The organism is Sorangium sp. So ce362 (assembly GCF_051519845.1).
GTDB lineage: Bacteria > Myxococcota_A > Polyangia > Polyangiales > Polyangiaceae > Sorangium.
Window position 1 is genome coordinate 5,187,795 of the sequence record NZ_CP150332.1, and the last position, 57,671, is coordinate 5,245,465.

Genomic DNA, 57,671 nt, shown 5'->3' on the forward strand with positions numbered 1-57,671 from the left:
ACACGGCGACGCGGCCGCAGCCGTGGAGCCCCTGGATGTCGACCGTCCACGCGACGGCGCGCTGCTCCGGCGAGACGCCCACGAAGCGCCCCTCCCCCACGTCCGAGAAGTCCGCCGCGAGCCGGCCGAGCGACACGACAACGTCGTCGGCGACGCGCGTCATCCCCGACGGGCGCGGCAGGAGCCCCGCTCGCTCCTCCGGCAGGGCGATGCGCCCCTCGATGGAGTACTTCGCCGTGTCGAGGACGAGGAGATCGCCGCCCTCGTCGAAGGGCTCGGCGCCCGGGGTCGGGTTGCTCCCGAAGCGCGAGACGAGCGCGCGATCCGCGTCCACCTCGATGTAGTCATGCGGGTTGGACTCGAACCCCTGCCCGACCGGGAGCTGCGCGATGACCTCGGCGGTCTCGAGATCCATCCAGGTGAGCACGTTCGTGCCGTACCGATCGATCAGGACGACGCGGCCGGACGGCGGCGCCGTCGCCGGGACGTCCACGTCGCCGGACAGCGCGAGGCTGAGCCCCGGCTTCGCCGCGCCGCTCGACACGAACGAGGGCGAGAGGGTGGTCCCGTCGAGCCTCGACACAACGATGTTCGTCGACTGGTAGTCGCTCGTCACGATGGCGACGCCGCGCTCGCACGCGCGCGGCGCGCCCGGATCGCCTCCACGGCCGTCTGGAACGCCGCCCGTCGACCGCGGCGGCGGCTCCACGTTGCACCCGAGGAGCGGGATCGAGGCGGCGACCGCGAAGAGGCTGAGCTTCACCATGTGGACTCCAGTGCGAAAAACACGCTCCGTCCCGGGAGCGGATACCCGACGACGTCCGTGCGCCGCCCGTCGAGGAGGTTCGCCAGGCGAGCTCTCGCCGCGAGGTGACCTCCGAGCCACGTCGTCTCCGCCTCGAGGTCGACGGTCGCTTGCTCCGCGATCACGCCGAGGCCGGCGGGGTCGGCGTATCGGCTCGACTTGTACACGGCCCGGAGCTCGCCGGAGGCGCCCGAGAACACGGCGCCGCCCGCGGGCTTCCACGCGGCGTGGAGGCGCGGCGCGACGACGAGCCGGGAGCGGAACGGGAGGACGTCGTTGGCGATCGTCCGCTCCGGGGTCGTGTCCCGCGGCTCGAGGAGCGTCGCCGCGACCTCGGCGCGGAGGAACGCGGTGATCTCGACCCCCGTCAGGATCTCGGCGCCCAGGACGCGGGCGCGGCCGACGTTGTAGGGGGCCACGTAGCCCTGGCCCGTGCGCGCGTACGCGATGAGCCCGGAGGCGGCGCGCCCGAACACGAACGCGTCGACGTAGGCGCCGCGCAGCGCCGCGCCGCGCCGCGCCTGCGCCCGGACCCCGGCCTCGATCGTGACGCCGGACTCCGGCTCGAGCGCCGCGTTGCCGTGGACGACGCCCGAGACGCCGTACACCTCGCCGAGCGTCGGGACGCGGAGGTAGTGGCCGACGGTCGCGAGGACGCGGAGCCGGTCGCTCCCCGCCTCCACCCCGACACGCCCGGTCGGCGCGAGCACATCGCAAGGGCGCTCCGGTGCTGCGCCGGTGGCGTGGCACTCCCCGCTCGCGAGGGCGTGCAGCGCGAGCCCCTCGCCGAGGCGCACCTCCGCGCCGGCGGCGGCGCGCGCGAACGAGCGCCCCGCGCGGGCGAGCGGGATGTCGCCCGGCTCGCGCGAGATGCCCTCGCGCGCGACGGAGAGCATGGGTCGCACCCGGAGGCGATCGGAGAAGTAGAGCGTCGCCCCCAGCGTCTGCTCCAGGCGGCGGCCGGCGATGCGGAGCTCGCGCGCGTGGATCGCGAGCTCGAGGAGGGGATCGTGGATCTCGGAGCGCGCCTCGATGAACGAGGTGCGCGCCTCGAGCGTGTGCTCCGCCTCGCCTCCGAACGGGACCCGCGCCACGACGGACGCGAGCGCGCGCCGGGATTCCCCCCGCGCCCTCCGGGACGGCAGGAGCGCGAGCCGCGGCACGCCCTGCTCGCGGCCTGTGCCGTTCGCGATCACGTCGACGATCGCGCCGCGGCCGAGATCGACGCGCGCGAGCGCCCATGCGTCGATCATGCGCACGTCGGCGTTCTGCCGGCGCTGGACGGTGTCGTCGCTCGCGTCGAAGAGCGTGCCGCGATCGTCGACGAACGCGTAGCGGTTCGTCGCGGCCTCCGCGCTCACCCCGACGATCGAGCTCACCGGGCCCGCGCTGACGCCGGCGAAGGCCCACCCGCGCCAGGCGCCGAACGAGCCTGTCATCGCGCCCGCGCCGGCCATCGTCCGGGAAGGCCGCCGAGGCTCGAAGAAGATGGCGCCGCCCGGCCCGAGGCGATCGGCCTCGATGGGGGCGTTGCCGCGGTAGATCTCGACACGCTCGATGAGCCAGAGGGGCACGAGCGAGAGATCCGCCGTCCCCGCGACGTCGTCGTTCAGGCGGACACCGGCGAGGTACACGGGCGTCTGCGCGGCGGTCGCGCCCCGGATCGCGGCGGTCGCCGGTCCGCCGAAGCCGCCCGACTCGGTCACCTGGACGCCCGGCTGCGTGCGGAGCACGTCCGCGGCTTCGAGCCCCGCGCCGCCGAGGCGATCACGGCGCAGCACGGACCCCGCGACGGACCTGTCCCGGGGCGGCGCGGGCGCGAGCGCGCGCTCCCCCTCGACGCGCACCTCCAGCGGCGCCGGCGCTGCGGCAGCGCGATCGCCGCCCGGATCGCCCCCTGACCTGCGCAGCTCCTCCGCGAGGGCGGCCGGCGCGACCGCCACGGCGCCGCCGGCAGCGAGCACGAGCCAGCACCCTGCGCCGTCGCTCCAGCGACGACGCGCCACACGATCCGATGGATGAACCATTCACGCCCGCCTGCCCGCGTCGACCCAGCACTGCTCGGGTGAGAGCCAGGCGAGGGGGCTGCGTGACGGGCTACGGCACCGCGCGTGAGCGGGGTGGTCCAGAGCCTGCGCGCCTTCCCCTCGAAGGCTCAGGTCAGCGCGCGCCGGAGCACCGGCACGCGCACCTCGGCAGGTCTTCGGACTCACGGGCGCCGCGGCCGTCGCCGGTCGCTTTCCTACTGATCACCGCTTCCCAGGCCGCTCATGCGCTTGGCCCAGTGCTTGATGGTGATGGTCGTTCCCGTTCACCGCTGCGGGGGCAGTCCCGGATTCACACCGGGTTCCCTTTTCAGCTCGCCAGGCATGGCCGGGCGAGCACCGATGGCGGGGCGACTCCTGCCAGACTCCTCATGGAATGTCAACACAGAAGCGCCCGCACAGAAGCGCCCGCCCAGCGCAGCCCGTCGGCAGGCCACGGAGAGGGCACCCCGGACCAGCACCACGAATCCTTGACAGTTGTCAATCAACGTGTCATGAGTCATTTGAAATTGATTTTCGTTATCATATAATCGGTTGAGCAGCGGCCCGCGACTTCACGTCCAGAGCCCGATGAATCGAGCCCACGCGGCTCTCGAAGCCCATCGGAGCGGGATGTGACGACGTACCTATTCGTGCGGCGGACGCCGGCGGGCTACCTGGTCGTCGAGGGCCGCGCCAAGGATCAGATCAACCGCGGCGGCGAGAAGATCGCGGCCGAGGAGGTCGAGAACCACGTCCTCGCCCACCCGGCGGTGCGCGACGCGGCGCTCGTCGCCATGCCGGACGAGCGCCTCGGCGAGCGATCGTGCGCGTTCCTCGTGCCCCGCGGGCAGCCGCCGGCCGCGCGCGAGATCAACGCCTTCCTGCGCGAGCGCGGCGTCGCTCAGTACAAGGTGCCCGATCGCATCGAGTGGCTCGACGCGCTCCCCACGACGAGCGTCGGCAAGGTGGACAAGAAGGCGCTCCGCCAGTGGATCGAAGGCCGGCTCGCGCAGGGCGCCCAACGCTGAAGCGCGGCGCGGGCAGGGGCAGCGCGGCGACCACGCCTCTCGCGCCTCGCCCGAGCCGCCGAGATGAAACGCGGATCACGTGAGAGAGGAACAACCATGGCCATCCCCAGCATCCAGACCTATTCCATGCCACGCGTCGACGAGCTCCCGGAGAGCCGGGTGGCCCTCGACCTGGCGAGCCGCGCCGGGCCGGCGCTTGTCGCGCGTCCGGCCGGGCCGCTCAGCCGCCCTCCCCGGCCGTGAGCTGCGCGAGCGTGCGCTCCAGGTGCGACAGCCCTGCGGCGCCCGCGGATCGCGCCCTCAGCTTCCCCTCGCCGTCGAACAGGAAGTACGCGGGCCAGAGGCCGCCCGTCTGGAAGCGGTCGCCGATCGCGTGCGCGTTGTCGATGGCGACCGGCTCGTCCATGCCGGTCTCCTCCACGACGGCCTCCACCTGATCGACGCGCGTGTCGGACTCCTGGCGCGGCATGTGGACCGAGACGAAGCGGACGCCGCGGGGCCCGTACTTCTCCTTCCACGCGCGCAGGGTGGGCAGGTTGTCCTTGCAGAGCGAGCACGACACCGCCCAGAAATGCACGACGGCCGGCGCGCCCTTCAGCGACGCGGGCGTGGGCTCGCCGTGCAGCCAGCGCGTCGCGCCCTCGAACGAGGGCATCGGCGCGCCGCTAGGCAGCACGGCGCCGCTCCGCCGCGATCTCGATCGTGTCCTTGCCCGGCTTCCAGTCGGACGGGCACAGGCCGCCGGTCTGGAGCGCCGCGAGCACACGGAGCGTCTCGTCGGTCGAGCGGCCGATGTTGAGCGAGTGGATCACGGCGTACTGGAGCAGGCCCTTGGGATCGATGATGAAGAGCCCGCGCAGCGCCGCGTGGACGCCCTCGATGAGGACGCCGTACTTGCGCGCCACCTCGCCCGAGTGGTCGGCGGCGATCGGGTAGTTCACGCCCGCGATGCCGTTCTGCTCCCGGGGCATCATCGCCCAGGCCCGGTGGGTGTAGATCGTGTCGGTCGAGCAGCCGAGGAGGCTCGCGCCGAGCTGATCGAAATCGGCTCGCCGGTCGGCCAGCGCGAGGATCTCGGTCGGACAGACGAAGGTGAAGTCCATCGGATAGAAGAAGAACAGGAGCCACCGGCCGCTGTGATCCGACAGGGAGATCGAGAGATCGCTGCGGTTCGGGGCGGCGGGATCGAACGCGGGGAGCGTGAACTCGGGGGCGGGCTCACCCACTCTGGCGATGGACATGATTCCTCCGTGGGCCTCGTCGAGCACGGGCTCGATCGGCCGGTGCGCTGGCGATTGCGTCGTGCGTGCGTCGAACGATGGTGTCGACGCGGAGGTCGTTGTGCCGGGGCCCACGGCGTCAACTGCGGCGCGACGGGAGGCCCGGCGGGCCGGCGGCCCGAGCGCGCTCACGGCCCGGGCGGCGGGAGCGACGCGTCGGCCGGCGCGACGCCGGCGGCGACCGCGGGGTAGCGCTGGCCGTCGCCCGCCCCGGCCGCCTGCGTGACGAACAGCAGCGAGAACCCGGGGTAGGCGGCCACGCAGGGCGCGCGCGGCGCGAGCGCGGACGACGCGCCGAACACCGGCGCCGCCGCGCGCTGGAGCGGTCCGTCGGGACCGAAGCGGGCCGCGAGGCCGATCGCGGATCGCCCCGCGCTGTCGCGGCCCGCGTAGTAGACGCGCAGGCTCGGGCGGCCCGTGGCCGAGACGGCGAGCACCGGGGCGGGGTCAAAGACGGCGGCGCTGTCGAAGGGCTCGTCCTCGCTCACCGGCGCGCTGGCCCGCGCTCGCGCCGGCCGGGGCGCCGGCGCGAGCGCGGGGCCGTCGCCGACGCGCTCCCAGGCGAGGCCGTCGTCGCTGCGCGCCTCGCCCACGAACGAGGCGTCGCCGTCGCCCGCGATGACGTAGAACATCCGGAGCGAGCCGTCGGGCAGGCGGACCACGCCGGGGCTGCCGGGGACGGCGCCGCGCTCCCAGCCGCCGTCGCCGGACGCGAGCGGCGCGAGCACGGGCGATGGCGCACGCGCAAAGGCGACCCCGTCGGCGCTGCGCGCGAGGCCGATGCCGCCTTCCGCCGCGTAGTAGAGCCAGATCTCGCCGCCCACGAGGAGCGCCGAAGGGGCCGCCGCCACGCCGCCTTCCCAGGGCAGCTCCGGCGTGAGGACCGTCACGGACGCTCGCCCGAACGAGCGGCCGTCCGCGGCGTCGTGGCGGACGATCGCGTTCGGCGGGGCCAGCGGGTCCGGCGGGGCGTCCTCGGGGCGGAGCGTGGCGGCGAAGAAGCCGGCGGCCGCGAGCGTGGCGGGGTCGCCGTCGAGATCGACAACGGACGCGTCGCGCGCGAAGCGCTCGTCGTCGTTCATCACGTGCGGGGCTGCCCTGGAGTTGCCCAGCTCTTCCTGATCGATCGCCCGGAACGGCCCGGCGAGGGCGCTCGGCAAGCTGCCCTCGTCGCTGTCCGACGGCAGCGTCGCGCAGGACGCGGCGAGCGACACGCACGACAGCAAGAGCGCGGGGACCGCGGTCGAACGGCGGACGAGCGGGTGAGGAGGCCCATGCATGGCGGCGGATGCTAGCGCGCGTCGCGATCACCAGTAGACGCAGGCGGCAAGCTCCACCTCAGAACGCGGCCGTCACCGTCGCCCCGAGGTTCACCATCGTCCCGCCCGCGCGGTAATCGCCCACGAAATCCGCCGGGTTATCCTTCTCCACGATCACCTCCGGCAGCACCGACAGCTGCCCGTGGAGGTCGATCCGGAGCGACCCCGGCAGCTCCTCCAGCGGGCGATTCAGGACGGCGCCCGCGCCCAGCGACATCGTGTGCCGATCCGCATCGACGTAGTTCGTCACGCCCCGCTGCGGCGGGACCGGCGAGCGCTCGTAGACGTACCCCGCGCGGAGCGGGATCTCGACCGCGCGGCGCGCTCCCCCCTGCGCGCCCTGCCCGGCCACCTTGCGCAAGCCCCCCGCCGCGACGACCACGTACTCGACGCCCAGCCGCGGCACGAGCCGATCCGCGAACCGGAGCGGCACCACGGACGTGGGCCTCGGATCGTCGGGCAGATCGAGCGGCAGGTCCGGGGGCGGCGCCGCCTCGAGGTGCGCCCGCGTCCTCGCCACCGGGCTCTCGTAGGCCGACCAGTTCACCCACGTGACGTCGAGGTTCACGCGCAGGCCCTCGATCCGCTGGAAGCTCGCCCCCACGACGACCTGCTGCGGCAGGAACGCGTCGACGGTGCGCGACTCGAGCTCGTAGAGGAGCGGCACCTCGATGCCCGCGAAGTCGACGATCCCTCGCAGCCGCGCGTCGATCGACAGCGGGAGCTTCGCCTCCCCGCGGTAGACGACCCCGACGAAGCCGAGATCTCCGGCGCGCATCCGGGCGCCGAGCTGCGGGTAGCGGATCGACGTGAGGTCGGCGTCCACCTCGTGGCGGAGCGCGGAGTCGTGGGGAGAGAGCGCGTCGGCGCGGCCCGTCACCGAGAAGCGGCCCCGCGTCGAGGCCAGGAACGCGACGCCGCCGCCGAGCTCCAGGAACGGGAGCGGGCGCACCGCGATGTTCGCGGCGAGGAACAGGATCGAGAGCCGGTCGTCGTAGAGCTCCCAGCGCGGCGTCTCCTGGCGGATCGCCTTGATCCGCGACAGCCCGTCGTCCGGCAGGAACGTCGCCAGGCCGAACGCGAACGGGACGCCGAGCACCTCGCCCGGCACGACGAGGCCGCCCGAGAGCCCGTGGACGTCGCGCACCCCGCTGTCGCGATCGTTGAACCGCAGGCGGTTCGACGCGTGACCGTAGCCGATCGAGAGGCCGAGCCCCGTCGCGCCGGCGAGGCCCGCCGGGTTGTAGTAGCTCGCCGAGAAATCGGTCGCGTCGGCCGCGAGCGCGCCGCCCATCGAGGCGCCGCGCGAGCCGAAGCCGTACGCGTCGGGCGCGTGCGCGCGCGCTCGCCCGGCGGCGAGGAGCGCCAGCAGCGAGGCGGCGGCGCACGAGAGCCGGCGCATCAGAACGCGACCCCGAGCGTCGTCCCGCCCGCGACGAGGACGCCCCGCGTGCGCACCGCGCGGTCGCCGCCGTCCCCGCCGCCCGCGGCCTGCTCGCCGCGCTTCTGGTGCGCGCGCGGCAGGAGCACCTGGACCTCGGCGAACAGGTCCAGCGTCAGCCGCGGCAGCGGCGCGGCGAGCGCGAGCCCGTAGCCGAGCGAGAGCGCGACGCGCGCGTTGTCGTAGAGGTTCGACGCGCCCGTCTGCTCGGGCGCGGGCGACGGCTCGACGTAGGCGCCGCCGCGCGCGTGCGCCGTGGCCCCCGGCCGCAGCGCGAGGCTTCGCTCCACGCCGACGCGCGGCACGACCGTGTCCGAGTACCCCGGGTCCGCGGGCGCCGGCGCCGCGCAGGAGCCGGTGAACGGCGCGCCCGTATCGGGATCGACCTCCGGGCAGCGCACCGTCGCCTCGACAGGGCCGGGGTAGTCCGACCAGCGCTTGTACGTCGCGCCGATCGCCACCTTCCAGGGGCCCTTCACGCGCGCCACCTCGAGCGCGACTTGCGCCGGATCGTACTGCGCGATCCCCGCGATGTGGAGCGGCGGCACGGCGATCCCCCCGAGATCGTCGGCGTGGATGACGACGTCGAAGCGCCCGACGAGCTCGCCGCGGAACGTGGCCCCGACGCGGTACGCGCCGATGTCGTAGCTCGCGCCGAGGATCGGCCCGTAGCTCGCGACGAGCGTGTCCTCGACGAGCGTGCCCACGCGGCCGGACGCGTCGGTCGCCACCGTCACCGAGCCGGACAGCGCCGCCAGCGCGGCGAAGCCGGCGCCCACCCGGACGCCGCGCCCGAGCGACGCGCCGAGCGCCGCCTGCACCGCGACCGACTGGGTGCGGTCCGCGAGCGGGAACTGCGGCGTCTCCGGGTAGAGGATCCGCCCGCGGACGACCACGTCGAACGGCGCGAAGAAGCCGAGGCCGATCGTCACGCGTTCGGCGAGCGCGCCGCCGAACGGGATCGGCACCGTGGCGCCGATCAGGCTGCCGCGCAGCGGCGCGTACGAGAGCCGCCGGCCGCCCGCGCGGAGGTCGAAGATCGCGCCCGCGAGCCCCAGCGTGAGCCGGCGCTCGCGCGACAGCGACAGGAGCGCGGGGTTCGCGTAGACGGCCTCGTAGCCCTCCGCGACCGCGGCGCCGGTCGCGCCCATGGCGCTCGCGCGCGCCCCGAAGCCGAGCACGTCCTCCGGCGACGCCTGCGCCGCGCCGGCCGGCGCCAGGGCGAGCCCCGCCGCGAGCAGAGGCGCGATACCGCGCCACATCCAGCGGATCGGGCGAAGCATGCGCGGGCGACCGTAGACTGGGCCCCCCTGGCGCGCTAGTCGGTATCCGCCGTGGATCTCCGCCCCAAAAGCACCTCGGACGAACGTCGCCCTCGCCTCGCGCTCCAGGCCGTGCTCCCGGACGAGCTCGCCGCCGCGTGCGGCATCGATCTCACCGACGCGCGCCGCATCGTCTCGCTGGCGCACCGCCTCGGGGAGCTGCCCGCGCGCGCGCCCGCGACCGTCCGGCGCGTCGCGCTCGAGGCGGCGCGCGCGGCGGGCGAGATCCGGACGCTCGCGCTCGTGGAGCGGCGCGCGAGCGCCGAGGATCCGTTCGTGAAGTACGCGTTCCGTCTGGAGGACGGCGCGATGATCGAGTCGGTGCGCATCCCGCTCGAGCGGCCGGGCCGGTACTCGGCGTGCGTGAGCTCGCAGGTCGGCTGCGCGCTCGCTTGCGCCTTCTGCGCCACCGGGCGCATGGGCCTCACGCGCAACCTCGAGGCCTGGGAGATCGTCGAGCAGGTGCGGCTCATCCGCCGCGATCTCGGCGCGACCACCGAGCGCGCGGGCGGCGGCGCGCGCGTGCACGGCGTGCTGTTCCAGGGCATGGGCGAGCCGCTCGCCAACGCCGACCGCGTCATCCAGGCGATCCGGGTGCTCTCGGAGCCGAGCGCGCAGGCCATCGACATGCGCAACATCACGGTGTGCACGGCGGGGCTCCCGTCCGGCATCCGGCGGCTCGCGGCGGAGGTCCCCGGCGTCCGGCTCGGCCTCTCGCTCGGCTCGGTGCGGCCCGGCAGGCGGCGCCAGCTCATGCCGATCGACGGCGCGCACCCGCTCGACGAGGTCCTCGCCGCCGCGGGCGAGCACGCGCGCGCGACCGGGCACGCGCCGATGTGGGCGTACACGCTGCTCGCGGGCCAGAACGACACGGACGAGGACGCCGCGAGCCTGGCCGCGCTCGCCCGCGGCTTCGCCGCGCAGCACGGGATCTCCCCTCGGCTCAGCCTGATCCCCTACAACGCGATCGGCCCGGCCGACGCTCCCCTGCCCTCGCCCGGCGGCGTCGAGGACAGCGGCGCGGCGGCCGATCCGTTCGTGCGCTCGGCGCGGCTCCAGGCGTTCCGCGCGGTCCTCTCCGCCGCCGGGGTCGGCTCGATCGTGCGCTATTCCGGCGGCGGCGACGTCGGCGCGGCCTGCGGGCAGCTCGCGCGGCCTCCGGCGGAGGCGCAGCGACCAGGCGGCCGCCGGGCGTCGCCCCTGCCCGGAGCGGCGGCGGGTGCTGCCGCGGTTGGGCCGGACGCGCCGCCGCGGCCTGTGTGAGGGTCGCTATGGATCCCCGCTCCGGTGCGCGCTAGCTTGCGCCCGTGTTCGGCTTCAGCTTCGGCGAGATGATGGTGCTCGTCATCGTGGGCATCATCGTGGTCGGCCCACGACGGTTGCCTGCGATGATGCGGACGGCGGGCAGCTGGATCACCAAGATTCGCCGGATGACCACGGAGCTCCGGTCTCAGAGCGGCATCGACGATCTGATCCGCCAGGAGGGGCTGGAACGCGACATCCGCGAGCTCCGCTCCCTGTCGCGGGTGAACGTGATCGAGACGTTCGTGAAGCCCGTGATGGACGCCGCCACCGTCGGCACGGTCGTCTCGGCGACGCCGCGCATCAGGCCACCGGAGCCCGAGCCCCCGCAGCCCCCGCCGAACGTGCAGCCGCTCCGCGAGCGCGAGTACCCGGTCCTCGGCTGCGACGCCTACGAATCCGAGATCGACGCCGGGCCGGCGGCCGCGGCGGAGGGCGCGAACGGAGCGGTGGCGGCGAGCGCGGCAGAGCCCGCGACCACGGCAGACGCGGCGATCACGGAAGGGCCCACGGCAGCGCCGGAGCCCGCGGCCACGGCAGACGCGGCGATCACGGAAGGGCCCACGGCAGCGCCGGAGCCCGCGGCCACGGCAGACGCGGCGATCACGGAAGGGCCCACGGCAGCGCCGGAGCCCGCGGGGGTGCCGCAGGGCGCGGCGACGGGGAACGGAGCGGCGTCATGAGCCAGGAGCAGGTGGCGGCGAAGAGCGATTCCCCGGAGACGACCGGCGCTGCCGCCGCGGCCGGCGCTGCCGCCGCGGCCGGCGCTGCCGCCGCGGGCTCCGGCGCGGCCGCCGCGGCCGTTGAGGATGCCACCGAAGACAAGCCGATGTCGTTCTGGGAGCACCTCGATGAGCTGCGCAAGCGGCTCGTCCGGAGCATCCTCGTCTTCTTCGCGGCCTGCTTCGTGGGGTGGGAGGTGCGCGAGAAGCTCCTGCACTTTCTGACGATCCCGTTCGTGCAGGCGTGGCGGGAGCAGAACCTGCCGGGCGACCCCTCGCTCCACTTCGGCGCGCCGGCGGCCGCGTTCGTCGCTTACTTCAAGCTGTCGATGCTCGGCGGCGCGGCGCTGGCCTCGCCGTTCATCTTCTACCAGCTGTGGTCGTTCATCGCGCCGGGCCTCTACGCCCGCGAGAAGCGCTACGTCATCCCCTTCGTCCTGTTCTCGACGATCCTGTTCGTGGGCGGCGGCCTGTTCGGCTGGCGCGCGGCCTTTCCGATCTCGTTCGGCTACTTCCTCAGCATGGCCGGCACGGTCGGCAGCGGCGGGGTGACGATCACGCCGACCGTGATGATGGGCGATTACCTCGACTTCGTCGCCCAGCTCCTGCTCGGCTTCGGGCTCATCTTCGAGCTCCCGCTCATCGTGCTGTTTCTCTCCCTCGCGGGGGTCATCAACTACCTGCAGCTCATCCTGTTCGGCCGCTGGTTCGTGTTCGCCGCCTTCGTGCTGGCCGCCATCCTGACGCCGCCCGATATCACCAGCCAGCTCGTCATGGCCGTGCCGATGTGCGCCCTTTACGTGGTCTCGATCGGCCTCGCGTATGTGTTCGGCAAGCCGCCGACCGATGCCCAGCGCGAGGCGTACAAGAAGCGCAAGGAGAAGGAAGTCTCCAAGGGCTGAGGGGCCAGCCCGGCGCGGCTCAGGCTGGCTGCGCCGCCTCCGCGCATCGTCCTTTGCGCCCGGCGCAGGGTCCGCGGCACCGCGCCCCGTCCTCTGCGCCCCGCGCGCATCGAGGGTCCGCGGCACCGCGCCCCGTCCTCTGCGCCCCGCGCGCATCGAGGGTCCGCGGCACCGCGCCCCGTCCTCTGCGCCCCGCGCGCATCGAGGGTCCGCGGCACCGCGCCCCGTCCTCTGCGCCCCGCGCGCATCGTCGGCGGGCCCCGCGCTCCGCCGGGACCGCGGAGCTCAGGCGGCGGGCGCGGGCGCCGTCTTCCGGCTCCGTGTCACGTGGATCGCGATCGCCGCGCCGGCGATCGCGAGCCCGATGAGCTGCGACGTGGACAGACCGAGGAGGCCCCCTCGATCGTCGGCGCGCGCGAACTCGAGCGTGAAGCGCCCGAGCGCGTAGAGGCCGAGGAACGTCACGAAGACCTGCCCGTCGTACCGCTTCCGCCCGTGCACGTAGAGCATGCAGATCGCCGCGATGGCGAACGACATGGCCGACTCGTAGATCTGCGTCGGGTGGACCGGGTGCGACGGCACGCGCGCGCTCGCGAGCTCGTGCAGCTTGAACTGCGCCTCGCTCGCGGGGCTGTTCGGCGGGAACGAGAGCCCGAACGCCCCGTCGGTGCGCTGGCCGAAGCAGCAGCCGGCGAGCAGGCAGCCCATCCGGCCGAACCCGAGGCCCAGCGGCACGGCGAAGCCCGCCATGTCCGCCGCCTTCCAGAACGGGAACCGATCGCGTTTGAGCAGCCAGTACGCCGCCGCCGACGCGCCGAAGAAGCCGCCGTAGTACGTCAGGCCGCCGGCCCAGAACTTCGCCCACGCCAGGCAATCGCGCTCGGTCGGGTGGCAGACCCCCTTCGCGGCGTCCCAGACGCCGTGGTACCGCGGCACGCAGAGCGCCTGCTCGACCTTCCAGTCAACCAGCGACGGATCGGTGCACAAGTGCACGTAATCCCAGAAGTATCCATCGGCGATGACGTGGAGGAGCCTGCCGCCGACGACCCCTGCGAGCAGGCAGGCGAGCCCCAGGTCGACGACCACGTCCGGATCCTGGCCGATCCGCCGCGCCCAGAGGGCGCCGATCGCGGTCGCGAAGAGGAAGCCGGTCAGCAGCAGCAGGAAGTAGGCAGGGAACGCGACGTCGAGCAGGCGGAACAGCTCGGGCCGCATGGTCAGCCCGCCGACGCCTTCGCTCCGGTCGCGCCGGAGGTCTTCCTCGCGAGCTCGGGGCGCTGGGGAGAGAACATGTCGATCGCCATCAGCCCGACGCCCACGACGATCGCGATGTCAGCCACGTTGAACGTCGGCCACACGAACGTCGGCGTGAACCGAACCTGGATGAAGTCGATGACGTACCCGTAACGGATCCGGTCGACGAGGTTCCCGAGCGCGCCGCCGAGCACGAGCGGCAGCCCCCACCGGAGCGCGATCTGGGAGGGGTGGAGCTTCCGGTACAGCGAGACGATGAAGACGATCGCGGCGAGCGAGACCACGAGGAAGAAGGGACGGCGGATCGCCTCGCTCTCGTCGCCCAGGATGCCCCACGCCCCGCCGTGGTTCTTCGCGTAGATCATGTTCAGGTGGTCCTTGATCACCTCGATCTTCCGGAGCGCGAACGGCCGGGGCACGGCGGCGAGGTCCGCGAGGTCGGCGAGCGCGCGCGGCTCCAGCCGGTCCTTGGCCCACCACTTCGTGCCGAGATCGGCCACCAGCGTGACCGCCGACACGCCGAGCAGGAACGCATACGACGGGCGGTAGGTGGGCTTCGCCGGTGCGACCACATCGTCGGCGTCCCCCTCCGGCGAGGAGGCGCGCCCCTCGTCGTCGCGCTCGCCGGCGGCCAGCGGCTCGCCTTCCGGCGCCTTCACCGGCGCGGCGCCATCCGGCTCCGCATCGGCCCCCTCGGTCTTCACGGCAGCATCTCGCGGCGTCGCGTCTTCAGTCATGCGGAGCGCGTTCCTCTACGACAAACCGAGCGCTCCGGCAAAGGCTTCCCTCCGCGCGGGCCCGTATCGCCCGTCTCGCGCGTCTTTCATGCCGTGCCTCCCGGCGTGCGCGCGCACAACCTGCTCCGGCCGCGCTGCCTGCTTCGGTCCTTCAGGCCGCCGGCGGCGCCGGCGGAGGCGCTTCCGTCGATAGCGGAGCGGCGGCGTCGCTGCCTGCCGGGCTGACGGGAGCGCCGCTCGGGTCTGGAGCGGGAGCGCTCGCGTTGCGGGCGGAGGCGATCATGTCCATCGACATCAGGATGACGCCGGCGACGATCGCGATGTCGGCGACGTTGAACGTCGGCCAGTGAAACTCCTGGCCGCCGCGGGTCACGTACACGTCGATGAAGTCGATGACCCAGCCGTAGCGGATCCGGTCGACAAGGTTGCCCATCGCGCCGCCGAGCGCCAGCGCGAGCCCCCACTTCATCGCGGTCTGGTCCTTGTGGACGCGCCGGTAGATCGAGAAGATGAAGACGATCGCCGCGGCCGAGACGAACAGGAAGAACGGCCGCCGCAGGCCGTCCGGGAGGCTGCGGAGGAAGCTCCAGGCGCCGCCGGGGTTCTGCGCGAAGATGAAATCCAGGTGGTCCGGGATGACCGTGACGATCTTCGGGCCCGACCGCTTCGCGTCGAACCCGGTGAGCCGCGCGTGCGCCCACGCCTTCGTCGCCAGATCGGCGGCGCACGAGACGAGCGCAACGACGGCCACGAAGGCGAGCGAGGCGCGCTCGCCTCGGGGGAGCTCGTCCGCAAGGTGTGAGGCGGGCGACGCTTGCGATGCGCCAGAAGACATCACCCTCGCTTCTACGCGATGGTGCAGCGCGGAGCAAACGGCCCGGAGCCGAGCGACGCCGGGCGGGCTCCGGGCCCGTTCACCGCGTGTTCAGGATCATCTGCGAGCGCTCCGGAGCGCGCGCCTGCGCGGGCGCCTTCTCCTGCTTCTCCTGCGGTTTACGCGGCTCTGCCGGCTCGATCGCCGGCGCCCGCTTCTTCCTCCGCGCGATCTGCACCTCGGCGTACGCCTGGAGGGCCGCGCCGCGCTGCCGCTCCATGGCCGCCGTGCGCCCGAGCGCCTCGGCCAGCTGCGCCCGGCGCTCCGCGAGGTACGCGAGATCCCTCGCCTCGGCGAGCTCCCTCCCCTCGGCGAACGCGCGCTCCGCGCGCTCCAGCGCCTCGAGGGCGCCTCGCAGATCGGCGGGCGCGAGCTCCGCCGCCGCGCCCGCTCGGGCGCGCGCGTAGCTCTTCCGCGCGCCGATGAGCTCCTTCGGCGGAAGCGGGGCGCTCGCGCACCCGAGCAGGCCGCCGAGGAGCAGCATGACCACGATCCCCTGGTTGTATCGCATGGTTTCGCGCCTCTTCCCGCGAGCCCCTAGCGGAGCCGCCGATGGATGGATCCGACCTCCGCGACCGCCTCGCGCGCGAGCGCCTGGGCCCGCGCCTCGCGCGTGAGGGCGAGCGCGAGCTCCGCGTCCGCCTGCGCGCGCAGCAGCATGCGCCGCGCCCGATCGCGCACGCCCTCGGCCGACAGCCGCCTCGCTCGCTCCACCTGTTCCCTGGCGAGGCACAGGTGGATGTCCGCCGGCGGGACCTCCTCGGCGCCGACCTCCTCGGCGGCCCGGATCATCGCCTCCGACGCGACGACCCGCTCGCTGAACGGCGGCGTGCGCGCGGCGCACCCCGCCGCCGACGCGCCGAGGAGCGTCAAGATCACTGCGTTTCTCATGTGCGACACCTCGTGGCCAGCCCCGGACGAGCGGTCGCCCGGAGCAGGCGGGTCAAAGAGCGGATGTGGACCTCGACTCCGGATCTCCGTCGCCGGTCGGCTCGTCCTCAGGCAACCGGCACACCAGGCCCGCCCGCCCTGGGGCCGCGCCTGAGCGCCCCCGCGAGGCGCGCCTCCGGCCGTCCGTCGGTGCAGCAGGATGGCCGGAGACGCTGAGACATCGCCTCACGCGCCGTATCCGCGCTTCCCAGCCGTTGCGCGCAAACGAGCCATTCGCCGGCGCCTCGGTGCGCCTCGACGGCGGGAGAGCCGCCGACATCCGATCTCGTTCGAGGACACGAGAGCTCCTCCCTCCGATGTACGCGCGCCTGCCGCGCCGGTCCTCGCCCTCCCCGGCGCCCATCCCCTGCGCCGCCCGCCGAGATCCGGCGTGGTGGATCATCGCAGATCCACCCACCTCCACCCTCGGCGCCCGATCCGGTTGAGCGACACGGCGCATCTGTTTAGTATACCGGGGTCATGCCGTCGCCCCCCTGGAAGATCGAGACCGGCGTCGAGACGGTCATCTCGTCGTGGCTTGCCTCGGGCTACGTTCGCCCTTGTTTCGCCGCGGATCGCGAGCTGCCGCCGGCCGAGGCGCGCACCGCGGCGATGCCCGAGGCGCTCTCGCCGGCGCTCCGCGGCGCGCTGGAGCGGCGCGGCATCTCCCGGCTCTACGACCACCAGGCCCGGGCGTTCGCGGCTGCCCGCGCGCCGCGGGGCGCGCAGGCGGCCGAAGAGCCGGCGCAGGCCGGGCGGCACGTGGTCGTCGCCACGCCCACGGCGAGCGGCAAGAGCCTCTGCTTCCATCTCCCGGTGCTCGACGCGCTGGCGGAGGGCGCCGCGTCGGGCCAGGGCGGCAGCGCGATCTACCTGTACCCGACCAAGGCGCTCGCCCGGGATCAGGAGGCCGGCCTGCACGCGCTCATCCGCGAGGCCGGGCTCACGATCCCGGCCATCGTCTACGACGGGGACACGCCGGGCGACGCGCGTCGGGCGGCCCGCGAGCGCAGCCCCATCGTCATGACCAACCCCGACATGCTCCACGCGGGGATCCTGCCGCACCACGCGCACTGGGCGCGGACGTTCCAGCGCCTGCGCTACGTCGTGCTGGACGAGCTCCACACCTACCGCGGCGTGTTCGGCTCGCACGTCGCCCACGTGCTGGCCCGGCTGCGCCGCGTCGCGGCCTTCCACGGCTCGAGCCCGACGTTCCTCTGCGCGACGGCGACCATCGGCAACCCGCGGGCGCACGCCGCGCGCCTCCTGGGCATCGCCGAGGACGAGATCGAGCTCATCGACGAGTCCGGCGCCCCGCGCGGGCCGCGGCGCTTCTTCCTGTACAACCCGCCCGTGGTGAACGCGGAGCTCGGGGTGCGCGCCAGCACCCTGAAGAGCGCGGTGCGCCTCGCCGGGGATCTCGCGCGGGCCCGCGTGCCGACGCTTGTGTTCGGCCAGTCGCGCAACTCGGTCGAGATCATGCTGAAGTACCTGCGCGAGGGCGTCGGCAAGGAGATCGGGGCGGAGGACGCGATCATGGCCTACCGCGGCGGCTACCTCCCGGAGACGCGCCGCCGGGTCGAGCGGGGGCTACGCGAGGGCGAGATCCTCTGCGTCGTGGCCACGAACGCGCTCGAGCTCGGCATCGACGTCGGCGAGCTCGACGCGGTGATCTGCGCCGGCTATCCCGGGTCGGTCGCGGAGACGTGGCAGCGCTTCGGCCGCGCGGGCCGGCGCGGCAAGACGAGCATCGCCGTCCTGTGCGCGACGAGCGCGGCGCTCGACCAGTACCTCGCGAGGAACCCGAGCTACCTGCTCGAGCGCAGCGCCGAGTCGGCCCGGATCGATCCGCAGAACACCGAGATCCTTGTGCAGCACCTCAAGTGCGCGGCGTTCGAGCTGCCGTTCCTCAAGGGGGAGCCCTACGCGGCGATGCCGGCGGACGACACCGTCGCGGCGCTCCGCTTTCTCCAGGACAAGGGGGTCATCCACGAATCGAACGATCGGTTTCACTGGGCGACCGACGCCTATCCGGCGAACCACGTGAGCCTGCGCTCGGTGGGCTGGGACAACTTCGTCATCATCGACAAGGCGCATGGCAAGACGCTCGCGGAGCTCGACTGGCGCGCTGCGCCGACGATGCTCCATGAACAGGCCATCTACCAGCACGACGGCGAGCAGTACCAGGTCGAGCGGCTCGATTACGAGAACCACAAGGCCTTCGTGACGAAGGTCGTCCCCGACTATTTCACGACCGCGCTCACCCACCGCAAGGTGAGCATCCTCGACGAGAGCGCGACCGCCTCGCTCGGCCGGGCGACCGCTTCTTTCGGCGAGGTGAGCATCGTGGAGAAGGTGGTGGGGTACAAGAAGATCAAGTTCTACACGCACGAGAACGCGGGGTATGGCGACGTGCGTTTGCCCGATATCCAGATGCACACGACCTCTTTCTGGCTCACGGTGCCCGAACCGCTCTGCGAGGAGCTCGGCCTCGGCCGCGCGACCGCCATCGACGGCCTGCGCGGGATCGCGCGGGCGCTGGAGACGGTCGCGACGCTCTCGCTCATGTGCGATCCGCGGGACATTGGCCAGACGCTCGAGGACGGGAGCGAGGCGCGGGCGGTCCCGCCTGGCGGCGAGATGGCCGGGGTCTTCGATCCGACGCTGTTCCTGTTCGACAACGTACCCGGCGGCGTCGGCCTCGCCGAGCGCATCTACGAGCAGCGCGACGAGCTCCTCGCGCGCACGCGGCAGCTCATCGCGGGGTGCGGCTGCGACACGACCGGCTGTCCTCTGTGCGTCGGCGCGACCGAGACCGTCGACGGGATGCGCAGGCGCGCCGCGATCGGGCTCCTCGAGATCTTGCTCCACCAGGCGTGAGGCCTATGAACCCAGGGTGGACCTGCGCGACGTGGACCTAGCCCCGCTTCACGGCGAAGCCGGCGAACGCCTGCATGATGGGCATCAGCTCCAGCCGGTTCACATTGACGTGCTCGGGGAGCGTCGCGCACCAGATCACGGCCTCGGCCACGTCCTCGGCCGAGAGGGGCTTCACTCCCTGGTACACGGCGGCGGCCCTCTCCTGGTCGCCCTTGAAGCGCACCAGCGAGAACTCCGTCTCGGCGAGGCCAGGCTCGATGTCGGTGACGCGCACCCGGCTGCCGAGGAGATCCGCGCGCAGGTTCAGCGAGAACTGCGCCACGAACGCCTTGCACGCGCCGTAGACGTTGCTCCCGGGATACGGCGTCTCCGCGGCCACCGAGCCGAGGTTGATGATGTGCCCCCGGTCGCGCGCCACCATCCCGGGCAGGAGCGCCCGCGTGCAGTGGAGCAGCCCGTTGATGTTTGTGTCGACCATCTGCTGCCAGTCGTCGGGGTCCGCCGTGTGCGCCGGCGAGAGGCCGATCGCGCCGCCCGCGTTGTTGACCAGCACCGACACCTCGGACATCTCCGGCGGGAGCTCCGCGATCGCCCGGTCCACCGCGCCCCGGTCCCGGACGTCCAGCCGGACGAGGTGGACCGCGGCCGCCCGCCCGCCCCCATCGCCGGGCGACGAGCCCGCCCCGCCGCCGGTGAGCTCGGCGGCGAGCGCCTCCAGGCGCTCGTAACGGCGCGCGGCCAGGATCAGGCGGGCGCCCAGGCCAGCGAAGCGACGGGCGATCGCAGCGCCAAATCCAGCGGAAGCGCCGGTGATGAAGACAACCGGAGTCGGATCGTTCGGGGCAGCGCGCATCATGTCCTGAGCGGACTTGTACCAGACCCGCCCAGATCCAGCGACATGCACCGCGCCCGGCGACACACGTCGGCCCACCCCGTGCAGGGTCGCCGGGCCGGCCGCGCATTCGTCGTGGGCGTGCCGCTACGCCCGCGCTCATGACATCCGGGTTTCGGGCGCGGAGGGCACACCACGAGTTGATTTGTGCAATCGACCGCAGCATCTCCGGCGGTCGGGCGCGGTCGCCCCTTTACCCCACCCCTCGGTGCCATTTACAGTCGGGCATCGTGGAGAGCGCGCCATCGAGGGGGTTTGTTCTGGGGCGTTACGCCGTCGGACCGCGGATGGCGCGCGGCGGGATGGGCGAGGTGTTCCGCGCGGTCGCGCTCGGGCCGGACGGCGAGGAGGCCCCGGTCGCCATCAAGCGAATCGTCCCGATGCACGCCGGCAGCGACGATCTCAAGCAGCTCTTCATCGCCGAGGCGGGCATGATGACCCACCTCAAGCACCCCAACATCGATGAGGTGCTCGACTTCGGCGTCGACGAGGCGGGCGACTTCTACCTCGTGCTCGAGTTCGTGTCCGGAACGGATCTCGGGCGGCTCTGCAAATGGCTCTGGGCGCGGGGGGAGGCCGTCCCGGTGCCGGTCGCGCTCTTCGTTGCGTCCGAGGTGCTCAAGGGGCTCGGTTACGCGCACGAGCGCTCGGCCGCGGAGGGGCGGCTGATGGTGCATCGCGACGTGAGCCCTGGGAACGTGCTCATCTCGCTGGCCGGCGCGGTGAAGATCGGGGATTTCGGCGTGGCGATCGCCACGCGAGGCGGAGCGGGCGACGCGATCCGGCGCGATCTCGTCGGGAAGCCGACGTACATGCCGCCCGAGCAGTTCGACGGGGAGCGCGTCGACCCCCGCGCCGACCTGTTCGCGCTCGGGGTGGTCCTCTTCCAGATGCTCACCGGCACGCGGCCGTTCTCCGGGACCAGCGCCGCCACGCGCATGGCCGCGGCGCGCGCAGGGCAGATGCTGCGGGCGGGCGAGCTGCGTCCCGAGGTGAGCCCCGCGCTCGAGGCGCTCCTCGCGCGCGCGCTCGCGCCCCGCCGGGAGGACCGGTTCCACGACGCGCGCGCCATGCTGGAGGCGATCGAGGCGCTCCGCGAGCCCGGCCACGAGATCGGCGCGCCGGAGGACCTCGCGGCGCTCGTGAGCGCGGCGCTGAAGGAGCCGCCCGAGTCGCGCCCGGCGGGAGCCCCCGCGTCGGGCCCCCCCGCGTCCGATTTCCCCGACGGCGACGACGATCTCGAGGGGGGCGAGCTGGCGCGCGCCGACGCGGACAGCCCCTTCACCCTGCGCGTGACGCGGCGCCTCAACGGAGCGGCGCAGGCGCTCGGCGGTGAGAACGAGCCGCTCGACGCGGACGGCGCGGCGCGGCCGGAGCCGTCGAGCGCGCCGCTGAGCGGCGGATTCCACGCGGTGGCGCCGGCGTCCGGCGACGACAGCTCGCTCGCTCCGCTGCTGGCCCCGTCCGTGAGGGCGGCGGTCTCCTCGTCGCAGCGGCCGCGGGACGAGCTCCGGTCGCCCTCGGTGCCGGCCGCGGCCCTCCCGGCGGCCGGGGCAACGCGGCAGCGCCTGCTCGCGGCGGCGATCGCCTGCGCCGCGCTGGCGGGGATCGCGGCCGCGAGCGTGCGCGTCGGCCGGGGCCGTCTGAGCGCGACGCCCCCCGCGGCAGCGCAGCACGCCGCCGCTGTGGCGCAGCCGCGGCTCGCTCCCGCGGTGCAGGCGGCGCTCCTGCCCCTGCGAACGCCGGCGCCGCCGGCGAGCTCCACCGTGGAGGCAGCGCCCGCCGCGGCCTCCACCGCCGACGCAGCGCCCGCCGCGGCCTCCACCGCCGACGCAGCGCCCGCCGCGGCCTCCACCGCCGACGCAGCGCCCGCCGCGGCCTCTCCTGCGGGCGCTGCGCCCGCCGCCACGCTGCCCTGACCGCCCCGCTTGCGTCGCTCAGCTCGCTCGGCTAACAGCGCGGCGTGCGAAGCCCTCACGCCCTCCTTGCTCTTGCCCTCGCCGCGCTCGCCGGGTGCGGCGCCGCGCCTCCCGCTGCTCCGCCTCCTGCGCCGCTCGCCACGCCGGCGGGCCAGCCCGACACGGCGCCCGCCACGGCGACCCCGCCCCCGAGCGACGCGACCGCGTCGGCACCGTCCCAGACCACCTCGGTCGAGGTGCCCGCCGCCCTGCGCGCCGTCATCGACGCCGCCGACCGGGCGGACACCGACCGGGCGCTCGACGTCGGCCGGAAGCCCGCGGAAACACTCGCATTTTTCGGCATTCAGCCGGGGATGAAGGTCGCGGAGCTCGAGGCTGGGGGCGGGTACACGGCCGAGCTCCTGGCGCGGGCGGTCGGCCCGGGCGGGGCCGTCTATGCGCAGAACAACCGCTTCGTCCTCGAGCGCTTCGCCGAGAAGCCGTGGAGCGAGCGGCTCAAGAAGCCCGTCATGAAGTCGGTGGTCCGGGTCGACCGCGAGCTCGACGATCCGCTGCCGCCCGAGGCGCGGGATCTCGACGCCGTGTTCTTCATCCTCTTCTACCACGACACCGTGTGGATGGAGACGGACCGGGCCGCGATGAACCGCGCGATCTTCCGCGCGCTCAAGCCCGGCGGCGTGTACGCGATCATCGATCACGCCGGGCGCGAGGGGACTGGCGTCGCCGAAGTGAAGACGCTCCACCGCATCGAGGAGAAGGTCGTGCGCGAGGAGATCGAGCGGGCCGGCTTCCGGCTCGCGGCCGAGGCGAGCTTCCTCCGGAGCCCCACGGACACGCGCGACTGGAACGCCTCGCCCATGGTGGCCGGCGAGAAGCGGGGCACGAGCGACCGCTTCGTCCTGAAGTTCGTCAAGCCTGGCGGCTGAGCCGCGGCGGGCTGGGCGCTCGGCCCGCGCGGCGGGTCGGCGCCGACGGTCTTCGCGATCGGATGCGCCAGGCTCGGGCGGCGCTCACCCGTCGGAGCGAACGCAGCGCGTGAGCCGCTGAGCGCGGACCGAGTGGTCCTGCGATGTGCCGTTCGTGAAGTTGACGAGGATGGCCTTCTCGGCGCTGCTGATGGCGGGCGTCGACGACCAGAAGACATCGGACGGCGTCCCCGGGAAGGCCTCCCGGTCGATCGCCGGCCCGGAGAGCCGATCGTCGACGATCGAGAGCAGCTCCTTCGCGCTCGGCAGCCGCCAGTCGCTCTTGCCGGCGAGGGTGAGCTCCTCGCAGTGCTCGAGCGCGCCGCTCCAGATGAACCGGGTCAACGAGGCCTGACGCTGCCAGACGAGCCCCGTCAGCCCATCGAGCACCCATTCCTCACCGAACGACAGATCGGGCGGCGCCGTCTCGCGCTCGCCTCCGACGCACAGCGCTCGCGCGCCGGACATGTCCTTCTGGAAGAACCCGACGGACGCATCGCTGGCGAGCACGCCCCACGCGAACGTGCTGTCCGCGTCGACGTCGGTCGCGGACCAGTAGAAGCCGCCCTGGGCGTCCGTGAACGTGAAGAAGATGTCCGGAAACGCCGTGATGTGGCCGAAATCCAGGATGGAGACGAGCTCGCGCCGCGTCGGCAGGCGCCACTTCTCGATGCCGCCGGCGCGCTCGGCGTCGAGCACGGCGCAGTGCTGGAGCGCGGCCTCCCGCGTGAACACAACGTTCTCCGTCACCTTTTCCCACGTGAGCCCGGTCACCGAGTCCGTCACGGTGCCGTCGCCTTCTGTGTAGGAGGGAACGGCGATCTCGTAGTTGCCGTCCTGTCCGAAGAAGGGCTCCGACGGTCCCGGGCACGCCTCGAGCACGGTCGTCCCGTTCGAGCAGCGTTTCGTCGGCGAGTCTGGCCAGATCACCGGCACGGTGGGCGGCCCTCCGCCGGTCCCGCCCCCGGCGCCGCCGCCGCCGATCGGCTCGCCCCCGCCGCCGCCGATCGGCTCGCTCCCACCGCCGCCGATCGGCTCGCTCCCGCCGCCGCCGCCGATCCCTCCCCCGGAGCCGTGACCGATGTGAAAGGGGTCTCCAACGCATCCGGCGAGCGCGACGAGCTCCACGAGCAGCGCGGCCAGCGGCCGGGTGAAGCGAAGTGCGTGAGATGTCTCGTTCGGCATGGGCAAGCAGCGGCGTCCGTGGAAGGATCTGGGCCAGCAGCCTACCATTCACCGGGGCGCCGGGGTCGATTTCCTCGCAGGCGCGCCGCGCGCCGCAGGTTCTCATCGCGGCCCGCCCACCGCGCTTTTCCCGTGCGCTTTTCCAGCGCGCTTCTCCGTGAGCCCACGCGCGGGCGGTCCGGAGGCGCCCCTGCGCCGCGATCGTGGAAGACACCGAGGACAGGCGTTCGCTGTCCTCGGTGTCCCTCCGGGAGATGAGTTTCCTCGATCTCCCGGGTCCTTTCCGCCGTTACGTCACGGGGTCGTGTAGTCGACGTCTACCGTGTACGTGCTCTCCGCATATCCCTGCACGAGCAGGAAGGCCTCCGACTGACCTTCCGGGACCGTCAGCTCGCACGTCTCGTCCGCGCCGTCGAGGTAAGGACGGCAGTCATAGGCGCTCAGCGTGGGCTGCTCGCCGAACCGCACGTAGAGATCGGGATCCCCGGAGCCGCTCATCACGGCCCGGAACGCCGTGCCCGGGACGACCGCGATCGGCCCGTGGGATGCCGTCTCGCGCCGCGCGATGCTGCCCTCGAAGCTCGTGGACGTCGCGGTGCCCCCGCCTTCCGGCGCCCCCGGCGCGGAGTAGCGCACCTCGATGTCATAGGTCGACGCCGTGTAGCCGTGCACCTTGATGAAGGCCCTCGTCTCGCCTGCCGGCACCTCGAGCGTGCAGGTCTCGTTGGCGCCGCTGAGGTACGGCCGGCAATCGAACGATCGTGCCGTCGGCGCAGCGCCGAATTTCACGAAGAGATCGGGATCTCCGGTCCCGGTCATGACGACGGTGAGGGTCGTCCCGGGCACCACCTCGATCCCCTCGGCGGGCCCTACCGCGTCGAACACCCCGCGGGCGACACGGCCGCTGAAGTTCTCGGTGGTCGGCGCGCCGCCACCGCCGCCGCCGCCGCCGCCGCCGCCACCACCGCCGCCGCCGCCGCCGCCGCCGCCGCCGGGAGCGCCGTAGAGCGCTTGAACGCCGTTGATGTCCTTCTCCGTGAGGTTGAGCGTCCTGTCGCCGGTGCCGTTGCACTGGGGATAGTGCATGACGGACGCACCGTCGTAGTTGGTGAGGGCGCGCCAGTTGTTGTCCTCGAAGCAGGTGCCGGCCTCAGGACGGGTGTGTTCGTGGCGGAAGGCGAGGGTGTGACCCAGCTCGTGACGGAGAATGCCCGTGAGGTCGGGCCGGGTGCTGTTGTAAGCGGACCTGTCGATCAGGACGTTCCGCGACCCCCTCGACTGGCCGGGGAAGAAGGCGCGCGCCAGGTACTGGCCGCCCGTGTTCACGGGGTTCACGTCGAACAGGACGCTGCTGGTGCTCGACGTGCAGCTCGAGTCGGCAGACTCCACGTGGATGAAGTCGACGTCGGCGACCGCCTCCCACGCCTCGACGGCCTCCGCCATCGCGGCCACGACGGGCTCGTAGTTGCTCCCGAATCTCGTGCTCACGCAGTAGGTGAGATTGCGCCGCTGCTCCGTCGTCCAGACCATGTCGCTGCCGCCTGACTGGTTGACGATCAGCGCACCATCGCGCACATGCGTCTCCCAGAACTCGCGCAGATGCTTGATATCTACGACCGGCGTGTCCCCGTTAACAATGTAGATGCCTGTGTCAGCCTCGCGGAAGACGCTCCGCTCGAAGTGGTCAAATCCCAATTGATTGGTGCCGACTGCCTCGGTGCTACCGTCGCCGACGTCGGCCGAGCAACCGACCGCAGCAGCGGTCAAACCAGCGATCACCAACGCGAGCTTACGGGCGACCACATTGCTCTCGTGCGGCTTTGCAGGATGCATTTGAAGCTCCTTTCGGGGAGGCGAATCACGCTGTCCAGGCGAACTCGATGAGACACAAATGCCTTAACCCGATTTGACCCGCAGTCGGATAGCCAAATCTGACCGCCGTTCAGAAAAAGGGTTCCGGATTGTAAAAAATTTCGAAAGGAGTGTATTTGGTTCTCTTGTCACAAGAAAATTCCTGTCACACGCAACAAGCTCAGCTCGTCATGTACCGACACACTGGAAAATGACACCTCTTGAACTCTGGCAACGCGCACTTGCACCTCGACAAGCATCGGGATTTTCCTGCTTTCGTTGCGCAGATGAAAGGCGCGGCGCGCACGCATGCAACGCGGCGCCTGCAGCGGCGCGTTGCATGCGTGCGGCGGCAGCTGCAGGGGCAGCGGCAGCCGCGGGCGCGCCGCGCGATCAGCGAGATCGCGCAGCAGCTGCAACGGCGATGCAGCACGCCGGAGCGCGGCGCTCGCAGAGATGACCCGCGTTCATGTACAGGTCGCTCCCCGATGCTCGACCCGGATCGCGCGCAGCGCGGCGCGATCCTCGCGATCTCCTCGACCCGGATCGCGCGCAGCGCGGCGCAGCTCGAGCTTCGCTGTCTCCTCGACGATGCGATCGCTGCCGCGGAGAGAGAGATGCCGGCGCGCTCGCTGAAGGAGGTGCCGCCGCGATCGCCGGAGAGGGTCGCTGCAGGACGAGGAACGAGACCCGCGCGAGGGCCGCATCGCCTGGGGCGAGCGCGGCGGCGTCAACGCGCGCGATGCCGTCGGCGTGCATGGACGCGCTCTCCTGCGCCGCGCCGCCGCGTGCCCCGCGCCCGGCGTCGGCGCGGCTCGAGATCGAGCGCGGCTCCGGCGCGAGCGCGGCGGTCGCGCGCGCCGCGCCGACGGCGGGCGCTCACCCGCGCGCGGACAGGATCCGGCTGAACGCCTCGCCGACGGCGCGCGCGAGCTCGATCATGCGGCGCGATCCGCTCGCGGCGTCGAGGATCCGGTCGGCGACCAGGATCATCGCGGGCCGGCCGACCACCTGGACGGCGACCGCGGCGACGTCGAGGCTCGGGTTGACCATGACGTCGAGCAGCGGCGCGTGGGTGGGCGTGCCGGGGATCGGCCCGACATAGAGGTGGGTCGCCACGGCCGTGGCCAGGACGCTCGGCTGATCCATCGGGAGGGTGAGCTTCCGCAGCGCCTCCTGGTCGCCGAACTCCACGTTGCAGGCGAAGCCCCGGAAGATCCCGCGATGCGCGGCGAAGATCGCGACGCGCACCGCGAACAGCCGCATCCCTCGCAGCGCGAGCCGGACGACGTCGTCGCGCGTGCGCGCCAGGTAGAGCGCGTCGATGACGTCGCTCAGATCGACGAACGGCTGCGGCGGCGGGTCGTCGTCGAGGGGGTCGATGAGCTCCGGCTCGGGCGCGGGGGGCAGCACCGGGAGCCGACCGGAGCGCCTGCTCGACGGCGCCGCGGCGCTCTCGGGACGACCCCCGCCGCGGCGAGACGGCGGGACCGGCGCGGAGGCGGCGCTCCGGCGCGAGGGCGGCGCGAGGCCGGAGGCCACGTCGAGCGGCAGCCGGCCGAGGCGCCGCGTCGAGGGGGCCGGCTCCCGCCCGCCGCTGTCCAGACCGCGGTCGGGCCCCGGCGAGCTCGGGGGCAGGATCGAGGCGAGCAGCTTGAAGGGAGGCGAGATCTCCACGGGCAGAGGCGGCGGGAACGAGACCGCGGGCGGCTCCGCATCCGCCGGCGCACGCAGCGTGGCACGACGCCGGGTCGGGGCCGCGCCGCGCCCGGCGTCCAGAGGGCCGCGCGCGTCGGCCGCTGCCTTGGCGTGGCGGAGCGGCAGGATCGGCTCCTCCGGCGAAGGCGCGCCGGCGAGCCGGGCGTGGCCGTTGTGGGCTGGACCACGGTGACCTGATTTGCCGCTCGGCGGCTCGTCGAACGAGGGCACCGAGGCGCGCCGGATGAGCGGGATGGGCACCTCGTGCGACGGCGGCGGCGGGATGGTCGACTGGGGCGCGCCGTGCGGAAACGCCGGGGTCGCGCGGCGCAAGCGGACGGGGGCCTGCTCGCGCTCGTCGAGCTCCAGGGCGCGGATGGCCTCCTCGATCGCCGTGATCGGCGCGCGGAAGATGCGCACCGGCGCGCCGAGGTGGAAAGTGAACTCGTCGGCGATGTGGCGGTCGAGCGGATCGGCGGCCGCGACGTCGACGGTGCCGGCGCCGGGATCGACGCGGATCGGGACGGCGCCGAGGCGGCGGCACATGGCACGCGGCAGGCGAGCGACGAGATCGCGGGCGCCGACGACCTGCCGGAGCGCGAGGCCACCGCGGCGCTCGAGCTCCCCCTCCAGGGCGTGCTCGGTGATGGCGGCGCGGTCGATGAGGGCGCGGGGGAACGAGATGCCCCGCAAGACCGCCACGAAGAGGGCGGCTTCGACCTCAGCCTTGGAGACGGCGCCGGCAGAGATGAGGAGGCGGCCCAGGTCTAGCGACACTCGCCCCACGATACCAGAAAGGACGCTGCCAGCGTGCAGCGCCCCGCATGCGGCCACGACGGACGCCGTGGCCTCGCGCGAGCGGCGCGCAGGATCTCCCTATAAGGAGACGCGGGCGGCGCCGGCGGGCAGATCGCACCTCGCCAGGGAGCGAAGCGAGGCCCGGCGGTCGCGCGTGCGTCGCCGCGGCGGCCCGCGCGGGGAGCGCGACGCCGGGAGACCGTCGCGCGCACGGAGCGCCACGGCGGGCGGAAGCCGGGGCGCGCGTCCGCGACGCAGGCGCCCGGCGACGCAGGCGCGACCGCCGGGCGAGCTCACGCGATCACGCCGGGCGCTCCCGCGGAGGAGCCCTGGTGTCCGACACGACACCTGGCCTGGACAGAACCAGAAGACCCCGAGTCCTCAGCGGGAGAACTGAAAGACCACCTCGCTCTGCCGCACGAGACCCAGGTTGTCGCGCGCGATCCTCTCCACGGCGGTCGGGTCGTCGCGCAGGCGCGCCACCTTGCCGCGGAGCGCCTCGATTTGCCGCCCGAGCGCGGCGTTCTCCTCCTCGACGTCAGCGAGCTCTCTCTCGAGCTCCCGCAGGCGCGGCAGCCCCTGAGGCGAGAAGATCATGATCGGAGCGCCCACGACGGCGACGATGAGCACCGCGATGGGCAGGGTCCGCTCCAGGAACTGCGTTATTCGACGCACAGACATCCGCTCGCACATCACCCGCGTTCCTGTCAACTTTCCTCCACGGTTCCTGGTACTCCGCGTTGACTTCCATCGGGTTTCAGCTCGGCAAACGGGGTGAGCGCAGCCGCGCGCGGAGCGGCCGCGCGGCGCGGAGACCGCGCCCTCATCGAGCACCGCCATGGCCGCGCGCCGCCGGGACGCCGCCCGGACCGGCGATCGTCGGAGGTCGCGTGGAGCCGCCAGCTTCGCTAGCATGACGCACGCCCGGCCGTACGGCAGGTCCGCTGCGCGCGCATGCCGCCACGAGGGCTCGGCCCGAGGAGACCTATGTCCATTGATATCGTCCGAGGCGAGCTCGAGCGCCTCTTCTCGCTAGATGAAATGATGGCCCTGTCGTCCGACCTCCTCGGCCTCAGCCCGTCCGAGATCGGCGGCAACGCCTCCAAGGCCTCCTTCGCACGCGCGCTCACGGACCATTGCGTCGAGGTCGATGCCATCGAGGCGTTGCTCGACGCCATCATCGCCTCACGCGCCGAGGTGGACGCGCGCGTCCGCGCCCTCGGCGCCCAGGGGATCAGCCTGCCCGAGGAGATCGCGCCCGGCGACTCGTTCGGCGACTACATCATCACGAGAAAAATCGGCGAGGGACCGCGAGGGCTGGTCTACGCGGCGACGCGGGGGACCGAGCCGCGGACGCTCAAGGTGCTCCGGCGCGAGGTGACCCGGGACGGCCGGGCGGTGCGCCGGTTCCTGACCCACGTCCGCCTGGTCGCACGGGTGCACCACGAGAGCCTGGCGAGCGACGTCGACGCCGGGCTCGTGGGCGACCGGGCGTTCGTCGCGTACGCGCACGTCGACGGGCTCCCGCTCTCGGCGCGCCTCGCGCGCTCGGGGCCGCTCCACATCAACGAGGCCAAGCCGCTGCTCCGCGGGATCCTGGGCGGGCTCGCCGCGCTCCACGAGCAGCGCCTCGTCCACGGCGCGCTCAAGCTCGAGAACGTGCTCGTCGCCCGCGGCGGCGATGGGCAACCGCTCCCCGTCCTCATCGACGTGGGCGGCGACCGGCTCGGCGCCGGATGGTCCAGCCCGGGGCTCGTCAAGACGGCCAGCCCCGAGCGGCTGCGCGGCGAGGGCGTCGGCCCTGCGAGCGACCTCTACGCCTTCGGCGCGCTGCTCTTCGAGCTCCTCACGGGCAAGCCCGTGTTCGCGGGCGCGGCCGCGGTCGACATCGCCGTCGCGCACCTCACCGAGCCGCCGCCCGCGCCGAGCGCGGTGGCGCCGCGCGGGTGGGTGGGCAAGGACATCGATGAGCTCGCGGGGCGCCTGCTCGCGAAGCCGCAGGACGCCCGGCCGCGGAGCGCGCGCGCGGCGCTCGACGCGCTCGAGTCGCTCGGCGCGCCGCAGCAGCAGGGGGCGACGGTCGACGACGCGCAGCTGAACGCCCTCGTCGACCGGCTGGTCGCGAGCCCGACCGACACCGACCTCGCGCTCGCCGTCGAGGCGACCGTCGCTCGGGGGGCAGACCCGGGGCGGGTCGCCGAGGCGCTCGTGATGGCCTCCGATCAGGTCGACGCGAGCGCGGGCGAGGGCGGCGACCAGGCGGCGGCGAAGCGGCTCCTGCACTGCCGGGCGGCCCGGATCTACGAGAAGGGGAGGCTCCACGACAAGGCCGAGGCCGTCTACGTGCGCCTCCTCGAGCTCGATCCGGGCGACGACATCGCCTTCAGCGCGCTCGAGGAGCTCCGCAAGGCGCTGGGCAAGCACGAGGAGCTCGTGGAGATGCTCCTCCAGCGGAGCGAGCGCGCCGAGAGCGCGGGCGAGCGCGCCAGGGCGCTGAACGAGATCGGGCACCTCTACGTGCGAGAGCTCGACGACAAGGACCAGGGGGTGTTCGCCTTCGCCCAGGCGCTCGTCCAGGACCCCGAGCAGGACGCGTACGCCGTCGACCTGGAGCGCGCGGCCGGCAACGACATGAAGATCTGGTCCGAGGCGCTCCAGATCCTGAGCCAGGCGAGCACCGAGGAGGCGATGGCCGCCGAGCCGAAGATCGCGCTCTTCAACCGGCTCGGGCCCTGGTACGCGGAGAAGCTCGCGCGGGCGGACCTCGGGATCCCGTGCTTCCAGTTCGTGCTCGGGCTCGACCCGGCGAACGAGAAGGCGCTGGAGGGGCTGGCGCAGGTCTACCGCCGCGCCCAGCAGTGGCAGGAGCTCGTCCAGGTGCTGCTCTCGCGGGCCGATCGCGCCGCGACCCCCGGCGAGGCGCGCGATCTCCGCGCCGCGGCGGCCGAGCTCCTCGAGTCGAAGCTGAGCGACGCGGGCCGCGCGCGCGACCTCTACGAGCAGATCTTCACCGAGGACCCTGGCCACACGAAGGCGTGCGACGCGCTGCTCAGGATCTACCGGCGCGTCGAGGACCACGCCGGCTACGCCAAGATCCTCGAGCGGCGCGCGGAGGCGCTGCGGGGCGAGGAGCGCGTCGACACGGTGTGCAAGCTCGCCGAGCTCTACGAGGACCGGCTCGGCGACCTGAACGAGGCGACGCGCCGCTACGAGGCGGCGATCGAGCTCGATCCGACCAGCCTGACCGCCCTGCGCGGGCTCGATCGCATCTACAGCCGCACCGGGCGCTTCAAGGAGCTGCTCCGGAACCTGGAGCGGCAGATCGACGTCAGCGCGACGCCGCGCCAGAAGATCAACCTCTACGAGCGGATCGCCGGCATCCACGACGAGGAGTTCCTCGACCACGCGAGGGCGGCCGAGGCCCTCGAGGCGATCCTCGGGATCGACGGCGCGCACGAGGGCTCGCTCGCCGCGCTCGGGCGGCACTACCGCGCGCTCGAGCGGTGGGAGGACGTGGTCGCCCTCTACGAGCGGCACCTCGGCATCGTGCCCGACGACAGGCGCCGGGAGGAGCTCCTGCTCGCGATGGGGCGTGTGCTGCTCGAGCAGATCGGCTCGCCCGAGCGCGCCAGCAAGGCCTACGAGCGGGTGCTCGCGATCGACCCGCACCACGCCGGGGCGCTCGAGTCGCTGGCGCACGTGCGGGCCGCGACAGGCGACGCCGCGGCGGCGCTGAGCGCGATCGAGTCGCTCGCGGCGTCGGCCAAGACCGCGGAGAGCCGGGGCGATCTCTGGATCCGCGCGGCGAAGATGCTCGAGGAGAAGGGCGATCGCGACGGGGCGATCGAGCGGTACAAGATGGCCCTCGACGCGCAGCCGCAGAACGCGGGCGCGTCATCGGCGCTGCGCGCGGCCTACCTGGCCCGGGGCGACGCGACGAGCGCCGTCGAGCTCATCGCGCGCGAGGCCGAGGTCGCCGAGGGCAACCTCGCCAAGGCCCGCCTCCACGGCGAGATGGCCCTGCTGCTGCGCGAGCGCCTGAAGGACGACGCGCGCGCCGCCGAAGCGGCCACGAGGGCGGTCGACCTCGATCCGACCAGCGTGATGGGGCTCATGATCTCGGGCGATCTCGCGTTCGAGGCCGGCCGGTTCCTCGAGGCGGGGAGGCACTACGAGCTCCTCTCGGGCCGGGTCGACGCCCTGCCGAGGGAGCAGGGGCTCAAGCTGCTCCTCCGCTACGTCGACGCGCTCAGCAAGAGCGGATCGAGCGGCAAGGCGATCGGCACGGTGCAGGCGCTGCTCGCGCTCGCGCCGGACGACCCGGCGGCGCTCTCGCGCGCCGCGAAGGTCAACCTCGACGCGGGCAAGGCCAAGGAGGCCGTGGAGCTCTACGAGCGCCTCATGGAGCGCTTCGGCGCCGGCCTGCCGGAGCTGGAGCGGGCCGAGGCGCTCCTCCGGCTCGGCGAAGCGAGGCTCGCCGCCGGCGACCCGGACGGCGCGGTGGCCCCGCTGAGCGAGGCCGCCGACCTCGTCCCGGAGTCCCCTGCCCCGCTCGCCCTGCTCTCCCGGGTCTTCGAGGCGAAGGAGGACTGGGAAGAGGTCGTGCGCCTCAGGCACCGGCGGCTCGACGTGGTGACCGGCGAGGAGCGGAGCGCGCTCCTGCTCGAGATCGGCGACCTGCTCGCGACGCACCTCCACGACCGGACGCGCGCGGCGAAGAGCTACGTGGCCGCGCTCGACGAGCGCCCGGACGACCGGAAGATCCTCACCAAGCTGATGCAGCTCTACAGCGAGGAGAAGGACTGGTCGAAGCTCATCGACATCGTCCTCAAGCTCGCCGCCAAGATCGACGACAGCCGACAGAAGGCGAAGTACCTGCACACCGCGGCGATCGTGAGCGCGCGGCAGCTCGGCGATCTCGACCGGGCTGCCCGGTTCTACGACGAGGTGCTGGAGCTCGATCCGTCCCTCACGCGGGCGCTCGCGGAGGCGATCGAGCTCCGCGCCGAGAAGGGTGACCACGAGGAGGTGGAGCGCCTGCTCAAGGTCGAGCTCGACCTGGCCACCGAGGAGAACGACACGGCGAAGATGCTCGAGATGTTCGACCGCCTGGGCGCCCTCTACAAGGACAAGCTCGGCTGGATGAGCGAGGCGATCGACGCCTACGAGGCGGCGCAGACGCTCGATCCGGACAGCGAGGAGCGGAACGAGCTCCTGGCGAACCTCTACGCGAGCAACCCGGCGGAGTACCTGGACAAGGCGGTGGCCGCGCAGCTCCCGATCCTGCGGCGCACCCCCTACAAGCCGGACGCGTACCGGCTGCTGCGGAAGCTGTACACCGAGACGAAGCGGGCCGACGCCGCCTTCTGCCTCTGCCAGGCGCTCTGCTGCCTGAACGCGGCCGAGCCGGACGAGGAGCGCTTCTTCCGGCGGCTGCGCCCGGACACGGCCGCTGCCGCGCAGCAGCCGCTCGACGACCACGCGTGGGCGACCGCGCTCGTCCACCCCGACGCGGATCCGCTCCTGACCGCCATCTTCGGCGTCATCGAGCCGGCCGTGCTGAGGAAGAACGGGCAGCCGCTGGAGGAGCTCGGCTACCAGCTCGCCTACCGGATCGATCTCTCGCGCCACCCCTACCCGATGTCGGAGACGCTGTACTACGCGTCGGGTGTCCTCGGCCTTTCGCCGCCGCTCACGTTCCAGGACCCGAACGACGGCGGCGGCGTCTCGTTCCTTCACGCGCACGTGCCGGCGATCGTGCTCGGCGCCGCGGCGCTCCAGATGGATCTGCCGACCCAGGCCGCCTCGTTCATCGCCGCCCGCCACCTCACCTACTACCGGCCGGGCATGTACCTCCGCCACCTGGTGCCGACGGGCACCGGCCTGCGCGCCTGGCTGTTCGCGGCGATCAAGATGATCTCGCCGACGTTCCCGATCACGAAGGAGCTCGAGGGGCCGGTGAAGGACAACCTGTCGGTCCTGGAGCCCACCATCGTGGGGCCAGCGCGCGATCAGCTGGCGAGCATCGTGACCAAGCTCCTCCAGGGCGGCGCCATCGACCTGAAGCGCTGGGTGTCCGGCATCGACCTGACGGCCGACCGCGCCGGGTTCCTCCTGGCCAACGACCTGGAGCTGGCGCAGGAGATGATCAAGGTGGCCGATGACGCGAGCGCCGCTGTGCCCCAGAAAGAGCGACTCAAGGAGCTCATGCTTTACGCGGTCAGCGAGGAGTATTTCACCGTCCGGCAGCGGCTCGGCATCAACGTCGACAGCTGAGCTCCGGGCGCGGGGCCGTGGCGCGGTCTCGCTCGGTCGCGCGGCGGCGCCGCCCGCGCCCGCCGCGGGCGCTGCCCGGCAGGCGAGCGGGCGGGATGGATCGCCAATGATCCAGATCGAGGATGTCGCTTCTGGTCCACTTCTGCACCGGACTGGTTGACGGATAAATCCCCAAATTGCTAGGCTGCGGGCCGGCATTAGGCCCTTTGGATCGTATGTTAGCTCGCCGCAGCGTGGCAGCGGGCAGCCTGAGCGATTGTGTGAAAGCACGCCCATGGCGGCAAAGAAGACCCGAAAAACTTCGAAAAAAGACCGGAAGAGAGCGACCAAGGCGAGCGCGGTGAGCTCGAGGCGAGCTGCCTCGACGGCGCGAACGCGGAAGGCGAAGCCCGCCGCCCGTTCGGCCGCGCGCAAGCCGAAGCGGAAGGCCGCGTCCTCTCGTCCTGCTGCGCGACGTACCGCTGCCGTGAAGGCGGCAAAGCGCCGGAAGGTGACGACAAAACGGGCGACCGCCCGCAAGTCGGCGGCCCCGGCGCGGCGCAAGGCAACGCGCACACCGGCACGGGCCACCCGGACGGGCGCCAGGAAGAAATCGGCGGCCGCGAAGGCAAAGAAAACGACGCGCGTTGCTGCGAAGCGAGCCAGCGCGTCCAAGGCGAGGAAGACAGCCGCCAAGAAGAAGACGACGAAGGCCACGAAGCCGACGCGCGCCGCCGCCAAGCTCAGGACCACAAAGGCCAGGGCGAAGGCGCGGGCGACGAAGGTCAAGGCGAGGGCGACGAAGGCCAAGGCGACGCGGGCGAAGACGGCGAGGGCCAAGGCTCCGAAGGCCAAGGCGACGCGGGCCAGGGTCGCGAAGCCGAGGGCGGCGAAGACCAAGGCGGCGAAGGCCAGAACCGCGAAGACCAGGGCCGTCGCCGGCCGGACGCGGCGCGCGAAGGCCGCGAAGCCGAAGCTCGCGCGGGTCAAGGCCGCGAAGAAGCCGAAGCTCGCGCGGGTCAAGGCCACGAAGAAGCCGAAGCTCACGCGGGTCAAGGCCACGAAGCCGAGGCTCGCGCGGCGGAAGATCGCGGCGCGCTCCGAGCGGGTGCTGGCAGCACCGGCGGCGGAGCCGACGAAGCTCCGCAAGAAGCTGAGGCTCGACGACAAGCCGAAGCTCAAGGAGAAGCTGAAGCTCAAGGCCGACGTGGAGCAGGCCGCGCCGGTCGAGGCCGAGCGCCCGCGCCGGACGAGCGACAAGCCGCAGCGCACGAGCGACAGGCCGCAGCGCGCGAGCGACAGGCCGCAGCGCGCGAGCGACAGGCCGCAGCGCGCGAGCGACAGGCCCGCCGCCGAAAAGAAGAGCGGGCGGCCCGGCGCGCTCAAGGGGAAGGTGTCGATCGAGCGTCGTCCGGGCCGCGTCCCGCTCCGGGAGCCCCCGCGGGTGGTCACGCTGCCCCTGCCGATGCTGCCCCCTCCTCGGCGAGCCACCATCGAGGAGCGCAGCGCCATCATCGAGCAGCGGCTGAACGCGCAAACGGAGGAGTTCCGGCGGCGCTACATCGATAGCCTCGATATGTCGTGGATTTACCACGACAGCGCGCTTGAGGGCGTGGTCTACACGTTCGATGAGCTGCGCGCGGCCCTCAACGGCCCGGCGCCGCTCGTGACGGACTCGAGCCTTCAGCCGACATACGATGACATCCGCCGCCACAAGGAGGCCATCGTCTACGTGCGCGAGCAGGGCGCGAACAAGCGGGCGCCGGTCACGCTCGACTGCGTGAGGAAGCTGTACCTGATCCTCCACCCGGAGGAGGGGGATCTCAAGACGGTGAAGTACCGCAAGGACATCCCCCAGCACCGGCTCTACTTCCACGAGTACGCTCCGCCGGACAAGATCGCCTACAAGGTGCGGCAGATCATCGACTGGCTGAGCGATCCTGAGACACGGAAGACGCGCAACGGGATCCGGATCGCGGCGCGCGCGCACTACGATCTGCTGCGGGTCTATCCGTTCCCGAACGACAGCGGCAAGGTCGCGAGGCTGTTCATGAACATGCTGCTGCTCCGCACCGGTCTGCCCCCGTCGATCATCCACTCGACCGAGCGGCAGCGCTACTACGAGGCGCTGAAGGGCTCGGCGACGACGGTGCTGCAGATGGTGCAGGAGTCGGTGGAGAACGCGCTCGCGAGCGTCGAGAAGCTCCTCGATGAGCATGAGACGCGGAAACGCGCCTTCGTCAGCTGAGACAGCGGAGCGCGGCCTCGGGGGGAGCCCCGCCCCGGTCGGACGGGGCGCGCGCCGCCCGCCCGGGGCCGCCGCCGTCCGTCCCGCAGCCCGGAATCAGGGGAAGAGCGGCGCTGCCCCCGTGAAACGGCCCAACGAGGCCGCTCTCGGGGACACGCCCGCGGCGGCGATCCGCGCGCCGAAGGCCCGGAAGCCGGCCGCGGTCGCCGCCGCGGATCGGCCCGCGCGGCCGGGCGCCTCGCCTCAGGCCACGTTTGCGCGGCTGCGCGCGTTGCACCCGGACGCCCACTGCGAGCTGGATCACAGCTCCTCGTTCGAGCTGCTCGTCGCGACGGTGCTCAGCGCGCAGACGACCGACGTGCTGGTCAACAAGGTGACGCCCCACCTGTTCGGCGCCTATCCCGACGCCCGCGCGCTCGCCGGCGCCGATCCCGCCGAGGTGGCCGCGCTCCTCCGGCGGCTCGGGATGGGCATGTTCAACCAGAAGGCCAGGAACGTCGTGGGGCTCGCACGGGGCCTCGTCGAGCGGCACGGCGGCGAGGTGCCGAGGACGCTGGCGGAGCTCGTGAAGCTGCCCGGCGTCGGACGGAAGACCGCGAATGTGGTGCTCGGCGTCGCCTTCGGGGCGCCGGAGGGCGTCGTGGTCGATACCCACGTGCAGCGCCTGTCGCAGCGGCTCGGGTGGACGAAGAGCGACAAGCCGGAGCAGATCGAGCGCGATCTCGTGGCGCTCTTCCCGCAGCGTGACTGGGATATGCTGTCCCACACACTGATCTTCCACGGCCGCCGGATCTGCTTCGCGAGGAAGCCGGCGTGTGGAGGCTGCGGGATCAACGACGCGTGCCCGAGCGCGTTCCGCGCCGAGAATGTGGGGCGCAAGGCGCCGCGCTCACCACGCCGCGGCGGCGCGCAGGCGTGAGCGCCATCCACGCCGCGCAAGCCGGGTGTCGAGCGCACAGACGGAAGATGGGAGCGCACCAGCGCGGGTCATCGGTCGCCGCTCATCGCTCATCGCTCATCGCTCATCGTGGCTCAACGCATCTACCGTCAGCTGTTTATTGCCCTGACGCTGGAGACGCGGGGTAAGCTGGGCCCATGAAGGCCTTGCACCTGACCCTCGCCCTAGCCTGCCTTTTCACCACCGCGTGCGGCCGCGTGGAAAGCGATCTCTGCGACTACAAGTGTGACTGCGAGGGATGCAACGACCGCGAGTACGGCGATTGCCTCGATCGCTACGATATCCGGTACGAAGACGCAGACCGCCACGACTGTGTCGACCGCTACGACGAGCTCGTCGCGTGCGAGGACCATACCGGGATTTGCCGCGACTATAAGTGGGGTACGTCCTGCAAGAAGGAGAACGACGCGCTGAAAAAGTGCGTGGACTAGCTCCGCGCATCAGCAACCCCTGGCGGGATCTCTGACGCATGGAACCAGGCGCTGTCGGACGGCCTGCTGCGGAGGCCGCAGGAGCGCCGTCTCCGGCACCGGTGGCCCTGTGCGCTCGCCGCCGGCTCAGGGCCCGTCGCCCACCGCAACGGCGCCGCCGGGCGTGAGAGCTCCGGTGCGGCGGAACGCCTCGACGAGCCGCTCCGACGCCGTGTAGGGGTCGACCTCGCGCCGCGCGACGGCATGCACCGCCGCGTCGAGCGCGGGCCCGAGCACGGCGACCGCGGCGTCGGTGAGCGCGTCGCGGAGCTGCACGTGCATCGCCTCACGCAGGCGCTCTTCGCGGCGCGCGGCGCCCGCCTCGGTCCCGAACAGCCACGCCCGGTGCCCCTCCAGCCTGTCCACGAGCGCCGCCACGCCCTCGTTCCGCGTGGCCACGGTCCGCGCGATCTCGGGCTCCCACGGCCCCTCGGTCGGCGAGCCGCCCGGAGCCGCCCCGACAACGCGGGCGTGGTGCGCCGCGGCGCTGTGCCCGCGCGCCCGCCCCGACGCGCTCGCCACCTCGCCGCCGAGCGCGATCATGAGCTCCAGATCGCGCACCGCGGCGTCGGCGCCGTCCCGATCGGCCTTGTTCACGGCGAAGACGTCGGCGCACTCCAGGATGCCCGCCTTGATCGCCTGCACCTCGTCGCCCATCCCCGGCGCGACAACGACCAGGGTGGTGTGCGCCATGCGCGTGATCTCGAGCTCGTCCTGCCCTACCCCGACGGTCTCGACCAGCACGACGTCGGCGCCCCACGCGTCGAGCACCCGCGCGATGTCCACCGCCGAGCGCGACAGCCCGCCGAGCGCGCCCCGCGTCGCCAGCGACCGGATGAACACGTCGGGATCGCCGAAATGCGCCTGCATGCGGATGCGATCGCCGAGGATGGCGCCGCCGGTGAACGGGCTCGTGGGATCGATCGCCACCACGGCGACCCGGCGATCCTGCTTCCGGAACACGCTGATCAGCCGGTCGGTGAGCGTGCTCTTCCCTGCCCCCGGGTTGCCGGTCACGCCGAGGACCCAGGCCCGGCCGGTGTGGGGGAAGAGATCCTTCAGGATCGCGGCATAGTCGCCGGCGCGATCGTCGGCGAGCCGGCAGGCCCGCGCCGTCGCGCGCGTGTCGCGGGCGAGGACCTTCTCTGCGATCGGATGCACGCGAGCGGTCTAGGCCCGGCGGTACGGGGACACAACCGGGCCGCGGGCGGCGCGGCCCCGGCCTCTCTGCCTACACCCTACGCTGCCCCGCCGCCGCCGCCCGCCCCGCCGCCGGCCTGACCGCCGTCACCACCGCCGCCCGCCCCGCCGCCCGCCCCGCCGCCGGCCTGACCGCCGTCACCGGATGGCTCCCCGCCGGCCCCGCCCTCGCCGCTCGTCGACGAGCCTGCGCCCCCGGCGCCGCCCGCGGCGTCGCCACGGTCGACGATCGGCCTTGTCTGGCCGCACGCAAGGGCGAGCAGGGCGGAGAGCACAGCGCAGGAGGCGAACGCGAGCGCGCGATTCCACATGGGCGCGTTCTTGAAACGGGGCGCCCTCGAAGTCCAGCCGCGCGCTCACGTCAGGGCGCCGTGGGCGCGAGCTGGTCGATGCGCCCCCGGCCCAGCCGCGCGCTCACGTCAGGGACGTCAGGGCGCCGGCCGGTCGAAGCGCCGCCAGCGGCCATCGATGAGCCGCTCGTGCGGCAGGTACTGGGACTTGTAGACAAGCTGCGAGCACCTCTCGACGTAGAGGCCGAGGTACAGGTACCGCAGGCCCCAGGTGCGGCACAGCTCGAGCTGCTTCAGGATCGAGAAGACACCGGGGCTCAGCGGCTCGAGCTCGGGATCGTAAAAGGAGTAGACCGCCGACAGCGACTCCAGCCCGCGATCGACGATGGCGACCCCGACGAGGCGACCGCCGACGCGGTAGCGCATCTCGAACGTCTCGCAGCAGCTGTCCACGAGGAACGCCTCGTAACCCGCGGCGCCGAGCGGGACGTCGTCGCGCATGAGCCCCCTGCCGTGCTTGTGCAGGTTGTACAGCGCGACCCTCTCCCGCGTGGTCACGGGCGGGCCGATCTCGACGTCGACAACCTCCTCGCCACGGCGGAGCACCCGGCGCTGCGTGCGGCCGGGGACGAAGTCGCGCACGACGATCCTGATCGGCTCGCACGCGCGGCACGAGGGGCACTGGGTGCGGTAGAGCAGCTTGCCGTGGCGGCGGTTGCCCGCGACCAGCCTCCGGTCGAACTCCGCGCGCGTGAGCGGACGGATGGGCACGCGGAGCGGCATCCGCGCCTCGACCTCGGGGAGGTACGGGCAAGGGCTCACCTCATCGTGGACCGTGAGCTCTAGCGGGCCGGCCACCTCGTCCAGCCGAGGGAGCTCGACGTCCGACCCCGATGACGCATCTCGCTCGCTCGATGAGCCCATATCGCTGTCGATCCGAGCGCTCGAGACCCCGTCGACACGCCGGCCGATACATCCAGGGGATGCCCGTTGTGCGGTCACGTCAAGCAAAACCCAGAGCGGCCCGGGGCCGCCTGGAGATCCCGCCCGCTTGCACAGCGCCGGAATTCACCACCGACATGTGCGCATTCACATGTATTTGCATGAATTTACATGCATTTACATACAATAACGCTCGTGCACTCACCTCGTCCCTCTCGCCCTGCGCTCCGATCCGGACAGGCTGTGCGCGGAGTCCGCGCGGCGCGCCCTTTTCCCTTGGCCCGGAGGCCGGTATGACCCGGCGCGCGCCCGCGAGGAGAGGTCGGTCCGGTGAAGGGCCCGCCTCGCGCGAGCGACTCAAGAAAGGCCGAACGCTTTGGATCTCACAGGAAAACAGCGCCGCCATCTCCGGGCGCTGGCGCATCACCTCGACCCGATCGTGCAGCTCGGCAAGGCCGGGCTGACCGACGGGGTCGTCGCGGCCGTCGACGCCGCCCTGGAGCGGCACGAGCTCGTGAAGGTACGCCTGGGCACCGAGTGCCCGGACGATCAGGGCGAGGTCGCCGGCTCCCTCTCCGAGCGGCTCCGCGCCGAGGTGGCGCAGACCCTCGGCCGGACGATCCTGCTCTACCGGCGCCACCCCAAGCAGCCGAAGATCAAGCTGCCCGCAGGCGACTGACCGCGAGCCGCAGCAGGGGGCGCCCCGGATCGCCGGGGCGCCCGGGCCACGTCACACGTGCCGGAGCGCGGGGCGCTCGGCCAGCAGCTGATCGAGCCAGGCGTTCGAGAGCTTCTCCTGCACCGTGTTGGCCCGGAGCCTCGCGGCGAGGTTCTTGAAGTCGACGTGGTCGATGAGCTGGTCCTGGTTGAAGCACGAGAAGACCATCGTCTCCTTGCCCGTCTCCGGATCCACGTGGCGCTGGAGGCACTGCGCGCAGACCTCCTTCATCATGCACTGCATCGGCGAGTTGATGCTCGCGATGCCGACGTGCTTCGGATCCAGGTGCGGCGCCAGCACGCCGTGCCGCGCCTCGCGCACGGCGTTCATCATCTTGTCCGAGCCGATCGCGATGATGCGCCGGACCTCCGAGAGGCTCGCCAGCTCGCCGCCGAGCTGGCGCTCCGCGTAGGCCCGCATCGCCTGGACGATGTTGCCGCGGAAATGGCGGTCCGTCGCGCGCCGCGGGGCGATCTCCGCGCCGCTGTCCGTGCACCAGACGACCTGATCGGTCGCCACCTCGATGTCGTCCTGCTTGAAGAGATCCTCGCCCCGCCGGTAGCCGGCGAAGTAGATCACGCGGTCACCGCGCGCCTTCAGCGCCTTCGCGATCGAGAACAGCACGGCGTTGCCGAGCCCGCCGCCGGCGAGCAGCACCGTCTCCCCCTCGGGGAGGTCCGTCGGCGTCCCGGTCGGCCCCATCACGACGACCTCCTCGCCCGGGCGCAGCGCGGCGAGCAGCCGGGACGAGGCGCCCATCTCGAGCGCGATGAGCGAGAGCAGCCCCTTCTCCTTGTCGACCCACGCGCCCGTGAGCGCGAGCCCCTCCATCGCGAGCCGCGTGCCGCGGACCACCGGCGAGCTCACCTCGTAGTTCTGCAGCCGGTAGAACTGCCCGGGCTCGAACTTCCGCGCCGCCGCGGGCGCGCGCACGACCACCTCGATGATCGTCGGCGTGAGCCGCTCGACGCGCTCGACAACCGCGACGAGATCGTGATCGAGGCGGGCGAACAGGTCGCGCCGCCGCGCGTCGCGCGCCGCCTGCGGCTCCTCGCCGAGCCGGGCGATGTCGCGCCGGAACAGCGCGACGACGGACGGGTACGCGTCCTTGGCGCTCGCCATCGCCTTCACGACGCTCCCCGCGTAGTGCGGGTGGTTGTCGCCGTAGAAGCTCACCGCGTGCTCGCCGTCGTTGTAGCTCGTGAAGAAGCCCTCCCTCGGCTTGGCCGGCTCGACCTTGAGCGCGCCGCCCTCGTCGACGTACGCGCGGTGCGGCTGGAAGAACTGCCGCCACTTGTCGAACACGAACGAGCCCGGGCGCTCCTTCTCGTAGGTCACGTTGGGGCTCGTCCCGGCCGCCACGCACACGGTGCGGGCAGGGATCGAGACCGTCTGCCCCGCGCTCCGCCACTTGCCGTCCACGACCTCCTGGCGATCGAACACGAGCGAGGACACGCACCCGCGCTCGTCGAGCACCGCCTCGATCGGGGCGAGGTTCTCGACGTAACGGATGCCCTCCTCGAGCGACTTGGCGACCTCCTCGTGGTTCAGCCGGTAGGCCGGCGAGTCGATGAGCCGCTTCCGGTAGACCAGCGAGACGCCGCCCCACGCGTCGATCAGCCCCTGGAACCGCGGCGGCCGCCCCTCGCGCGCGGCGCGGGCGCGCTCGTCGCGGATCTCCTCGGCGTGGCGCCGCTGCTCGACAAGGAAATCCCGCTCCTCCTCGTCGAACATCGCGAGGACCGAGGCCTCGCCGCGCTCCGCGACGAGCGCGTCGAGCCGGTCAGCCGTCTTCTCGGCCTGCACGATGTAGTAGGCCGCGAGCTCGGTCGCGGTGTCGATCGCCGTGAGGCCGCCGCCGATCACCACCGCGGGCAGCCGCACCTGCAGGTTCGCGAGCGCCGAGCGCTTGTAGGCGCCGGCCAGCTGCAGCGCCATCAGGAAGTCCGAGGCCTTGCGGATGCCGCGCGCGAGGTTGTTCTTGAGCGGGATGATCGTCGGCCGCCCCGCGCCCGCCGCGATCGCGACGTGGTGGAACCCGAGCCGGAAGGCGTCGTCGAGATCGATCGTGCCGCCGAACCGCACGCCGCCGTGGATCCGGAGCAGGCGCTGCCGGGCGAGCGTGACGTAGAGGACGGTGAGGAAGTTCTTGTCCCACCGCACCGTGATCCCGTACTCGCTCACCCCGCCGAAGCCGAGGAGGACGCGCTCGTCGAGCTCGGTGTAGAGCCGCTTGAAATCCCTGACCGGCCGCGGCGGGCGCGTCTCGTCGCCCGTGAGCTCGACCGGCAGCGGCTCGATCTTCAGCCCGTCGATCGACACGCACGCGAAGCCCTGCCGGGTGAGGTGGTGCGACAGGGTGTAGCCGGCCGGGCCGAGGCCCACGACGAGCACGTTCTTGCCGTTGTACGGGAGCGCGTGCGGCCGCAGCGCGTCGAGCGGGTTCCACCGCGTGAGCAGCCCGTAGATCTCGAGGCCCCACGGGAGCGACAGCACGTCCGTGAGCGCCGCGGTCTCGATCTGCGGGATGTCCACCGGATCCTGCTTCTGAAAGACGCACGCCTTCATGCAGTCGTTGCAGATGCGGTGCCCGGTGCCGGGGCACATCGGGTTGTCGATGCAGACGAGCGCGAGCGCGGCGATCGACTCGCCCCGCCCGCGCATCGTGTGCATCTCGCTGATCTTCTCTTCGAGCGGGCAGCCGTGGAGCTCGACGCCGAGCGGGTTCGACTTGATCGCGCCGGTCTTGTTGTCGCGCAGGCCCTTCGAGCACGAGTCCTTGTCGCGATCGTGGCAGAGAAGGCAGTAGTCGACCTGGCTCTCGACCTCGCGGGGCCCCGCCCGCCGGTCGGTCAGCGCGAAGCCGTCGCGCTCCCTCCGCTCGTGCTCCGGCCCGACGAGGAGCTCGGCCGAGCCCGGGCCGTCGCCCGCGCCCTTCTTGTGCAGCTGGACGAGCGCCTGGTAGTCGAGCGTGCGCGGCGCCTTGAGCGTCGGCCAGCGCCGCGCCGGATCGTGCTCGTCCGCGCGGCGCGCCGCGAGCCACGCCTCGACGGCGTCGAGCGCGAACGAGACGACCGCCGCGTCCTCGGCCTCCGTCGGCTCCGCGCCCGCGACCGAGACCGCCTGCGCCACGCGCTCCGCGAGCGCCGGGTCCTCCCGCAGCGCCGCGCGCGCCTTCGCCGCCCGCCCGCGGAGTTCGTCCGTCCACTTCGCGCCGCCGGCCTTGGCGGCCTTGCGCGCGATCTCGTCGACCTCGATCAGCGCGAGCGCCGCGCGCGCGACCGCGAGCTCCTCGGCGGCGGAGCCGCTGTCGAGCGCGCTCGCCGGCGCGCCCATGGCCACGAGCGACCGCCGCGCCGCGTGCGCCGCCTCGACGTGCGTGCCCTGCCACGCCTTCCCCGGGCTCGGCTTGAACAGCCGCTTCTTGGAGAACTCGCGCTTGAAGTCCCAGAGCGCGCCGCGCTCGAGGGTCGCGTCGATCTGCGCCTGGGTCTCCCGCTCGACGCGGAAGAGCGTGGTCACGAAGCGGCCGACGTACGGCGCCGCCGCGAGCAGCGCCTCGGAGACCTGCTCCGGGGTGAGCGCGGTCCGGACCGCGTCGCCCCCCGCGGCGCCGGAGGCCCCCGCCGGCTCGGCGCGCAGGGCGGCCCGGTACGCGTCGAAGCGCGCGAAGGCGCCCTCGTCCGACGCATGGAAATACTCTTCGAAGCGCTCCGTCAGCTCGGCGAGCTTCGCAGGGTCGAAGAGGTCGGCGTAACCGAAACCAGGGATTCCGAGCTCGAGCTCGGAAGCATCGGAGGTGGCCTGCACCCACGCAGAGAAGTCACCCTGCACTCCAGCGTTCGCTTCCATACCCGCGGCAAATGCTTTCTATTTCAAGGGGTTTGCTCCCTCGGCGAGGGCGCGTTCACCCGATCCCGAGAGCGACATAAAGTAGCACCGGGCGGTACCGCCGACCTGTATCACGGACAACATTCATCGCGCCCGCGCCGCGCTCGCCGACGCGAGCGCGCATTCGTTGCGCGTTCGCCGCGTGCGCCGCGCTCGCCGACGCGAGCGCGCATTCGTTGCGCGCTCGCCGCGCTCGCCGCGTTCGCCACGCTCCCCGCGCTCGCCGCGCCGGCGAGGCGAACGCAGGGGCGTCGCGGTCAGAAACCCTGCGAGACGACGCGCTCGATCGTGTGGGTCGAGATGTTGCCCGCGATGACGTCGGGATCTCGCAGCAGCGCCTGGTGCAGCGGGATGTTCGTGCGGATGCCGCCGATGATGAACTCGTCGAGCGCGCACCGGAGCCTGGCGATCGCCTCGGCCCGGTTCGCGCCGTGCGCGATCACCTTGGCGACCAGCGAGTCGTAGGCGCTCGGGACGCGGAAGCCGCCGTACACGCCGGAGTCGACGCGGATCCCGACGCCGCCGGGGGAGTGGTACTCGGTGATGAGCCCGGGCCACGGCACGAACGAGCGAGGATCCTCGGCGTTGACCCGGCACTCGATGGCGTGGCCGCGGAAGCTCCAGGGTCGCGTGTCGGGCAGCGTGAGGCGCTCGCCGGCGGCGGCGAGGATCTGCTGCGCGACCAGATCGACGCCGGTCACCATCTCGGTGACCGGGTGCTCGACCTGCACGCGGGTGTTCATCTCCATGAAGTAGAGATCGCCGCGGTCATCCATCAGGAACTCGAGCGTGCCGAGGCCCGTGTAGCCGGTCTCGAGGACCGCGGCCCGGATGATGTCGCCCATCCTGGAGCGCTTCTCGTTGTCCATCGCCGGGCTGGGCGACTCCTCCATCACCTTCTGGTGCCGGCGCTGGAGCGAGCACTCGCGCTCGCCGAGCGTCCACACGCCCCCGTGCTGATCCGCGAGCACCTGGAACTCGATGTGGCGCGGCGCCTCGACGTAGCGCTCGAGGTAGACGTCCGGGTTCTTGAAGCCGTTCATGGCCTCCTGCGTCGCGATCTCGAACGAGCGCTGCACCTCGCCGTCGTGGCGGACGATGCGCATGCCCCTGCCGCCGCCGCCCCCGGAGGCCTTCAGGATCACCGGATAGCCGACGCGCTCGGCCTGCTCGCTCGCGTCCTCCGCGCTCGTGAGCACGCCGGTGCCGCTGAGCATCGGGATGCCGAAGCGCTTGGCGACCGCGCGCGCGGACACCTTGTCGCCCCAGGTCCGCATCGCCTCGGCGGTCGGCCCGATGAAGGTGAGCCGGCACTTCTTGCAGAGCTCGGCGAACTTCGGGTTCTCCGAGAGGAACCCGTAGCCCGGGTGGATCGCGTCGGCGCCCGTGACCTCGGCGGCGGCGATGATCTGCGGGATGTTGAGGTAGCTCTTCGACGCGTCGGCCGGGCCGACGCACACGGCCTCGTCCGCGAACCGGACGTGCAGCGCCGCGGCGTCCACCTCGGAGTGGATCGCGACCGAGCGGATGCCGAGCAGGCGGCAAGCGCGGATGACACGCATCGCGATCTCGCCGCGATTGGCGATCAGGATCTTCTGGAACACGGCACCCTCGCCCCGGCAGCGCTAGCTGCCCCGGACCTTGAAGAGACGCTGCCCGAACTCGACCGGCTTGCCGTTGTCGACGAGGATCTCGACGATCGTGCCGGGGGAATCCGCCTCGATCTCGTTCATCAGCTTCATCGCCTCGATGATGCACAGCGCCTGACCCACGCGGATCGCGCTCCCGATATCGACGAAGGGCGGCGCGTCAGGAGACGGCGAGCGGTAGAACGTGCCGACGAACGGCGAGGTGACGTACGAGATCCCCTCGTCGCTCGCCGCGTCGGGCGCCGCCGGCGGCAGCGCCGCAGCAGGCGCGGCCGCCGGCGCGAGCTGCGCGGCGGGCGCCGCGGCCGGCGCGCTCTGGAGATGGTACGCGACCGGCGCGAGCGGCGGCGCCCCGCCCTGCGGCACGAGGCCCCCGCGCGTCAGCCGGATGCGAACGTGTTCGTCCTCGAACTCGAAGTCGCTCACGTTGCGCTTCTCTAGGAGGCGCACCAGCGCCCGCAACTGCTTGAGGTTGATGTTCATGGAAGGACGTTCGGCCATCGATGTTTGCCGCCTTTCAACCAGAGTGACGGCGCATGTTCAACCTCTTTCGTCCGATCGCAGCTTCTCCAGGTGCCCGAGCAGCCCGAGCAGCCCGAGCACGTACGAGCTCGGACCGAAGCCCGCGACGCGCGCCATGCACGCAGGCGCGATGCGGGAGCGGCGGCGGAACGGCTCGCGAGCGTCCGGGTTGGAGATGTGCACCTCGACGGTCGGAAGCGCGCACGCGCGGATCGCGTCGTAGAGCGCGATGGAGGTGTGCGTGTAGGCACCGGCGTTGAGGAGGATGCCGTGGAAGCCGCGATCGCCGGCGTGGCTGATCGCGGTCACGAGCTCCCCCTCGCAGTTCGATTGCATGCACGACACCGTGGCGCCGTGGGCCCGAGCGGCCTCCTCGACGGCGCCGTGGATATCATCCAGCGTGGCCGTGCCGTAGATCGCTGGCTCGCGCTTGCCCAGCCGATCGAGGTTCGGCCCCGAGATGACCGAGATCCTGAAGCTGCTCAGACGAGCTCCTTCAGCAGCACCGGCACCTTGGTGCGCAAGAGGTACCGGGCCTTGCCGATGTTCGCGTCGGGCGTCATCGAGAAGGCCACGAAGTACGAGTTGTTCACGACGCGGATCAGCGTGGTGACCTTCTCCGCCTGGATCGCGATCTCGGCGGCGTTGCCCGCGTCGAGCATCTCGGCGGCGCGCTGGATCGACTTCAACACGACGCTGAACTCCGCGCCGATGGTGGTGATGTCGAACGCGGCCCCGGGCTTGGAGTAGCTGTCGACCGCGATCCCCTCGAAATCCATGAGAAGGGTCGCGATGCCGCCCTCGGTGTTCTCTACGACTTCCTTCAGCACGGCCTGGAACATGCGCCGAGACTACCCAAGCGCGGCACGATCGGGAAAACAAACGAACGGGACCCGCCGTCACGCGCCTCGGCCCGGGCGGCCGGCGCTCACCCGCGCCGGCCGTCCGGCAGCGCGCGCCCAGCGGTGAGGAGGGAGGAAACGGAGAGGAGGGAGGAAACGGACAGCCCGCGGAGACGCAGCCGAGCCACCGCGCGCAACACCGCGAAAGCGCGCGCCGTCCGCCCGGCAGCGCGGCGAAGCGCGCTGATATAACGATGAACGGCGAGCGCGCTTTGCCTCTTGCATCCTGGTCCCAGCCGGGCGATTCCCGCCCCAGGGGACCCGCTCCAAAGCACGCCTTGACCCTTGTCCCGGCGAGCGGCTAACGTGCGGCCGTTCTTTCGCCTCGCGGCAAGGCCGTGGGCGGATCCCGCCGGAGCATCTCACCGGCGGGACGACGTGAAACGTGGTCGGAGCGGCGTACGCCGCACCCGCCAGCTCATCAAGAAAAACAAGGACGGCCCAACATCTATGCGTGCGCGAGCCGGGGATCCCCCCCGCACGATGCCCCAGAAGATCCTCGCCGGGCGGGCGACGGATCCTCAGCTGCGGGGTGATCTCGTTCAGGTCAAGGTCGATCAGGTAATCCTCTCCCGGGCGCCATCGCGCGCGCTGGCCGAGGCCATCGCCACGGGCATGAAGAAGACGCCGGTCGAAGTCGCCGTCGCCTACGACGGCACCTGCGTGGCCGACGCGAGTTCGCTCGCGGACACCGACGAGGGGAGCCCGCACTCGGTGTCGCCCGAGTTCCCGACCTACAATATCCCGATCGCGCGGCCCGGCATCGGCTTCCCCGCCCCCGTGCACCTCGAGCGCTTCGCCGCGCCGGCGCGGCTCGCCCTCACCGACGACCCGCGCCTCGCGACGGTCGGCGGCATCGGCATGCTGTCGCTCGTCGTCTCGCCGAGCCAGCTCGGGCAGGCGCTCGCCACGGGCTCGGCCTGGCTCCGGCCGCCGCGGAGCGTCCAGATCCACCTCTCGGGCCGGGTGCGGCCGTTCGTGTGCGCGCGGGACGTCGCCCTCGAGCTGCTCCGCAGGAACCTCGACGAGGTCGTGCGGCGCATCGAGGGCGAGCACCACGCGCCGGTGATCCTCGAGTTCGCCGGGCCGAGCGCGCGGCTCCTCTCGGTGGGCGACCGCGCGGTGCTCTGCGGCATCGCGCCGCAGGTGGGCGCGGCGGCGGCGCTGTTCGTGAGCGACGAGAAGACGGAGGTCTTCCTCCGCGATCAGCGCAGATCGAAGGCCCACCGGGCGCTCGTCCCGGATCCGGGCGCGCCCTGCGAGGAGGTCGTCTCGATCGACCTCGGCACGGTCGACCCTCTGCTGATGGACGAGGAGGGCGTGGTCCGGCCGGTCCGCGATCTCGCCGGCAAGCCGGTGGCGCAGGTCGTCCTCGGGGGCGACTCCGGCGTGACGTTGCGCGACATGCTCGCGGCGGCGCTGCTGCTCAAGTCGAAGCGCGTCCCGTCACGGCTCGATCTGCTCGTCGCGCCGCCGTCGCGGCAGGTGCTCGAGGTGCTCGCGCAGTCGGGGGCGCTTGTCGATCTCGTGGCGACGGGCGCGCGGATCATCGAGCCGGACAGGCGCGTCGTGACCTCGGAGATCTACCCGCCGCCGCCCGGCGGCCTGTCGCTGCGCACCGCCGATCCGGAGCCGCGCATCGCCGGGGCGCCGTCGTTCGTCGTGGCCTCGGCCGAGACGCTGGCCTACGCCGTGGCCACGGGCTCGGTCGGCGATCCGCGGTCGTTCAAGCGGCCGGTGCGGGTGACCGTGCCGCGGGCGCTGCCGACCGACGACGTGCTGATCCTCCGCGACAAGAAGGGCGAGCAGGTGAGCACGAAGAAGCCGCCGCCGGCGCCCGCGGCGGTGCCCTGGAATGGGCCGCTGACGCTCGACGTGCTCGCGGGCGTGCCGAAGGCGAACGGGCGCGCGGCGGTCGGGGTGCGCGGGCGCAAAGCCCCTGGCCCGGTCGAGCCGGCCGCGCCTGTCGCCGACGACGACAGGGCGCCGGCCGAGAGCGCGGCGGCCGGCGGGGTGGCGCTCGTCCTGTCGACGCTCGACGAGGTGCGGGCGGTCGCCGAGCGCGCGACCGATCTGTCGGCGGTGCGCGCGGTGGTCGCGCCCTTCGTGCCGAGCACCGCGGTGTCGGCGTTCGCGAGCGAGGGGATCGCCACGTTCCTCGTCGGCGCGGAGGCGCTCGGCAGCATCAAGGGGCAGAAGAGCGTGGAGCTCCCCGCCCCCGCCCAGTGGGGCGATCGCGTCGCGGCCGTCTTCGACGGCGAGCGCGTCGAGGTGGCCTGGCTCGCGACGGGCATGGAGCGGAGCTGGACCCACGCCGGCACCGTGCGGCAGCCGCTCATCGCGAGCAAACCAGCGCGGTAGCGGGGCGAGCGCGCCCCGCTTCCGGTGGGGATGCAGGGCATCCTCACCGGAAGCGGGGCGCGGAGCCTCCCCGCCGGGAACCGGGGAACGAGAGCTCGGCGCTCAGGGCGCCGCGCGCACCGGGGCGAGCGGGGCGAGGAGCTTGATCTCGTTCGTGAGATCGCGGAAGCGGATCTGCTGCTCGTTGATCTGCATCTCGAGCACGATGACGCGCTTCGTGATCTCGTCGAGGCGCGCCGACGCCTTCGCGAGCCGGTCGGTGAGATCGCGGCGGAGCTCGTCGGCGGTCCTGTTCTTCTCGATCGCACGGAGGTTCTGCCGGAGCTCGTGGCTCTGCTGCTGGAGGCGCTCCTGCTCCGCGATCAGCTTGTCGCGCTCGTCGATGGCGGGGCGCAGCTTGCCCCGGACGTCCCAGGCCTGGCCGAGCTGCTTCGCCACGGTCGCGTCTGCGCGCGGGTCCTTCAGGTAGGCCTGCACCGCGTCGTCGGCGAGCTGGCTGAGCCAGTCGATCTGCTGCCGGAAGAGCCGTCGCTCGTCCACGTCCAGCACCGCCGTCCCTCGCCGCGGCACGTCGATCGGCACGAGCGCGCTGCCCGTGCCGACGTTGTCCTCGGTGCCCTTCGGGGGCGCGTGCAGGCGCGTCCCGTGCAGGCGGGGGTGCTTCACGAGCGTCCTCGCCGCGAGATCGCCGCCGTTGCGGACGGCGTACTTGGTGTGCGTCACCCAGTCGCGCTCGATCTCGAGCGCGCCGCCCTCGATCTTCGCGATGCGCGCGCCCTCCGCGCTCTCCTCGCGCGCCGTGTCGACGGCGAGGCCCCGCTCCAGCGCGAACGGCACCGTCGTCGTGGCCCCCGGCGGCAGCGGCTCGACCATGCCCTGGCCGAGGAACGAGCCGTTCTCGAAGACCGCGATGGGGCCGCGCTCGAGGAGCCCCTTCGTGTCGTTCGTGAAGCGCGCCACCCGGAACGGGTGGGAGCTCGACGCGGGCACGCCGCCGTCGGGCGCGAACAGGAAGATCGACTCGCCGGGCACCTGCTTCGCGAGGAGCAGGACCATCGTCGCGCTCCGGTCGGGGATGTCGACCGGGAACGGGATGTCGTACCGCGTCGTGCCCGCCTCCATCGCGACCGCGGCGAGGGCGCTCATGTTGCGCGGCGGCGACGGGTTCATCATGGCCTTGCTGTCCATGGCCGCCGGATCGTCGGCGAACACCGCCCCGCCCCGCTGCGGCCCCGCGGCGCCAGGCGCGCCACCGTAAGCCCGCTTCGCCGCCGGCCTTGAGGGCACCTTGGCCGTCGCGGCCCGGCTCGCGGCCCCTGTCCTGCCGGCGGCGACGCCCTCCTCGGCACCGAAGACGTACTCGTGGGCGGCCTCTACCTCCGCCTGCGGCGCAGCCAGCGCCGGCATGGGCGGCGGCGGGGGCGGCGCGGGCGACGCGGCCTCGGTGGCCAGCGTGGTCTCGCTCGTCGGCACGGACGCGATCACCTCGCCCTGGTCGCTGACGATGGGGCGCGGCGGGATCGCCGCCCGGTCGAGCGTCGCCTGGAAGGCGAGCGGCGCGCCCGCCACGAGCGACAGCTTCACGCCATTCCAGTCCTCGCCCGAGAGGTTCTGCACGATGCCCCACGCCTGGAGGTGCGCCTGCTTCGACGTGGCGCGCGGGTCCACGCTCGCGGCGCCCGGAGCCCCGATCGCGCCCATCACGAGCCGGTAGGAGGGGCGCCACACCGGCGTCTCGGCCACGTAGCCGACCACGAGGTCGTGCTCGCGCCCGTCGAGCGTCAGCTTCACGTTCTCGAGCTCGTCCCGCTTCTTCTTCGCCGCCGTCGCGCCCTTGTCCCCGGGCGGCGGCGCGACCGTCACCTCGGGCCCGGGCGCCGCCGGTGCGTCGTCCTCGTCCGAGCCGTCGTCGACCTCGACCGGGAACGACGCGCTCCGGACGCTGCTGCCGCCGGCCTCGATGACCGCGAGCGTCGCGAGGAAGTCGCCGACCTTTTCCTTGCGCACGCGGAAGGTCACCTGATCGGCGTCGATGATCCCCCGGCGCTCGAAGTACGCGACGCCGTTCCTGTAGATGACCACGCGGCGGAGCGCGAGCCCCGAGGCGTCCACATCGGGGACGCGCGCGCAGCCGGCGAGCAGAGAGAGAGCGAAGAGCAGGCCGGAGCCCGCTCGCGCGACGTCGTACCGTCTCATGATGTCCGTGGGTTTCTCTTGGGTCAGCTGTCGGTAGGCGCCGTCGAGGCGCGGCGCCAGTCGGGCGGCAGGTCGAGAAAGCCCTCGTTGCAGAGGAACTCGTAGAGCCCCTCGCAGACCTCGCCGCAGATCATGCTGAAGAGCTGGGGATCGGTGATGAAGAGGATCGTCTCGTCGCGCTCAGCGCCGGCCGTGTCGGCCAGCTGGGCGACCAGCTCGTCCTCGGCGAAGCCGATGAGCATCACCATGAGGTGGCGCTCGAACGCCGCGCGGAAGCGAGGGAAGGCCTCGCTCGTCACCTTGTACGCGAACGCCCTGCCCTCGAACGTGCCCGCGTCACGCACGACCCGCGCGGCGATCTCGCCGAGGCTCTGGGCGAGGCGCACGCTGAAGAAGTCGACGAGCACGGCGTGCACCACCGAGACGATGCGCCTGAGCTCGCTCGATCGGCGCGACAGGAAGGCGTCCTGCATGTCCTTCGTGAGCTTCGCGAGCAGCTCGAACGACTGCTCCCGCGCCTCCTCGGAGGCGAACTCGAAGCCGTCGAGCTCGGTCTCGATCCGGTTCTTGTAGCGGGTCAGCACGTAGAAGAGCGCCTGCTCGCCGTGGTGGATCACCTTCGGCGCGCCGTCGCGGCCCCGCGTCTTCTCGTGGAGCTCGGACTGGAAGAACAGGCGGGCGAGGTTCTTGTGGATCTTCTTGAGCCGCCGCTCGACGAGCAGCGAGATGCCGTCCTCGCGGATGACCCGCTCGAGCAGGGTGCGGAGGGTCTTCTCGTGCGCGTCGCGGATCGCGTCGTGGTTCCTCGTCCCACGCTCCGGCGCGCCCGCGGAGGCCTGGATCACCTTCAGCTGGGCGACGACCTGCGCGGTGACCGCGTCGAGCTGGGGGTTGGTCTCGAGATCGGCGCGGTAGTGGACGATGCGGGCCTGCATCTGCTCTTCGAGCAGGCCGAGCGCCATCTCGGTGATATGGTCCTTCAGCGCCTGGCTGACGTGCTCGCCCACGCGCCGCGGCGCGTTGGGCGGGAGCGACCGCGGCGGCTCGAGCGCCGCCCTCTCCCCCGGCCTGGCACCGGGTTGCGATCGGCCCGAAGGCGGCAGCGGCGGCGGGTTCCGAGGGGCCGAGGCCATGAACAGGGAGCATACCGGAAGTCGCGCGCGGTGTGCGGCTTTGGCGGAGCGGCGCAAGTCGGAGTAAGACGGCGCTCATGCACACGGTCGCTTCACGTACGAGAGTCTGGGAACCGGAAGGACAACGCGCGCCCTCGTGCTCGGCGCCCCCTCTCGCGGCGCCCCCGCGCCTGGCCCGCCGGCGCCTCGCGGCGACGCTCGCGCTCGCGCTCGTCAGCGCCGGAGCGGGCTGCTCCCGCGAGGGCGACGGCCACCCCCCGCCCGCGCGCACGCCGGAGCCCACGGCGCGGCAGGAGCCCGTCGCGGCCGGATCGCAGGCCGCCGCGGAGGGGAGCGCCGCGGCGGCGGCCGACGGCACCGCCGCCGCGGGCAAGGAGGGCAACCCTGCGGAGGCGCCGGCAGCGCAGCGCCCGAAGATGAACGTGCTCGTGATCTCGATCGACAGCCTGCGCGCGGACATGCCGTGGAACGGCTACGAGCGCGACATCGCGCCCACGCTGACGGCGTTCGAGAAGAAGGCGGTCAGCTACACGCGCCACTATGCGATCTCGTCGTACACCTCGATGAGCGTCGGCGGCTTCCTCGCCGGCCGGTACCCGAGCGCGGTCGAGCGCAGCGGCTACTTCTTCGGCAACTACCCCGACAGCGTCGTGATGTTCCCGGAGCTCCTGCAGAAGGCCGGGGTGCGGACGATGAGCGCGCACGCGCACTTCTACTTCGACCAGAAGGCGGGGTTCCGGCAGGGCTTCGACGTGTACGAGATCGTGCCCGGGCTCTCGGCCGACAACACGACCGACCGGAACGTGACGAGCCCCGGGCACCTGGAGCTCGCGATCAAGATGCTCTCCGACAAGGCGAACACATCGGGCACCTTCTTCGCGTACTTCCACTTCCTCGATCCGCACGACGTGTACATGACGCACGAGGGGATCGAGCCGTTCGGCAAGCGCGCCCGCGACAAGTACGACGGGGAGGTGAAGTTCACCGACATGCACGTGGGAAAGTTGCTCGATTTCGTCGCGAAGCAGCCGTGGGGGAAGGACACGGCGATCATCGTGACCGCGGACCACGGCGAGGCGTTCGGCGAGCACAAGATGTATCGCCACGGCTTCGAGGTGTGGGACGTGCTCACCCACGTGCCGCTGATGATCCAGGCGCCCGGGGGGATCACCCCGCGCCGGATCAACGTGCCGCGCAGCTCCATCGACCTCGCGCCCACGATCCTGGAGCTGACCGGCGCCCCGCCGGAGCCGTCGTTCTCGGGCACGAGCCTCGTGCCCGAGCTCTACGGCGCGAGCGCCGAGCCGCGCGACGTCATCGTCGATCTGCCGCGCACGAGCGACAACGACCGGCGCAGGGCGCTCATCAACGGGCGGCACAAGCTCATCGCCTACGGCGACGACGACGCGTTCGAGCTCTTCGACGTCATCGCGGATCCGGGGGAGACGAAGGATCTCAAGCGCGAGCAGGCGGCCGTCTTCGAGGCGATGAAGGCGATCTACAGGGAGCGCTCCGCCGCCATCAAGGACGTCTGCCCGAAGAACACGGCGAAGCTCAAGGGGAAGAAGAAGAACAAGCCGTGCTAGCGGGCGCAGACGCTCGGAGCTAGCGCGCCGGCGAGGCGACGGTGATCGTCACGACGTCGTCCTCGCCCGCCTCGCTCGCGGCGCGCGCCACGAGGCGGGCCCCTCCGCACTCCAGGTGCAGCACGACGGGCGCCACCACCTCGCGGCTGCACGACGGATCGCCGGAGACGCGCGCCGCGAAGGCGCCGCGCGAGAGCTCGACCGCCAGGGAGATCCCGCCGATGCGGCCCTCGGGGTCGTCCGGGGCGACCTCGCGCGCCGAGCGCGCCTCCTCGAGGCGCGTGAAGAGATCGGGCCCCCGGATCGCGACCTCGATCGGGCGGCCCGCCGCGTCCTGGAGGACGGCGACCTCGATCTCCGCCTGCCGCGGCGCGCTCTCGCCGCCGGCGTTCACGACGAACGGGAGCGCGATCCGCTTCGCGCAGGCGGCGGCGCCCGGGGGCGCGCGCTCGTCGGCCGGCGCGCACCGGGGCGCCGGCAGCGTCAGGCTGAACGGGACGATCACATCGGCAGGCGCCTCCGCGAGCGGGCGCCCCCAGGCCTCCCTGCCCAGGAACCGGCGCAGCCACGCGGCGAGCTCCTCGCGGATCCGCGCGCGCTCCGCCCGCTGCCTCGAGAGGTGCGCATCCGTCTGCTGGGCCGCGCGCGAGAGCGGGTCGCCGGCGCTGCGCTCCCGGACGAGCGCGCGCAGCCGGTGGGTCGCCTCCGCGCGGAACGCGCCCCTGGGCAGCGTGGCCAGGTACGCCGCGAGGCCGGCGGTGGTCCCGCGCTTCGCGGCGTAGTAGACCGGCTCGGCCCGCGCGAGGTACGCGCGCACCTCGGCGGCGAAGGCCCCCTCCGGGTGGCGCTCCAGGTAGGCCGACGCCGCCGCGAGCCGCCCCTCGAGGGTCCTCGATACGCGCGTCGCCCGGTACGCCGCATAGTCGTCGTAGCTCGCGAGGAGCGCCGGCTTCGAGGCGCACCCGGACAGGGCCGCGACGAGCGCGGCGCACGAGAGCCCCCGCGCGGCCCTCGCGAGGCGTCGACCCGACGCGACTGCGCCGCGCCCGCTCACGGCGCCTCTTCCAGTGGGCAAAAATTGCACTCCGTCGGGATCGACGCGCCCTCGTCCGCCATGTGATCGCGGTACTCGCCGCAGCTCGCCGTGTTGAGCTTGTGCAGGCACACCTCGCCGTCGTGGACCAGCGGATAGCAGCCGGCCGGGAGCTCCGGCGCGGCCTCGAAGCCGCAAGCGGCGGCGCAGGCGCGCGTGCGCAGGCCACAGTCCTCGCACTGGGCGCAGTCGATCTGCGCCTTGAGCGCGAAGAACTTGTACGGGTCGAGCTCCTCCGGCGCCTGCCCGCAGCTGCCGATGTCGCCCACGACCGGCGCGATGCCCACGAGGAGCAGCAGCGCCGCGACCCCCGCGGCCTCGCTCGCCCGGAGGCGCCCGCGGCGCCGCTCGCGCCCCGGCGAGCTCATGGCAAGAGCTCGTGCTCGATCATGAGCCCGAGCTGCGCGGAGACGACCGGATAGACGGTGTACGCCGCGTCGTACGTCGCGGCGCCGTAGAAGAGATCCCCGACGATCTCGCCCGAGAGCGCCACGCCACCGAGGAGGAAGTACCCGAGCCCCACGGCGAGCTCGCCGCCGACGTTCACGTCGGGCTCGATCAGGATCGCCGCGCCGAGGCGCCCGTACGCGAGCGCGCGCGTGAGGCCGCGGTAGGCGACGAAGTAGCTCGGCGTGAGCGACTCCTGCGGCACGCCGTCCACCGCGATCGACAGGCGCAGCGCACCGCCGTGCTGGACGCCATCGGCCGGCCCCAGCGCCAGCGCGACGCCGAGATCGAGGTACCCCGCGGTCAGCGAGAGCGACTCCGCCGTCTCCCCGAGCTGCGTCTGCAGGCGGTACGGGTTGTTGAACCGGATCCCGGTCCCCATCGCGAGGGTCGACACGACGCGCCCCGCCGTCCCCGGCGGCCGCGAGAGCGCGCGGTACGCATCGAGCGCGGCGCCCCCGCCCTCCTGCGGCGCCTCCGCGCCGCGGGCGGCAGCAGGCTGGGCCGCGGCGGCGCGCCCGAAGGACGCCCCGAGGAGAACGGCCACGAGCGCAAGCCCGGTCCGGAGTTCCAGCATCGCCACGAGCCTTCTACCCCGAGGTGGCGCTCGCTGGCACGCTCAATTGCGTCCCGGCCGCGCGCGGCGCGCGCCTCGTCCGCGCGCCGCGCCCCGGCGACG

At 72.5% G+C, this 57,671-nt stretch carries 46 protein-coding genes, 1 pseudogene and 1 riboswitch (1 of these 48 only partly in view); of the genes and pseudogenes, 16 read left to right on the forward strand and 31 right to left on the reverse strand.

All coding sequences use genetic code 11. The features are described from left to right. Nucleotides 1–766, reverse strand: partial view of a hypothetical protein gene (locus tag WMF17_RS20155; RefSeq protein ID WP_437650762.1) — the 5' portion only. The gene continues 482 nt to the left of window position 1, outside the view; 766 of the gene's 1,248 nt are visible here — the first part of the coding sequence; the start codon lies at nt 764–766; its stop codon lies off the left edge, out of view. Continuing rightward, nucleotides 760–2,811 carry a TonB-dependent receptor domain-containing protein gene (locus WMF17_RS20160; RefSeq protein ID WP_437650763.1) on the reverse strand — a complete coding sequence of 684 codons (2,052 nt, stop codon included), beginning with the start codon at nt 2,809–2,811 and terminating at the stop codon, nt 760–762. Before WMF17_RS20160 ends, WMF17_RS20155 begins: the two co-directional genes overlap by 7 nt. 171 nt (nt 2,812–2,982) lie before the next feature. Next, a riboswitch (cobalamin riboswitch) is annotated at nt 2,983–3,209 on the reverse strand. A 273-nt stretch (nt 3,210–3,482) separates the two neighbouring features. On the opposite strand from WMF17_RS20160, the pseudogene WMF17_RS20165 reads away from it, so the two are divergent. Next, nucleotides 3,483–3,860, forward strand: a pseudogene (locus WMF17_RS20165) (AMP-binding enzyme); the annotation flags it as partial. Nucleotides 3,861–3,956: 96 nt separating this feature from the next. After that, entirely contained in the window at nt 3,957–4,103 is a 147-nt protein-coding gene (locus WMF17_RS20170) for a hypothetical protein (protein ID WP_437603697.1), read from the forward strand. On the opposite strand, the gene WMF17_RS20175 is transcribed toward WMF17_RS20170, so the two are convergent. From WMF17_RS20175 to WMF17_RS20195, 5 genes are all read right to left on the reverse strand, one after another. Then, nucleotides 4,081–4,515: a TlpA family protein disulfide reductase gene (locus WMF17_RS20175; protein WP_437650765.1), complete on the reverse strand. Its 435-nt coding sequence runs from the start codon at nt 4,513–4,515 to the stop codon at nt 4,081–4,083. The genes WMF17_RS20170 and WMF17_RS20175 overlap by 23 nt on opposite strands. A gap of 10 nt (nt 4,516–4,525) precedes the next feature. Next, nucleotides 4,526–5,101 carry a peroxiredoxin gene (locus WMF17_RS20180; protein ID WP_437493310.1) on the reverse strand — a complete coding sequence of 192 codons (576 nt, stop codon included), beginning with the start codon at nt 5,099–5,101 and terminating at the stop codon, nt 4,526–4,528. Nucleotides 5,102–5,268: 167 nt separating this feature from the next. Then, entirely contained in the window at nt 5,269–6,420 is a 1,152-nt protein-coding gene (locus WMF17_RS20185; RefSeq protein ID WP_437650767.1) for a hypothetical protein, read from the reverse strand. A gap of 58 nt (nt 6,421–6,478) precedes the next feature. Continuing rightward, on the reverse strand, nt 6,479–7,861 hold the full coding sequence (locus WMF17_RS20190; protein ID WP_437650769.1) for an OmpP1/FadL family transporter: 1,383 nt from the start codon (nt 7,859–7,861) through the stop codon (nt 6,479–6,481). Further along, nucleotides 7,861–9,183 (reverse strand): OmpP1/FadL family transporter, encoded by a 1,323-nt coding sequence (locus tag WMF17_RS20195; protein ID WP_437603702.1) that lies wholly within the window; start codon nt 9,181–9,183, stop codon nt 7,861–7,863. Before WMF17_RS20195 ends, WMF17_RS20190 begins: the two co-directional genes overlap by 1 nt. 51 nt (nt 9,184–9,234) lie before the next feature. On the opposite strand from WMF17_RS20195, the gene rlmN reads away from it, so the two are divergent. From rlmN to tatC, 3 genes are read left to right on the forward strand one after another with little or no spacing between them, the layout of a single operon-like run. After that, the gene (gene rlmN / locus WMF17_RS20200; protein WP_437650771.1) at nt 9,235–10,485 is read left to right on the forward strand and encodes a 23S rRNA (adenine(2503)-C(2))-methyltransferase RlmN; all 1,251 of its coding nucleotides are present in this window, start codon (nt 9,235–9,237) and stop codon (nt 10,483–10,485) included. Between the two features lie 44 nt (nt 10,486–10,529). Next, nucleotides 10,530–11,207 (forward strand): Sec-independent protein translocase protein TatB, encoded by a 678-nt coding sequence (tatB, locus tag WMF17_RS20205; RefSeq protein WP_437650773.1) that lies wholly within the window; start codon nt 10,530–10,532, stop codon nt 11,205–11,207. Continuing rightward, nucleotides 11,204–12,148: a twin-arginine translocase subunit TatC gene (gene tatC, locus WMF17_RS20210; RefSeq protein ID WP_437650774.1), complete on the forward strand. Its 945-nt coding sequence runs from the start codon at nt 11,204–11,206 to the stop codon at nt 12,146–12,148. The genes tatB and tatC overlap by 4 nt, the downstream gene beginning before the upstream one ends. Before the next feature lie 285 nt (nt 12,149–12,433). On the opposite strand, the gene WMF17_RS20215 is transcribed toward tatC, so the two are convergent. The 5 genes from WMF17_RS20215 to WMF17_RS20235 form a co-directional block, all read right to left on the reverse strand. Beyond that, complete coding sequence (locus WMF17_RS20215) at nt 12,434–13,363, reverse strand: prolipoprotein diacylglyceryl transferase (protein ID WP_437603706.1); 930 nt, start codon at nt 13,361–13,363, stop codon at nt 12,434–12,436. Between the two features lie 2 nt (nt 13,364–13,365). Next, nucleotides 13,366–14,139, reverse strand: a complete 774-nt coding sequence (lspA, locus tag WMF17_RS20220; protein WP_437650776.1) for a signal peptidase II — start codon at nt 14,137–14,139, stop codon at nt 13,366–13,368. Nucleotides 14,140–14,290: 151 nt separating this feature from the next. Beyond that, entirely contained in the window at nt 14,291–14,974 is a 684-nt protein-coding gene (gene lspA, locus WMF17_RS20225; protein ID WP_437650777.1) for a signal peptidase II, read from the reverse strand. Nucleotides 14,975–15,053: 79 nt separating this feature from the next. Next, nucleotides 15,054–15,524 (reverse strand): DUF4398 domain-containing protein, encoded by a 471-nt coding sequence (locus WMF17_RS20230; protein ID WP_437603709.1) that lies wholly within the window; start codon nt 15,522–15,524, stop codon nt 15,054–15,056. A gap of 26 nt (nt 15,525–15,550) precedes the next feature. Continuing rightward, nucleotides 15,551–15,904, reverse strand: coding sequence for a DUF4398 domain-containing protein (locus WMF17_RS20235; RefSeq protein ID WP_437603710.1), 354 nt, complete (start codon nt 15,902–15,904; stop codon nt 15,551–15,553). A gap of 519 nt (nt 15,905–16,423) precedes the next feature. Here WMF17_RS20235 and WMF17_RS20240 point away from each other — a divergent pair. Beyond that, complete coding sequence (locus tag WMF17_RS20240; protein WP_437650779.1) at nt 16,424–18,823, forward strand: DEAD/DEAH box helicase; 2,400 nt, start codon at nt 16,424–16,426, stop codon at nt 18,821–18,823. 37 nt (nt 18,824–18,860) lie between these two features. Here the strand turns inward: WMF17_RS20240 and WMF17_RS20245 are convergent, their stop codons facing one another. Next, nucleotides 18,861–19,679: an SDR family NAD(P)-dependent oxidoreductase gene (locus WMF17_RS20245; protein WP_437603712.1), complete on the reverse strand. Its 819-nt coding sequence runs from the start codon at nt 19,677–19,679 to the stop codon at nt 18,861–18,863. A gap of 323 nt (nt 19,680–20,002) precedes the next feature. Here WMF17_RS20245 and WMF17_RS20250 point away from each other — a divergent pair, with 323 nt between their 5' ends. Both WMF17_RS20250 and WMF17_RS20255 read left to right on the forward strand, forming a co-directional pair. Beyond that, the gene (locus WMF17_RS20250) at nt 20,003–21,634 is read left to right on the forward strand and encodes a serine/threonine protein kinase (protein ID WP_437650781.1); all 1,632 of its coding nucleotides are present in this window, start codon (nt 20,003–20,005) and stop codon (nt 21,632–21,634) included. A 44-nt stretch (nt 21,635–21,678) separates the two neighbouring features. Then, the gene (locus WMF17_RS20255) at nt 21,679–22,560 is read left to right on the forward strand and encodes a class I SAM-dependent methyltransferase (protein WP_437603714.1); all 882 of its coding nucleotides are present in this window, start codon (nt 21,679–21,681) and stop codon (nt 22,558–22,560) included. Between the two features lie 84 nt (nt 22,561–22,644). On the opposite strand, the gene WMF17_RS20260 is transcribed toward WMF17_RS20255, so the two are convergent. Both WMF17_RS20260 and WMF17_RS20265 read right to left on the reverse strand, forming a co-directional pair. Beyond that, complete coding sequence (locus WMF17_RS20260) at nt 22,645–23,784, reverse strand: DUF1566 domain-containing protein (protein WP_437650783.1); 1,140 nt, start codon at nt 23,782–23,784, stop codon at nt 22,645–22,647. A 294-nt stretch (nt 23,785–24,078) separates the two neighbouring features. After that, nucleotides 24,079–25,359: a pre-peptidase C-terminal domain-containing protein gene (locus WMF17_RS20265; protein WP_437650784.1), complete on the reverse strand. Its 1,281-nt coding sequence runs from the start codon at nt 25,357–25,359 to the stop codon at nt 24,079–24,081. A gap of 24 nt (nt 25,360–25,383) precedes the next feature. Between WMF17_RS20265 and WMF17_RS20270 the strand changes: the two genes are divergently transcribed. After that, nucleotides 25,384–25,668, forward strand: coding sequence for a hypothetical protein (locus WMF17_RS20270; RefSeq protein ID WP_437603717.1), 285 nt, complete (start codon nt 25,384–25,386; stop codon nt 25,666–25,668). A 116-nt stretch (nt 25,669–25,784) separates the two neighbouring features. Here the strand turns inward: WMF17_RS20270 and WMF17_RS20275 are convergent, their stop codons facing one another. From WMF17_RS20275 to WMF17_RS20285, 3 genes are all read right to left on the reverse strand, one after another. Next, complete coding sequence (locus WMF17_RS20275) at nt 25,785–26,054, reverse strand: hypothetical protein (RefSeq protein ID WP_437650786.1); 270 nt, start codon at nt 26,052–26,054, stop codon at nt 25,785–25,787. A gap of 460 nt (nt 26,055–26,514) precedes the next feature. Then, on the reverse strand, nt 26,515–28,110 hold the full coding sequence (locus WMF17_RS20280) for a hypothetical protein (RefSeq protein WP_437650787.1): 1,596 nt from the start codon (nt 28,108–28,110) through the stop codon (nt 26,515–26,517). Between the two features lie 402 nt (nt 28,111–28,512). Next, the gene (locus WMF17_RS20285) at nt 28,513–28,812 is read right to left on the reverse strand and encodes an FtsB family cell division protein (RefSeq protein WP_437603720.1); all 300 of its coding nucleotides are present in this window, start codon (nt 28,810–28,812) and stop codon (nt 28,513–28,515) included. 306 nt (nt 28,813–29,118) lie between these two features. Between WMF17_RS20285 and WMF17_RS20290 the strand changes: the two genes are divergently transcribed. The 4 genes from WMF17_RS20290 (at nt 29,119) to WMF17_RS20305 (ending at nt 38,023) form a co-directional block, all read left to right on the forward strand. Beyond that, nucleotides 29,119–34,407, forward strand: a complete 5,289-nt coding sequence (locus WMF17_RS20290) for a protein kinase domain-containing protein (RefSeq protein WP_437650789.1) — start codon at nt 29,119–29,121, stop codon at nt 34,405–34,407. 490 nt (nt 34,408–34,897) lie between these two features. Then, a complete protein-coding gene (locus tag WMF17_RS20295) occupies nt 34,898–36,634 on the forward strand; it encodes a Fic family protein (protein WP_437650791.1) in 1,737 nt (578 codons plus the stop codon). A 121-nt stretch (nt 36,635–36,755) separates the two neighbouring features. After that, the gene (nth, locus tag WMF17_RS20300; protein ID WP_437650793.1) at nt 36,756–37,553 is read left to right on the forward strand and encodes an endonuclease III; all 798 of its coding nucleotides are present in this window, start codon (nt 36,756–36,758) and stop codon (nt 37,551–37,553) included. A gap of 176 nt (nt 37,554–37,729) precedes the next feature. Then, the gene (locus tag WMF17_RS20305) at nt 37,730–38,023 is read left to right on the forward strand and encodes a hypothetical protein (protein ID WP_437650795.1); all 294 of its coding nucleotides are present in this window, start codon (nt 37,730–37,732) and stop codon (nt 38,021–38,023) included. Between the two features lie 126 nt (nt 38,024–38,149). On the opposite strand, the gene meaB is transcribed toward WMF17_RS20305, so the two are convergent. From meaB to WMF17_RS20320, 3 genes are all read right to left on the reverse strand, one after another. Then, nucleotides 38,150–39,223 (reverse strand): methylmalonyl Co-A mutase-associated GTPase MeaB, encoded by a 1,074-nt coding sequence (gene meaB, locus WMF17_RS20310; protein ID WP_437603725.1) that lies wholly within the window; start codon nt 39,221–39,223, stop codon nt 38,150–38,152. A 77-nt stretch (nt 39,224–39,300) separates the two neighbouring features. Next, nucleotides 39,301–39,573, reverse strand: a complete 273-nt coding sequence (locus WMF17_RS20315; RefSeq protein ID WP_437603726.1) for a hypothetical protein — start codon at nt 39,571–39,573, stop codon at nt 39,301–39,303. A 117-nt stretch (nt 39,574–39,690) separates the two neighbouring features. After that, on the reverse strand, nt 39,691–40,476 hold the full coding sequence (locus WMF17_RS20320) for an arginyltransferase (protein ID WP_437603727.1): 786 nt from the start codon (nt 40,474–40,476) through the stop codon (nt 39,691–39,693). Between the two features lie 394 nt (nt 40,477–40,870). Here WMF17_RS20320 and yhbY point away from each other — a divergent pair, with 394 nt between their 5' ends. After that, nucleotides 40,871–41,173, forward strand: a complete 303-nt coding sequence (gene yhbY, locus WMF17_RS20325; protein ID WP_437603728.1) for a ribosome assembly RNA-binding protein YhbY — start codon at nt 40,871–40,873, stop codon at nt 41,171–41,173. A gap of 51 nt (nt 41,174–41,224) precedes the next feature. Here the strand turns inward: yhbY and WMF17_RS20330 are convergent, their stop codons facing one another. The 5 genes from WMF17_RS20330 to WMF17_RS20350 all read right to left on the reverse strand — a co-directional run bounded on the left by WMF17_RS20330 (nt 41,225) and on the right by WMF17_RS20350 (nt 48,116). Then, on the reverse strand, nt 41,225–45,064 hold the full coding sequence (locus WMF17_RS20330) for an FAD-dependent oxidoreductase (protein ID WP_437650797.1): 3,840 nt from the start codon (nt 45,062–45,064) through the stop codon (nt 41,225–41,227). A gap of 296 nt (nt 45,065–45,360) precedes the next feature. Beyond that, nucleotides 45,361–46,707, reverse strand: coding sequence for an acetyl-CoA carboxylase biotin carboxylase subunit (gene accC, locus WMF17_RS20335; protein WP_437603730.1), 1,347 nt, complete (start codon nt 46,705–46,707; stop codon nt 45,361–45,363). A 21-nt stretch (nt 46,708–46,728) separates the two neighbouring features. Then, a complete protein-coding gene (accB, locus tag WMF17_RS20340) occupies nt 46,729–47,253 on the reverse strand; it encodes an acetyl-CoA carboxylase biotin carboxyl carrier protein (protein ID WP_437603731.1) in 525 nt (174 codons plus the stop codon). A 39-nt stretch (nt 47,254–47,292) separates the two neighbouring features. Further along, entirely contained in the window at nt 47,293–47,760 is a 468-nt protein-coding gene (locus tag WMF17_RS20345; protein WP_437604279.1) for a type II 3-dehydroquinate dehydratase, read from the reverse strand. Beyond that, entirely contained in the window at nt 47,757–48,116 is a 360-nt protein-coding gene (locus WMF17_RS20350) for a roadblock/LC7 domain-containing protein (RefSeq protein ID WP_437581352.1), read from the reverse strand. Before WMF17_RS20350 ends, WMF17_RS20345 begins: the two co-directional genes overlap by 4 nt. A 543-nt stretch (nt 48,117–48,659) precedes the next feature. Between WMF17_RS20350 and WMF17_RS20355 the strand changes: the two genes are divergently transcribed. Next, the gene (locus WMF17_RS20355) at nt 48,660–50,537 is read left to right on the forward strand and encodes an aconitase family protein (RefSeq protein WP_437650799.1); all 1,878 of its coding nucleotides are present in this window, start codon (nt 48,660–48,662) and stop codon (nt 50,535–50,537) included. Nucleotides 50,538–50,639: 102 nt separating this feature from the next. Here WMF17_RS20355 and WMF17_RS20360 read toward each other — a convergent pair whose 3' ends face one another. Both WMF17_RS20360 and WMF17_RS20365 read right to left on the reverse strand, forming a co-directional pair. Continuing rightward, nucleotides 50,640–52,733, reverse strand: a complete 2,094-nt coding sequence (locus tag WMF17_RS20360; RefSeq protein ID WP_437650800.1) for a hypothetical protein — start codon at nt 52,731–52,733, stop codon at nt 50,640–50,642. Nucleotides 52,734–52,756: 23 nt separating this feature from the next. Then, complete coding sequence (locus WMF17_RS20365; protein WP_437650802.1) at nt 52,757–53,866, reverse strand: hypothetical protein; 1,110 nt, start codon at nt 53,864–53,866, stop codon at nt 52,757–52,759. 77 nt (nt 53,867–53,943) lie between these two features. Between WMF17_RS20365 and WMF17_RS20370 the strand changes: the two genes are divergently transcribed. Further along, nucleotides 53,944–55,452, forward strand: coding sequence for a sulfatase (locus tag WMF17_RS20370; protein ID WP_437603736.1), 1,509 nt, complete (start codon nt 53,944–53,946; stop codon nt 55,450–55,452). Between the two features lie 19 nt (nt 55,453–55,471). Here the strand turns inward: WMF17_RS20370 and WMF17_RS20375 are convergent, their stop codons facing one another. Genes WMF17_RS20375 through WMF17_RS20385 form a run of 3 tightly spaced genes read right to left on the reverse strand, consistent with a single transcriptional unit; the run spans nt 55,472 to nt 57,569 of the window. Then, nucleotides 55,472–56,506, reverse strand: a complete 1,035-nt coding sequence (locus tag WMF17_RS20375) for a hypothetical protein (RefSeq protein WP_437650804.1) — start codon at nt 56,504–56,506, stop codon at nt 55,472–55,474. After that, nucleotides 56,503–56,913, reverse strand: coding sequence for a hypothetical protein (locus WMF17_RS20380; protein ID WP_437603738.1), 411 nt, complete (start codon nt 56,911–56,913; stop codon nt 56,503–56,505). The genes WMF17_RS20375 and WMF17_RS20380 overlap by 4 nt, the downstream gene beginning before the upstream one ends. Beyond that, nucleotides 56,910–57,569, reverse strand: coding sequence for a hypothetical protein (locus tag WMF17_RS20385; RefSeq protein WP_437650806.1), 660 nt, complete (start codon nt 57,567–57,569; stop codon nt 56,910–56,912). The genes WMF17_RS20380 and WMF17_RS20385 overlap by 4 nt, the downstream gene beginning before the upstream one ends. Nucleotides 57,570–57,671: the final 102 nt, after the last annotated feature.

Bases quoted from the DNA above. Each gene is read 5' to 3' on its own strand.
- WMF17_RS20355 (WP_437650799.1), top strand. From the start codon at position 48,660: ATGCCCCAGAAGATCCTCGCCGGGCGGGCGACGGATCCTCAGCTGCGG.
- WMF17_RS20260 (WP_437650783.1), bottom strand. From the start codon at position 23,784: ATGCCGAACGAGACATCTCACGCACTTCGCTTCACCCGGCCGCTGGCC.
- WMF17_RS20320 (WP_437603727.1), bottom strand. From the start codon at position 40,476: ATGGGCTCATCGAGCGAGCGAGATGCGTCATCGGGGTCGGACGTCGAG.
- WMF17_RS20250 (WP_437650781.1), top strand. From the start codon at position 20,003: ATGGCGCGCGGCGGGATGGGCGAGGTGTTCCGCGCGGTCGCGCTCGGG.
- accB (WP_437603731.1), bottom strand. From the start codon at position 47,253: ATGGCCGAACGTCCTTCCATGAACATCAACCTCAAGCAGTTGCGGGCG.
- WMF17_RS20235 (WP_437603710.1), bottom strand. From the start codon at position 15,904: ATGAGAAACGCAGTGATCTTGACGCTCCTCGGCGCGTCGGCGGCGGGG.
- tatC (WP_437650774.1), top strand. From the start codon at position 11,204: ATGAGCCAGGAGCAGGTGGCGGCGAAGAGCGATTCCCCGGAGACGACC.
- WMF17_RS20360 (WP_437650800.1), bottom strand. From the start codon at position 52,733: ATGAGACGGTACGACGTCGCGCGAGCGGGCTCCGGCCTGCTCTTCGCT.
- WMF17_RS20245 (WP_437603712.1), bottom strand. From the start codon at position 19,679: ATGATGCGCGCTGCCCCGAACGATCCGACTCCGGTTGTCTTCATCACC.
- WMF17_RS20270 (WP_437603717.1), top strand. From the start codon at position 25,384: ATGCTTGATATCTACGACCGGCGTGTCCCCGTTAACAATGTAGATGCC.
- lspA (WP_437650777.1), bottom strand. From the start codon at position 14,974: ATGTCTTCTGGCGCATCGCAAGCGTCGCCCGCCTCACACCTTGCGGAC.
- WMF17_RS20370 (WP_437603736.1), top strand. From the start codon at position 53,944: ATGCACACGGTCGCTTCACGTACGAGAGTCTGGGAACCGGAAGGACAA.
- WMF17_RS20365 (WP_437650802.1), bottom strand. From the start codon at position 53,866: ATGGCCTCGGCCCCTCGGAACCCGCCGCCGCTGCCGCCTTCGGGCCGA.
- WMF17_RS20175 (WP_437650765.1), bottom strand. From the start codon at position 4,515: ATGCCCTCGTTCGAGGGCGCGACGCGCTGGCTGCACGGCGAGCCCACG.
- WMF17_RS20195 (WP_437603702.1), bottom strand. From the start codon at position 9,183: ATGCTTCGCCCGATCCGCTGGATGTGGCGCGGTATCGCGCCTCTGCTC.
- WMF17_RS20180 (WP_437493310.1), bottom strand. From the start codon at position 5,101: ATGTCCATCGCCAGAGTGGGTGAGCCCGCCCCCGAGTTCACGCTCCCC.
- WMF17_RS20230 (WP_437603709.1), bottom strand. From the start codon at position 15,524: ATGCGATACAACCAGGGGATCGTGGTCATGCTGCTCCTCGGCGGCCTG.
- WMF17_RS20315 (WP_437603726.1), bottom strand. From the start codon at position 39,573: ATGTGGAATCGCGCGCTCGCGTTCGCCTCCTGCGCTGTGCTCTCCGCC.
- WMF17_RS20285 (WP_437603720.1), bottom strand. From the start codon at position 28,812: ATGTCTGTGCGTCGAATAACGCAGTTCCTGGAGCGGACCCTGCCCATC.
- WMF17_RS20240 (WP_437650779.1), top strand. From the start codon at position 16,424: ATGCCGTCGCCCCCCTGGAAGATCGAGACCGGCGTCGAGACGGTCATC.
- WMF17_RS20350 (WP_437581352.1), bottom strand. From the start codon at position 48,116: ATGTTCCAGGCCGTGCTGAAGGAAGTCGTAGAGAACACCGAGGGCGGC.
- WMF17_RS20190 (WP_437650769.1), bottom strand. From the start codon at position 7,861: ATGCGCCGGCTCTCGTGCGCCGCCGCCTCGCTGCTGGCGCTCCTCGCC.
- WMF17_RS20290 (WP_437650789.1), top strand. From the start codon at position 29,119: ATGTCCATTGATATCGTCCGAGGCGAGCTCGAGCGCCTCTTCTCGCTA.
- WMF17_RS20185 (WP_437650767.1), bottom strand. From the start codon at position 6,420: ATGCATGGGCCTCCTCACCCGCTCGTCCGCCGTTCGACCGCGGTCCCC.
- WMF17_RS20330 (WP_437650797.1), bottom strand. From the start codon at position 45,064: ATGGAAGCGAACGCTGGAGTGCAGGGTGACTTCTCTGCGTGGGTGCAG.
- WMF17_RS20215 (WP_437603706.1), bottom strand. From the start codon at position 13,363: ATGCGGCCCGAGCTGTTCCGCCTGCTCGACGTCGCGTTCCCTGCCTAC.
- lspA (WP_437650776.1), bottom strand. From the start codon at position 14,139: ATGACTGAAGACGCGACGCCGCGAGATGCTGCCGTGAAGACCGAGGGG.
- WMF17_RS20170 (WP_437603697.1), top strand. From the start codon at position 3,957: ATGGCCATCCCCAGCATCCAGACCTATTCCATGCCACGCGTCGACGAG.
- WMF17_RS20380 (WP_437603738.1), bottom strand. From the start codon at position 56,913: ATGAGCTCGCCGGGGCGCGAGCGGCGCCGCGGGCGCCTCCGGGCGAGC.
- WMF17_RS20385 (WP_437650806.1), bottom strand. From the start codon at position 57,569: ATGCTGGAACTCCGGACCGGGCTTGCGCTCGTGGCCGTTCTCCTCGGG.
- WMF17_RS20305 (WP_437650795.1), top strand. From the start codon at position 37,730: ATGAAGGCCTTGCACCTGACCCTCGCCCTAGCCTGCCTTTTCACCACC.